The organism is Companilactobacillus versmoldensis DSM 14857 = KCTC 3814 (assembly GCF_001434295.1).
GTDB lineage: Bacteria > Bacillota > Bacilli > Lactobacillales > Lactobacillaceae > Companilactobacillus > Companilactobacillus versmoldensis.
The window spans coordinates 115,344-173,014 of the sequence record NZ_AZFA01000001.1; the positions used below are offsets into that span (position 1 = coordinate 115,344).

Genomic DNA, 57,671 nt, shown 5'->3' on the forward strand with positions numbered 1-57,671 from the left:
AAGGATTCAGACTTGACTGTTCAACAATATGTTGAATCTAAGAAGAGTAAATTGGTTGATTACGTTCGCTTTGAAGTTGGCGAAGGTATTGAAAAACCAAAAGAAGACTTCGCTCAAGAAGTTAAAAATCAGATGAAATAGTCATCTATTTGGGGGATCGCTTAATTCTTATGAATTAGGCGGTCTTTTCTTTTACCTTTTTTCACGCAACAAGCTTTTACATAAGGCTATTTTCGTGTAAAATTAAAGTTTGGTAAACATAAATTGTTTTTATGTTAAAATGTTAAATAGCAAAATTAAAGGAGTGCACTTATGCCTGACATTAAATATAATCGAGTTATCCTAAAAGTTTCTGGTGAGGCTTTAGCAGGAGACAAAGGATTTGGTATTAATCCGCCAGTAATCAAACAAGTTGCTGAACAGATCAAAAGCATTCATGAATTAGGCGTTCAAGTTGCTATTGTTTGTGGTGGCGGTAATATATGGCGCGGTGAAACAGGCGCTGAAATGGGTATGGACCGTGCTCAAGCTGACTATATGGGAATGATGGCTACCGTTATGAACGGATTGGCTTTACAAGATGGTTTGGAACAATTAGATGTTCCAACACGCGTTCAAACATCAATTGAAATGCGTCAAGTGGCTGAACCATATATTCGTCGTAAGGCCGTTCGTCATCTTGAAAAGGGTCGAGTAGTGATTTTTGCTGGTGGTACTGGTAATCCATACTTCTCTACAGACACTACCGCTGTATTACGTGCTGCAGAAATTGAAGCTGATGTTATCTTGATGGCTAAAAATAATGTTGACGGTGTTTATTCAGCTGATCCAAAGAAAAACCCAGATGCTAAGAAGTATGATGAACTATCACAACTTGATATTATTAACAAGAACTTAGGTGTAATGGACTCCACAGCTTCATCCTTGTCAATGGATAATAATATTCCATTGATTGTCTTCAATTTGAACAAAGCCGAGAACATCAGAAAAGTTGTTCAAGGTGAAAATATTGGAACAATTATTAAAGGTGGTACAAAATAAATGAGTGAGAATATTGCAGTTTCTAAATCAAAAGAAAATATGAAAAAAACTATCGAAGTTTTGAACCGTGAACTAGCTAACATTCGTGCTGGTAAGGCTAACGCTTCGATCTTGAGTAATGTCCAAGTTGAGTATTATGGGACAATGGCTCCCTTGAACCAAGTAGCCTCAATCAATATTCCTGAAGCCAGAGTTCTATTAGTTACTCCATATGACAAATCAGCTTTGGATAATATTGAACATGCAATCAATTCAGCCGATCTAGGTTTGAATCCAGCAAATGATGGTGACGTTATTCGCTTGGTCATTCCACAACTAACTGGTGAGCGTCGTCAAGAAATCGCCAAAAAAGTTGGTAAAGAAGCTGAGGATGCTCGTGTAGCAGTGAGAAACGTTCGTCGTGAGGGAATGGACTCAATCAAAAAGCAACTTAAGAATAGTGATATCACAGAAGATGGATTCCATGACATCGAAGACCAAATTCAAAAGGTTACTGACGAGGCTATTGCTAAAGTGAACGAATTAGCAGAAGCAAAAGAAAAGGAAATTACTGAAGGATAATTCCTTCAAACAATCGAATTATGACAGAAAATAATATTGATGGGCAGAATAACAACCTTAGGGTGCCAAATCATATTGCAATAATCATGGATGGTAACGGCCGCTGGGCAAAAAGAAGTGGTCAACCAAGGATTGCCGGTCATAAAGAGGGAATGAACAATGTTAAACGCATTGCGATTGCTGCCAGTGATTTAGGTGTTAAAGTATTGAGCTTGTATGCTTTTTCAACTGAAAATTGGAAGCGCCCAAGTGCGGAAGTTAGTTTTTTGATGAAACTTCCGGTTGATTTTTTCGGTGTCTTTATGCCCGACTTGATCAAAGAAAATATTCGTGTTGTCATTACAGGATTCAAAGATAATCTACCTGACAAAACTAGAAAAGTCGTCGATAAGGCTATTGCTGATACCAAAGATAATACAGGTATGGTATTAAACTTTGCCTTTAATTATGGTGGTCGAGCTGAAATCGTCAACGCAACAAAAATAATAGCTCGAAAAGCGATTGCAAAAGAATTAGACCCAGAAGATATTGATGAGAAGGTATTTTCTGACGCTTTGTTTACCCATGTTTTGGGTGAATATTCAGATCCAGATCTCTTGATCAGGACTAGCGGTGAAGAACGGATCTCAAATTTCCTATTATGGCAGATGGCCTATACGGAAATGGTCTTTGACAGCGCTTATTGGCCAGATTTCACATCTGACAATTTAGTAAATGACATTAAGATCTTCAATGACAGAGACCGAAGGTTTGGTACTGTTTAACAATTTGGGGGAAAATTATGAAACAACGTGTTATAACTGCAGTTATAGCGTTGGCAATATTTATCCCGATTCTGCTTGCGGGTGGAGTCTGGCTTGAAATTGCTGCTGCTGCGTTAGCAATGGTTGGTGTTTTTGAGATTTATATTATGCGAAAGCGTATAATAGTATCAATCGACTTCTTGCTAACGATTTTAGGAACTTTGGCACTGGCCGTTCCGGTTAATTTTTATCGAGGCTGGTTGCCGAATGGTTTTAACAGACTAGATATTTTATATATCTTCGTCGTTTTATTATTGATGGTGACGGTATTTACAAAGAACAAATTTAACTTTGAAGATGCTTCGATTTCGGCGATAACTATGGTTTACGTCGGAATTGGTTTCCATTATTTGGCATCCGTCAGAAATTCCAAAGCTGGATTAGGCTTATTGATTTTTGCCTTGATCGTTGTCTGGTCTACTGATATCTTTGCCTATACTTTCGGAAGAAAAATCGGTAAACATAAATTGTGGCCAGCTATTAGTCCCAACAAGACATGGGAAGGAACCATTGCTGGTATCATCTGTGTCTTGATTTTTTCAGGGATCTATATGATTTTTGTCCCACAAAAGTACCCAATGATCAATATGTTGATGATTGCTTTTGTGCTTTCGATTTTTGGACAAATTGGCGACTTAATTGAATCAGCTTATAAGAGATTCTATAAAGTTAAAGATTCAGGAAACATTTTACCAGGCCACGGTGGTATTTTGGATAGATTTGATAGTATGCTTATAGTATTACCCATGTTACACATATTCGGACTAGTCTAATCGCTTCGTGGAGGTTAAAATGACCGCGATAATAACATTTATAATAGTTTTTGGTATCTTAGTGATCGTTCATGAATTTGGACATTACTATGCTGCTAAAAAATCAGGAATTTTAGTACGTGAGTTTTCAGTCGGTATGGGACCTAAAATTGTTGCCTACCGCAAAAACAGTACAACTTATACATTAAGGCTTTTACCACTAGGCGGATACGTCCGGATGGCTGGTTCTCAAGAAGATGATTCTGAGATCAAGCCAGGGACGATGTCTTCTTTAGTGTTGAATGACGAACGAAAAGTAACTAAAATCATCACTTCTAGTAAAGTTTATGATCCAAACGGTGTGCCGGTTCAGATTTCAAAAGCCGATCTAGTGGATGATTTAGCAATTGAAGGCTACGAAAATGGTGACGAATCAGTTACTAAACATTTTGATGTCGATCATGATGCAACTATAGTTGAAGAAGATGGGACTGAAGTTCAAATCGCTCCTCGTGATGTTCAGTTGCAGTCAGTTTCTGTATGGAAACGAATGATCACCAATTTTGCCGGACCATTCAATAACTTTTTGTTAGCAATCGTTGCTTCGATCATTGCAGCTTTCATGATGGGTGGAGTTTCAACCAATTCAAATCAACTGGGCCAGATTCAATATGGTAGTGTGGCTCAAAAAGCTGGACTAAAGCAAAATGATACGATCACATCGGTTCAAGGAAAGAAAGTTAGTGATTGGGTCGATCTTACCACAGCAATTCAAAATCGTCCCGGTAAAAAGACCGATTTAGCCGTTAAATCAGGTCAAACAACTAAGCACATAACCGTTGTTCCAAAGACCGTGAAAAGTAGTGGTCAGAAGTATGGACAATTGGGTATTATGGCTCAAGTTGATTCAAGTGTTTCTGCAAAATTAAAATATGGATTTACTTATAGTTTCCAAGTCACTAAACAAATATTTGCTGCTTTAGGCAAAATGGTTACCGGCGGATTCAACATTAATCAGTTGGCTGGGCCAGTTGGTATTTATTCTATGACTTCTAAAGCATCTTCGTTGGGGATCATTTATGTCATCCAATTTACCGCTATGTTATCGCTTAACCTAGGGATAGTTAACTTGATCCCAATACCTGCTTTAGATGGTGGAAAAATCGTGATGAACATTATTGAAGCAATTAGACGAAAACCAATACCAGAAGAGTACGAAACAGTAGTCTCATTGATTGGTGTAGGTATTTTAGTCGTCTTAATGGTCGCAGTTACTTGGAACGATATTCAAAGATTCTTTATTAAATAGGGGGAACCACAATGAAACAATCTCAAATGTATATTCCAACTTTGAAACAGACACCTTCAGATGCTGAAGCAGTTAGTCATCAGTTAATGCTACGTGCTGGCTATATCAGACAAGTTTCAGCCGGAGCATATGCCTTTCTGCCTCTAGCCTGGAACGTGGTTAGAAAAATTGAGGATACTATGCGGACTGAGATGGAAAATATTGACGCTGTCGAGATGAGAATGCCATCTATTTTGCCAGCTGATTTGTGGAAGGAAAGTGGCCGTTACGAAACATACGGTGATAATCTTTTTAAACTTAAGGATCGTCATGACCGTGAATTCGTTTTAGGTCCTACCCATGAAGAAACTTTTACAAGTATTGTTAAAGAAGATTTAAATAGTTATAAGAAATTGCCAATTGTTTTATATCAAATGCAAGCTAAGTATCGTGATGAAGATCGTCCTCGCTATGGTCTACTTCGTGGTCGTGAATTCTATATGAAAGATGCTTATTCATTTACTGCTAATAAAGAACAATTGGATGTCGTCTTCAATCAAATGGAAAGTGCTTATCGGAATATTTTTGATGCCTTTGACTTAAATTATCGGATCATTATCGGTGACGCTGGTCCAATGGGTGGTACTGACTCAAAAGAATTTTCAGCTATTGCTGATATTGGTGAAGATACCATTGCTTATTCTGATGAAAGTGAATACTCGGCCAACTTAGAGATGGCTGCAAGTAAGATCAAGCAACTTCCAGCTGAAGAACATCAACCAATGAAAATTGTCGATACTCCTGATGTTCATACCATCGAAGCGTTATCTCAATTTCTTGACGTTGATCCTGCCAAGATCATGAAGGCCGTTGCTGTCATGGCTGATGATCAACCAGTTTTGGTTATGATTCGTGGCGACTATCAAGTTAACGATGTTAAATTGAAAAATCTTTTGAAGGCTGATTTCCTTGTTGAAGCAACTCCAGAAGAAGTAGCTGATGTCTTTAAGAGTGTGCCTGGATTCATCAGTCCAATGAACATGAGTGACAAGATCAAAGTTGTTTATGATAGCTCACTAGAAGGATTGGATAATTTTGTCCTTGGAACAAACCAAGCTGATAAGCATTACGTCAATGCTAATTTTGAAGACCTTCAAAAAGACCCCGTTAAATTCAATGATGTTCGTGTCGTTAAAGAAGGAGAACAATCACCTGATGGAAAAGGAACGATCAACTTTACACGTGGGATCGAAATTGGTCACATTTTCAAGCTAGGTACAAAATTCTCTAAAGATCTTGGTGCTAACTTCCTTGATGAAAATGGTAAATCACAACCTATTATCATGGGTAGTTATGGTATTGGTATTTCAAGATTGCTTTCCGCAATTATTGAACAACACAATGATGAAAATGGTATTGTTTGGCCAGCTAATTTGGCACCATTCCAAATTCATGTTGTTCCTATCAAGTATAAAGATGATACTCAAAAGAAGCTTAGTGACGAAGTCGTTCAATTACTCAAAGATCAAGGCTATGATGTCTTGTTAGACGATCGTAATGAACGTCCCGGCGTTAAGTTTGCCGACTCAGATTTGATTGGTATTCCAATTCGGATCACAGTTGGGAAAAAGGCTGCCGATTCAATCGTTGAATTGAAGTTGAGAAAAACTGGTGAGACGATCGAAGTCAATAAAGATGAATTAGTTAATTCAGTAAAAATATTGCTTAAGAATCAGTAATGAGGCTTAGGCCTTTTTTTATTTATGAAAGGTTAAATTATGTCAGATAATAAAGATCTATTTAAAATTCTGATTAAACAAATTAAATTAGAAAATGTTTTACCAGATAATAGCCTATTTGATAATGCAAAATTGAACAAAGTGGAAGTCCATAAGAAATCACGTCGATGGACTTTCTTTTTTGAGTTCAATAATATTTTGCCATTTAATAATTTTCAGATTTTTAATGAGGCGCTCAACAATGGTTTTAAAGACATTGCTAAAGTGGACTTTGAAATAACTGTCCCCAATGCGCCACTAGATGAGAAGTTGATCCGTGATTATTGGGAATATGTGTTAAGCCATGCACAGCTAAATTCACCAGTCGTCTCACAAATGATGTCACAAAACCCACCACATCTAGAAAATGGACAAATTTTTCTCACCGTTTCAAATGGTTTCATGGCTGATTTTATGAATGGCGAGATCATCAATGGAATCCAGTCTGAATATAGCAATCTGGGCTTTCCTAACTTCACGATTCGCTGCAATGTTGACGAAGAAAAGTCACAGGCTAAGCTTGATCAGCTGAAGGCTTCTAATGCTGAAAAGGAAAAAGTGTTTCAGACGAAAGCTAAGGCGGCCAGTGAACAGCAAGCCAAAAAAGGAACTAAAACTAACATTAAAAAGGTTGGTAAGAAGATTCCTGATGATGTACCGATCACCTCAATGGAAGAAATCACTGAAGAAGATCGTAATAAAGTCGTTGAGGGTTATATTTTCAACAAAGATGTTCGTAAATTAAAATCTGGACGTCAATTATTGCTGCTAAAAGTTACTGACTACACATCTTCATTTAGTATCAAAAAATTCTCGAATGGTGAAGATGACGAGGCCTTTTTTGACAGCTTGGATCAAGGTGCTTGGATCAGAGTACGTGGCGACGTTCGGGAAGATAATTTTTCCCGTGAACTGGTCGTAATGGCTCGTGATATCAATGTCATCAAACATGAGTACCGAAAAGATACTGCTGAAGGTGATAATAAGCGGATCGAACTTCATGCACATACGAACATGAGCCAAATGGACGCTATACCAAGCGCTACAGCACTAATCAAACGTGCTAGTGAATTGGGACAGCCAGCAATGGCTATCACTGACCATCGGGCCTTACAAGCCTTTCCTGATGCCTATGCAGCTGGTCAGAAATATGGTGTCAAAATTGCTTATGGAGTCGAGGTTGATTTAGTAGATGAGGGTAATCCGATTGCCTTTAATTTGCGCGATCAACCTTTGGCTGGCGCTGAATATGTGATTTTCGATACAGAAACAACTGGACTCTCAGCTGTTTATGATTCAATTATTGAAATTGGTGCTACCAAAATGAAAGACGGCGAAGTGGTCGACCGTTTTGACGAATTTATTAATCCGGGACATCCATTATCTGAAGTGACGACTAATTTAACTAGCATCACCGACGATATGGTCAAAGATGCTCCGGACGAGACAGTCATCATATCTAAATTTATGGATTTTATTGGTGATGATATTTTGGTTGGTCACAATGTTACTTTCGATATGGGTTTCATGAATGCTGCCTTAACACGAATGAAACGTTCACGTTTGCAGATGCCGGTGATCGATACTTTGGAAATGTCAAGAACACTTCATTCTGAATATCGTAATCATAAGTTAGATTCGTTAGCTAAACGATATAATATTGTTTTAGAGCACCATCACCGAGCAGATTCCGATGCCGAGACAACTGGCTATTTAATGTATAAATTGTTTGATGAATTAGAAGAAAAATATAATACTAATAATGTTTCACAGTTGAATGATAATATCGGTGGAGAAGAAGCGTATAAGCAAGCTCGTCCAAGTCATGCTATTTTGTTAGCAAAGACTCAGGCTGGTCTAAAGAACATGTTCAAAATCGTTTCTTATTCTATGACGCAATACTTTTATCGAACAGCTCGAGTTCCCAGAAGACTATTGAATAAATATCGAGAGGGCATAATCGTCGGCTCAGCCTGTCAAAATGGTGAAGTTTTTACGACCATGATGCAAAAGGGTTATGACGAAACTCGTGAGATCGCTCAATATTATGACTATCTTGAAGTCATGCCTAAACCGGTTTATCAACATTTATTAGATATTAAAATCATTCAGGATGAGAATAAACTGGAAGAGATTTTGAGTAATATTGTTAAATTGGGACATGAACTCAATAAACCTGTCGTGGCAACTGGTGATGTACATTATTTAGATCCCACTGATAAAGTTTATCGAGATATCGTTATTAAAGCGGTCAAAAGTAATCCTTTAGCACGTCAAGAATTGCCGGACGTTCAGTTTAGGACAACTAATGAAATGTTTGATGAATTCTCATTTATGGATCAGACAACTGAGCAAGAGATCATTGTCGATAATCCTAAGAAAATCATGGATTCGATTGATGATATCTCTCCAGTCAAAGACAAACTCTATACTCCAAAAATGGATGGAGCTGAAGATGAGATCCGAAGTTTAACGATGAATAAGGCTCATGAATTATATGGCGATCCATTACCAGAAATCGTCCAAAAACGAATGGATCGTGAGCTTAAAAGTATCATCGGTAATGGGTTCTCAGTTATTTACTTGATTGCCCAACGTCTAGTTTATAAATCTAATAAAGATGGATACTTGGTTGGTTCCCGTGGTTCAGTTGGATCCAGTTTCGTTGCAACAATGACAGGTATCACTGAAGTTAATCCACTTGCTCCGCACTATCGTTGTCCTAAATGTAAGTATTCAGAATTTTTCACTAAAGGTGAAGTTGGTTCTGGTTTTGATTTGCCGGATAAAAAATGTCCTAAATGTGGGACTGAATTGCTTAAAGATGGACAGGATATTCCTTTCGAAACTTTCTTAGGTTTCAAAGGTGATAAAGTTCCTGATATTGATTTGAATTTCTCTGGTGATTATCAGCCAGTCGCTCATAACTACACTAAGGTATTGTTTGGTGAGGACCACGTGTTCCGTGCTGGTACAATTGGTACCATTGCTGATCGAACAGCCTTTGGTTATGTTAAGAATTATGAAGAGCTGACTGGACAGCAATTTAGAAATGCCGAGGAAGAGCGTTTAGCCATGGGATCGACAGGTGTCAAGAGAACGACTGGTCAACATCCAGCCGGTATCATCGTTGTTCCGGATGACATGGATATTTTTGATTTTACACCGATCCAATATCCAGCTGATGACCAAAATGCTGCTTGGAAGACGACCCACTTTGATTTCCATTCGATCCATGATAATATTTTGAAACTTGATATTTTGGGTCATGATGATCCGACGATGATCCGTACTTTACAAGATCTTTCTGGTATCGATCCATTGACTATCCCTGTTGATGATCCGGAAGTTATGTCGCTATTTTCTGGGACGGAATCATTGGGTGTTACTCCAGAACAGATTTTTTCTAAGACTGGGACTTTAGGTGTGCCAGAGTTTGGTACACGGTTTGTTCGAGGGATGTTAGAAAAAACTCATCCAACGACATTTGCGGAATTGCTCCAAATTTCAGGCCTTTCTCATGGTACTGATGTTTGGTTGGGTAATGCTGAAGAATTGATCGACCAGGGTGTGGTAACTTTGAAAGAGGTTATTGGTTGTCGTGATAATATCATGATGGATTTGATCCATTATGGTATGGATTCACAAACTTCTTTCCAAATCATGGAGCACGTTCGTAAGGGACGTGGTATTCCTGATGAGTGGAAACAAGCTATGAAGGATGCTGACGTTCCTGATTGGTATATTGAGTCTTGCTTGAAGATCAAGTATATGTTCCCTAAGGCCCATGCGACGGCCTATATCTTGATGGCTTTGCGGATTGCTTATTTCAAGGTCCATTATCCACTGTATTATTACAGTGCCTACATGTCTGTTCGTGCTGATGATTATGACTTGGTAGCCATGACATCCGGTAAACAAGCTGTTAAAAACGCTATGCAAGAGATCAACAATAAGGGAATGGATGCTTCAACTAAGGAGAAAAACCTACTGACTGTCTTGGAGCTCGCTAACGAATGTTTGGAACGGGGCTTCAAGATAAACATGGTCGATTTGAAAGAATCCGATGCTTTCGAATTTAAGATCATTGATGATCATACATTATTAGCTCCTTTCAATGCTATTCCAGGCCTAGGTGACAACGTTGCTAAGCAAATCGTTGCTGCTCGTGAAGAACAGCCATTCTTGTCAAAAGAAGATCTCTCTACCAGAGGGAAAGTCTCCAAAACTATTATTGAGTACATGACTGAAAACCATGTTTTGGATGGTATGCCTGATGAGAACCAATTATCGTTGTTTTAGTTGATTTAATCGCAAATATATGGTAAATTAATTATTAGTTAATTACCGTGAACGAGTGAGCAGAAATGCTCACTCTTTTTATTGCCGAATTAGTATGGAGGGTTGATTTGAACACACAAACTGATGAACTTAAAGCTATATTACAGCCTATTTTAGAAAAACATGATTTCTTTCTGGTCGATTTAGAGTTGGTTCATGAACATGGGGATTGGTATTTACGTGTTTATGCTGACAAAAAGGGTGGCATCACAATCGACGATTGTGCTGTGATCAGTGAAGAATATGGCGAAAAACTTGATGAGTTGGATCCTATTGATCCAGCCTATTACTTAGAAGTCTCATCACCAGGAGCTGAACGCCCCTTAAAAAATGATGCTGATTTAAGTAACTACGAAGGTGCATATGTTAACGTTTCTCTCTATCAAAAAATCGATGGGGAAAAGACATACGAAGGTCACCTTGACACAATTACTGATGAGCAAATAACGATGACTTACAAAGTTAAGAATATTAAAAAGCAAGTAGTTATTGAACGGGATAAAATTGCCAAGATTCGACTTGCAATAGAATTCTAAGGAGAATAGCATGACAAAAGAAATGGTTGATGCACTTGATGCATTAGAAACTGAAAAGGGTATTAAAAAAGAGTATGTGATTGAATCTTTAGAAGCAGCTTTAGTTGCTGCTTACAAGCGTAACTATAATCAAGCTCAAAATGTTGAAGTTGACTTTGATGAAAAAAAGGGTAATATTCACATTTACTCTGTCAAAGAGGTTGTCGATGAAGTGGCTGATGATCGTTTAGAGATTTCTTTAGCTGACGCACAAGAGAAAAGCAAAGGTTATGAGATCGGCGATCATATCAAAGATGAAGTCACTCCAAAAGATTTCGGCCGTATCGCTGCTCAGACCGCTAAACAAGTTATCATGCAACGTGTTCGTGAAGCTGAACGTGATATCATTTATAATGAATATAGTCAGTATGAACATGAGATCATTCAAGGTATCGTTGAGCGTGCCGATAATCGTTTTGTCTACATTATATTTGGTAAAATAGAAGCAGTAATGCCTCGTTCAGATCAAATGCCAAATGAAACTTATAACCCACGTGACCGTGTCCGTGTTTACGTAACAAAAGTTGAAAATGCTACTAAGGGTCCACAAGTGTTCGTTTCAAGAACAGATCCAAATTTAGTTAAGCGTTTATTTGAACAAGAAGTTCCAGAAATATATGATGGAACAGTTGAGATTGTTTCAATCGCTCGTGAAGCAGGTGACAGAACTAAAATTGCTGTTAAATCTGACAATCCTGACGTTGATCCAGTTGGTACTTGTGTTGGTCCTAAGGGTTCTAGAGTTCAAGCCGTTGTTGATGAATTGAATGGCGAAAACATTGATGTCGTTCCATTTGTCGATGATCCAGTTGATTACATTGCAAATGCTTTGAACCCTGCGGAAGTAATTGCTGTTCAATTTGACGATAGCGATAAACAACAATGTATCGTGATCGTACCTGATTATCATTTATCATTAGCAATTGGTAAAAAGGGTCAAAATGCCCGTTTGGCTGCTAAGTTGACTGGTTACAAGATCGATATCAAGCCTGAATCTCAAGTTGAATTCGTTGATGCCAATGACCAAGATGTAGATATTGACGACATTGATGAAGCTGCAGAAGCAGCAGAACAAGCAGCTGATACCACTAACACATCTGAGACTGATGAATCAAATGATGATGAAGCCAGTGAAAATCAAACAGCTGATGATTCAGACGAATCAAAATCAGACCAATAAAAGGGGGAGATAACAATGGGAACTCGCAAGATTCCAATGCGTAAAGATATTCTGACTGAAAAAATGTTTCCAAAACGTGAAATGGTCAGAATCGTCAGAGATAAAGAAGGTAACATTTCCATTGACCCTACTGGAAAAAAATCTGGTCGTGGTGCATATGTGGGCCTAGATCCCGATGCAATCAAGGAAGCCAAGTCAAAAAAAGTTTTAGAAAAAGTATTTTCTAAGAAAGTTTCACCGGATTTTTATGATGAATTATTTGATTTTGTCGACCATCAAAAAGCCAGAATGGACTTATTTGGCGATTTAGGTAAGAAACATTGAACAATGAATTTTTAAATTTCCTCGGAATAGCTGTTCGAGCTGGTAAAATAATCACTGGAACGGACATGACTTTACAAGGAATTCGTGACAATACGGTAAAATTAGTTATAATGGCTAGTGACTGTAGTGAGCGAACAAATAAAACAATGCATGACAAAGCAAATTACTATCAAACAGATATAATTGATAACTTTAATAGTGAAGAATTAAAAAAATCAATCGGTAAGGATAGGAAAGTTATGGGTATAACTGATCTAGGAATTGCTAAAAGGTTAAAAGAAATTATGCAAAAATAAGGAGTGTGATAGGATGGCCAAAAAAAGAATCTATACTATTGCAAAAGAAAATAGTGTCGAGAATCAAGCTGTATTGGATGTTGCTGCAAAATTAGGCTTAGACGTAAAGAATCATATGGCATCTGTTGATGAAACAACTGAAAAGAAAATCGTTTCTGCATTGAAGAGTTCAAAGTCTAGCGCTAAAAACGCCCCAGCTAAGAAACCTGCTAAAGCAGAATCAACAGAAAATGCTACACCAAAATCTAATTCAAATTCTGGTGATCATAAAACTAAGATCAAAATAACTGCTGTAAGACGTGACCCTAACAAGGCAAATCACGGACATTTTGATCATAACAATAATCATAATAACAACCATGCTCGCAACAACAATCAACATGGCAATAATGCTGCTCGACCAAATAACCACAACAATAGTCGACCAACAAGTAATAATGCACGTCCAAATAACAACAGCAATAATAACAACAACCGTAACAACAATAACAGTGGTAGTCGTCCAAACAACAATCGCAACTTCCAATCTCGTGATCGTCGTAATAACAATGTTCGGCGTGAACAGACTACTTCACAAGCACCAAGACCAAGACAAAGTGCCGGTAATAAATATCTTGAGAAATACAAGACAAATATTCAGGATGCTAGTCGTGTAACTAACCGTCCTAATAATAATCACCGTCACAGTAACAATAGTAACAATCATGGCCGTCCTAATAACAATTCTGGTCGTCCAAACAACAATCACACAAATAATAATAACAACCGTTCAAATGAGACAAGACGTCCAAATAACGCACGTCCTGCAAACAATAACAATACGGCTGCTAAGACAAATAACAATAATACGAATAATAATCAAAATCGTAAGGTTGAAGCTCCAAAGGCTGAATACAAAAAGCCAAGTAACAATAACAATAATCGTAACTTTGGTCACAAGACTAATCTCGCCAATCCATTCGGTACTCGTAAGAAGAAGAAGGAAAGAAAGAGACAACAACGTCAACGTAATAATGAACCAAAGAAGGTTATGCCAAAGAGAAAGGAACGTCCATTACCAGAAACATTGGTTTATACAGTTGGTATGAACGCTCAAGACCTTGGAAAGACATTGCATCGTGAACCAGCAGAAATTGTTAAAAAGTTATTTATGCTCGGTATCATGATCAACCAAAACCAATCATTGGACAAAGATACAATTGAATTGTTAGCCACTGATTATGGCATTAATGCTGAAGAAAAAGTTGAAGAAGATATTTCTGATATTGATCAATACTTTGAAGCTGAAAGTAAGAGTACGGAAAATCAAACTCCAAGACCTCCAGTTGTTACTATCATGGGACACGTTGACCATGGTAAAACAACCTTGCTAGATCACCTAAGACATACTCATGTCACTGCTGGTGAAGCTGGCGGTATTACTCAACATATTGGTGCTTATCAAGTACGTCTTCAAGATCGTTTGATTACTTTCTTGGATACTCCTGGACATGCCGCCTTTACTAATATGCGTGCACGTGGTGCTGATATTACTGATATCGTCGTGCTTGTTGTAGCTGCTGATGATGGTGTTATGCCACAGACAATCGAAGCTATCAACCATGCTAAAGCTGCCAATGATCCAATTATCGTTGCAGTTAATAAGATTGATAAACCAGGCGCAAATCCACAACATGTTACTGAACAATTGATGGAATACGACTTGATTCCAGAAGATTATGGTGGAAATACTATCTTTGTTGATATTTCAGCTAAGATGGGTACAAACATCGATCAATTATTGGAAATGATTAATTTGGAAGCTGATGTCTTGGAACTTAAGGCCAACCAAGATCAAAAAGCTGTCGGTACAGTCATCGAAGCTAAGCTTGATAAAGGCCGTGGACCAGTTGCTTCATTACTTGTTCAACAAGGTACGCTTCATGTTGGAGATCCAGTTGTTGTTGGTAATACTTATGGTCGTGTCAGAACAATGACTAATGATCATGGTAAAGAAGTTAAAAAAGCTACACCATCACAACCAATTGAAATTACTGGTTTGAATGATGTTCCCGAATCTGCTGATAAATTCGTTGTCTTTGATGATGAAAAAACAGCTCGTGCTGCTGGTGAAAAACGTGCTAGCCAAGCTCTTGAAAAAGAACGTCAAAACACCAATCCAGTGACATTGGACAACTTGTTTGAAACAATGAAAGAAGGAGAACTCAAGACTGTCGACGTTATCATTAAAGCCGATGTTCAAGGTTCTGCCGAAGCTATTGCTGGAAGTTTGAAGAAGATTGAAGGTAAGGGTGTTCGAGTGAACATTATTCATCAAGCCGTTGGTGCAATCACTGAAAGTGATGTCAACTTAGCTTCTGCTTCAAACGCAATTATTATCGGGTTCAACGTTCGTCCTACAGCTCAAGCTCGTACACAAGCTAAGGAAGAAAATGTCGACATTCGTCTTCACAGAGTTATCTACCAAGCAATTGATGAGATTGAATCTGCTATGAAGGGTATGCTCGAACCAGTTTATGAAGAAAAAGTTACAGGTAACTTAACTGTTCGTGAAACTTACAACGTTTCTAAGATCGGTACAATTGCTGGATGTATCGTTAATAGTGGAAATATCACACGTGATAGTGGCGTTAGATTGATTCGTGACGGTATTGTTATCAATGAAAGCAAATTAGGTTCTCTTAAACGTTATAAAGATGACGTTAAGGAAGTTAAGGCTGGATTTGAATGTGGTGTTACTATCGAAAACTACAATGACATCAAGATCGGCGACGAAATCGAAGCCTATGTGATGGAACAAGTTCCTGTCAAATAGGAGATGAAACTATGAAACACCGTATTGGTAGGGTTGAACAAGAGATTCAAAAAGAAGTCAATGATATCTTGCTCAAACGTGTTCGTGATCCACGAGTTCAAGGCGTAACTGTTACAGGTGTTGAAATGACTGGTGACCTCCAACAGGCAACCATTTATTACAGCATTTTGTCAGAAAAAGCTAGTGATGTTGAAAAAACTCAACAAGGACTCGATAAAGCTAAAGGATTGATTCGAGGAGAGTTAGGTTCTCGTTTAACTTTATATAAAGTTCCAGAATTGATTTTTAAACAAGATCAATCCATTCGTTATGGTGAAAAAATTGATCAATTGATTGCTAGATTGCATCAAGACGAACAAAATCGTTAATAGAAATTACTAAATTACATCTAATTGCCTAGACGATTAGGTGTAATTTTTGTATCTGGAGAAAATTATGAATGGTGTAATTCCTTTACAAAAAGAAATAGGTAAAACTAGTTCAGATTATGTATATTTATTAAGAAAAGTATTGAAAACCAAAAAAATTGGTCATACAGGTACACTTGATCCTTTAGTCGATGGTGTATTGCCAATTTGTGTTGGCCAAGCTACTAAGTTAGTCAATACGCTAACCAATTCTCCTAAGGAATATGAGGGGGAAATCACGTTAGGTAAAATGACCACTACTGAAGACCGTGAAGGTGACGTCGTTAAAGAAGTCAAACTGTCAGAACCGATTGCTTTAGATGACATAAATCGTGTTTTCGTAAAAATGACAGGTCCATTGAAGCAGATACCTCCAATGTTTTCGGCTGTAAAAGTCAATGGTCGCAAGCTTTATGAGTATGCTCGAATTGGTCAAACGGTGGAACGTCCTGAACGCGATATTACGATTTACAGTTTTAGTTTACTGGGTGAGCCGAGTTTTGATCTTGAAACTGGTGAACAAAAAATCAAATTCCATGTTCGTTGTTCAAAGGGGACTTATGTGCGGACTTTAGCTGTTCAATTTGGAGCTGAATTAGGTTTACCAGCATATATGTCACAATTGACAAGAACCAAGAGCGCCGGTTACGAATTATCGCAAACTTTCAAATTGTCTGAAATCGAATCAATGGTAAAATCAAATAGGACTGACTTTTTACAAAGTATCGACGATGTCTTATCTGATGTCCCTCGTCATGAATTAACAGACGAGGAATGGACGATTGGCGTATTACATGGTGGATTTTTAGATTTACCACAAGCTGATACTAGTCAAAATTTACGCGTCACTCGTGAAGGCATCACTAAAGCGATTTATAAGTTTGATAAAAATCGTAATACGTGGATACCTGATATGATGTTATTAAAAAATGAGTAAAAGAAGATGGCTATGAAGACACTACACGTTACGCACCCATTAAAATCTGAAGAAATTCCGTCTGACGATACTGTCCTGATCATGGGATTTTTCGATGGTGTTCATTTGGGGCATCAAAAGGTTATTAATACTGGAGTAAAACTCGCTCATGAGCAGGGCTTGAAATCAGTTTTGATAACTTTCGACCGTTCACCAAGAGTGGTCTATCAACATGAAAAAAACTTTAAATATTTATCGACGGAGCAACGTAAGCAGCAATTAGTTGAAAAATTGGGTGTCGATTATTTATATTTTGTTAAATTCACTTCTGACTTTTCACAGTTGAAACCGCAGGAATTTGTTGATGAATATATGATTGGGATGCATGCCAAGTATGTTGTAGCTGGCTTTGATTACACCTATGGCAAACGAGATATTGCTAATATGCAGACTTTGCCTAACTATTCTCGCGATGAGTTTAAGATCATCACTGTACCCGAACAAACCTTTGAAACTGAAAAGATTGGATCTAGTTCCATCAAGAAAATGATCGAGACCAATCAGATCGATGAGGCTAATGAATTGCTCGGATATAATTATCAAAATTCTGGCACCGTAGTTCATGGATTGCAACGAGGGAGAAAGTTGGGTTTTCCAACTGCTAATTTAGCCGTTGGGAAAGGGGAATTGATCCCTTCAATTGGTGTCTATGCAACTAGACTACAAGTTGACGGAAATTGGTATGATTCCATGACTTCCGTTGGGTACAATGTGACCTTTCAGGAAAACACTGGCATTACCGTGGAAACAAATATTTTCGATTTTGATGCTGATATCTACGGCAAAGAGGTCGAGATCCAATGGCTTCATTATTTGCGCGGAGAGGTTAAATTTGATGGTCCAGAGGGATTAGTTGATCAGCTAGAAAAAGATCGCCAAAACTCGCGTCAATATTTAAAGTTAAAAACTAGATAAAAATTCAGGAGACTGGATTTTTTTTATTTCTGAGAATCATTTTCAATCATAAAAAAGTAAATATATTCATATTTATTATTTTTTCTGGAAAAAGGATATTTTTAGGTGGCATTACTTGACACATATGGCTCAGATTGTTATATTTTACATTGTTAGCACTCCAATATGAATAGTGCTAAAAGGAGGACGGTATAATGTTATCGGAACGTCAAGATGCAATCTTGAGAGAAGTCGTGCGCATTTTTACAGATACCGGCCAGCCGGTTGGATCAAAAACATTGATGAATGCTTTGCCATTTCATGTTAGTTCTGCAACTATTCGAAATGAAATGGCCACGTTAGAGGAGATAGGCTATCTCGAGAAGACTCATCTATCCTCTGGACGTGTTCCTTCTATCAATGGATATCGGTATTACTTAGATTATTTAGTCCAACCTAGTATCGTGCCACAAGATATTGCCAAAAAGATTGATGAAGATTTTGGTCAGACTTATCATCAGCTGGATGATATTATTGAACGCTCGGCCAAGATTCTTTCTCATTTAACGAGTTATACAGCTATCACCTTAGGTCCTGAAAGTAATCGTACGTTGCTAACGGGATTTCGGATCGTTCCACTTAATTCTCATCAAATCATGGCGATTATTGTTACTAGTGATAACAATGTTGAGAATAATATTTATACGGTGGATGATGAGATCGACAGCTCGTTGATTGAAAAATTTGTAAATATCGTTAATGATAAATTAGTTGGTCAACCATTACCGAAAGTGATCGAAATGCTTCACAATGAAATGCCAATGATGCTTTCGCATTATATGCATTCAGCTGAAGGCCTGGTTGACATGGTCGATGAATTATTTAGAAAAGCCGATTCGGATAAATATTTCGTCGATGGTCAATTGAATCTATTAAATTATGCTGATGGTAATGATATTGGTGAAGTACAGTCATTGTTCTCGATTATTAATCAGAGTAATGACCTTGAAAAACTACTTGATCCACATTCTTCAGATGATGGCATCAGAGTCCGGCTTGGTAGCGAATTAGGCTCAGATGCTTTGAAGAATTATAGTATCATTACGGCAAATTATGATGTAGGACATCACGGCAAAGGTATTATCGCACTGTTAGGTCCTACAACGATGCATTACTCACAGTTGATAGGATTGCTAGGAGAGTTCAGGACCGAGCTTGCTAAGCGTTTGATCGACTATTACTCACGGTATGATGATTCATGATATAGGAGGCTGTAATGGCAGATAAAGAAAAAGCAAAGCAAAGCAAGACTTCTGCAGAAGCTACGTCTTCAACTGAAGATGTTAAAACAAAGAGTAAAACAGCAGATGAAACTTCGAAGGAAAAAACTTCTCACAAATCTGCTACTAAGGCTGATAAAAATCAACCAGATCCAGTTGAATTGCAAAAGCAATTAACTGATTTGCAGAAAAAAAATGACGAACTCGAAGATAAGTACATTCGCAGTGAAGCCGAGATTCAAAATATGGCTACTCGTCAGAAAAAAGAAGTTGCTGGATTACTTAAGTATGACGGCCAAAAATTAGCTAAAGAGATCCTTCCAGTGTTAGACAATCTGGAAAGGGCCCTGACAGTCGAAGTCAGTGATGACACTGGCAAACAATTGAAAAAAGGTGTTGAGATGGTTCAACAACATATGGTCACAGCTATCAATGATAATGGGGTAACTGAGATCAATAGTGTTGGTGAGAAATTTGATCCTAATTTCAATCAAGCTGTTCAAACTGTTCCTGCAGACAAAGATCATCCTGCAGACACAGTGGTTCAAGTCTTACAAAAAGGCTATCAGTTACATGATCGAGTTTTACGTCCTGCAATGGTCGTTGTTGCAAAATAAATTTTAAAAAATAAAGAGGTATTTGTTTATGTCTAAAGTAATCGGTATTGATTTGGGTACAACAAACTCAGCTGTCGCTGTTCTTGAAGGTGGTTCCCCAAAAATTATCGCTAACCCTGAAGGTGCAAGAACTACTCCTTCAGTTGTAGCTTTTAAAGATGGTGAAATTCAAGTTGGTGAAGTTGCCAAAAGACAAGCTATCACTAATCCTGATACTGTTTCATCAATTAAGAGACATATGGGTGAGTCAGGTTACAAAGTAACAGTTGCTGGCAAGTCATATACTCCACAAGAAATTTCAGCTATGATCTTACAATATATCAAGAAATTCTCTGAAGATTATTTAGGTGAAGATGTAACAGATGCTGTTGTTACTGTACCTGCTTACTTCAACGATTCACAAAGACAAGCTACTAAAGATGCTGGTAAGATTGCTGGTTTAAACGTTAAACGTATCGTTAACGAACCAACAGCTTCAGCACTTGCTTATGGTCTAGATAACGATAAGGGTGATGAAAAGATCCTTGTTTATGACCTTGGTGGTGGTACATTTGATGTTTCTATCCTTGAATTAGGTGATGGTGTTTTCGAAGTACTATCAACAAATGGTGATACAAAACTTGGTGGTGATGATTTTGATCAACACATCATGGATTGGTTAGTTTCACAATTTAAAGCTAAAAACGGTGTTGACTTGTCACAAGACAAGATGGCTAAACAAAGATTGAAGGATGCTGCTGAAAAAGCTAAGAAGGATCTTTCAGGTGTTAGCCAAACAACTATCAGTTTGCCATTCATCTCTTCTGGTGATAATGGTCCATTGCATTTGGAAAAAACATTAACACGTGCTAAATTTGATGAATTGACAGCCGATTTAGTTGAAAGAACTAAAGATCCTGTCGACAATGCTTTGAAGGATGCTAATTTATCAACTGGTGACGTTGATAAAGTTATCTTAAATGGTGGTTCAACACGTATTCCTGCTGTTCAAGAAGCTGTTGAAAAATGGACAGGCAAGACACCCGACCACTCAATCAACCCTGACGAAGCCGTTGCTCTAGGTGCTGCTATTCAAGGTGGTGTTATCTCTGGTGATGTTAAGGATGTTGTTTTACTTGATGTTACTCCATTGTCACTTGGTATCGAAACAATGGGTGGTGTCTTCACTAAGTTGATCGATAGAAATACTACTATCCCAACAAGTAAGTCACAAACGTTCTCAACTGCTGCTGATAACCAAAGTGCTGTTGATATTCATGTTATGCAAGGTGAACGTCCAATGGCTGCAGATAATAAGACTTTAGGTCGTTTCCAATTAACAGATATCCCTGCTGCACCTCGTGGTGTACCACAGATCGAAGTTAAATTCGATATTGATAAGAACGGTATCGTTAATGTTTCTGCTAAAGATTTAGGTACAAACAAGGAACAAAAGATCACTATCAAGAGTTCATCTGGTCTTTCTGATGATGAAATCGATAAGATGATGAAAGAAGCCAAAGAAAACGAGGATGCCGATAATAAGCGTAAGGAAGAAGCCGATGTTAAGAATGATGTTGAACAAGCATTGTTCCAAACAGATAAGACTTTGAAAGACGTTAAAGGTAAAGTTTCCGATGACGAGATCAAGAAGGCAGAAGATGCTCGTGATGCCTTGAAGAAGGCTCAAGATTCTGGTGACCTTGAAGAAATGAAGTCAAAACGTGATGATTTGAATAAGATTATCCAAGACTTATCAGTTAAACTTTATCAACAAGCTCAACAAGCACAAGGTGGAGCTGAAGGTCAAGCTAGTGGAGACGCAAAGGGTTCTGATGAAAAAGGTAAATCAGACGACGGTAAGACCGTTGATGGTGACTTTAAAGAAGTAGACCCAGATAAAGACAAAAAATAATCCAATTGACCACTTTTAATGGTTAAAACTGTTATAATTCAGTAGTTGGACGAATATTCTACAGTTGGGACAAAGTGATTTGTCCCAACTTTTATATAAAGGTGATTTTTAATGGCAGATCGAGATCCATATGATGTTTTAGGTGTTGATAAAGACGCCTCACAAGATGACATAAAGCATGCATTCCGGAAGCTTTCAAAAAAATATCATCCTGATATTAATAAAGCTCCAGATGCTGAGGAAAAATTTAAGCAGATAAACGATGCTTATGAGACCTTGAAAGATCCACAAAAACGGGCTCAATATGATCAATATGGTTCAGCCGGTATGAATGGTGGAGCTTCACAAGGATTTGGTGGCTTCGGCGGCGGTGCTGGAGACGGTTTTGGTGGATTTGAAGATATCTTTAGCCAATTCTTTGGTGGCGGTGCTTCAAGACAAAACCCTAATTCACCACGTCCTGGTTCTGATTTACAGTATCGGATGGATCTGACCTTTGAAGAAGGTGTCTTTGGCAAGAAGACAACTATTTCATACAACCGTGAGGAAAAATGTGCTACTTGTGGCGGTAACGGTGCTAAACCTGGTACTAGTCCGATCACATGTAGTAAATGTCATGGTTCAGGTTATGTTGAAGTGGAACGTCAAACTCCACTTGGTCGCATGCGCACTCGGGTTGTTTGTGACGTCTGCAATGGTTCAGGTAAAGAAATCAAAGACAAGTGTGATACTTGTCATGGTTCTGGTAAGGTCAACGAGAAACATACCCTTAAAGTTACTGTTCCTGCAGGTGTTGAAGATGGCCAACAAATGCGTTTAGATGGTCAAGGTGAAGTCGGTGAAAATGGCGGACCTTATGGCGACTTATACATCGTCTTCAAGGTAGCACCAAGTAGAGAATTCACTCGTGATGGTTCAACTATCTATGCTTCAGTTAATATCAGTTTCCCACAAGCAACTTTAGGTGATGAAATCGATGTTAATACGGTCCATGGACCAGTTAAATTGACTATTCCAAGTGGTACTCAGACTGGTACTTCATTCAGACTACGTGGCAAGGGTGCCCCTGTTTTGAATAGTAAGAGTATTGGAGACGAAAAAGTAACAGTTAATATCGTTATACCACGGAAACTTTCAAGTGAACAAAGAAATGCTTTGAAGAAGTTTGCTGAAGTTGGCGGTGACAAAGTCAAAGAAAAAGATAGTAATTTTTTCAATAAGGTACGTGACGCTTTTAAAGGCGAATAATTAAAAATAATCGCAAATTCACTTGGTGAGTTTGCGATTTTTATTAGGAATTTATTTAATCATAAATGAACGTGCCACAAGCCTTTTTTTGTTATAATGGTTTGGTTAAAGGAGAACATAAATGGACTTAGATAAATTAAAAGAAAGACAAAAGCATATGCGTAACTTTTCAATCGTTGCACATATTGATCATGGTAAATCAACCATTGCTGATCAAATATTGGAGAAGACCAATACAATCGCTAAAAGAGATATGAAAGCTCAGATCCTTGATGATATGCCTCTTGAACGTGAACGTGGGATCACGATCAAGCTAAACGCTGTGGAATTAGAGTATAAGGCAAAAGATGGTGAGACTTATATATTCCATTTGATCGATACACCAGGACACGTTGATTTTTCATACGAGGTCTCACGTTCTTTAGCTGCCTGTGAAGGTGCTCTATTGATCGTTGATGCTGCTCAAGGTGTTGAAGCACAAACACTAGCTAACACTTATTTGGCAATCGACAATGACCTCGAGATTTTGCCAGTTATCAACAAAATTGATTTACCTTCAGCTGAACCGGAAAAAGTGAAAACTGAGATTGAAGAAATGATTGGTATCGATGCTGATAATGCTGTTTTGACTAGTGCCAAAACAGGTGTAGGTATTGATGAATTGATTGAGCGGATCGTAACGGATATCCCTGCACCAACTGGTGATATTGATGCACCGTTAAAAGCATTGATTTTTGATTCAGTTTACGACAGCTATCGTGGCGTTGTTTTGAATGTCAGATTGTTCGAAGGTGTTGTTAAGCCCGGTGATACGATTGAGATCATGAATAATAACAAAAAATTTGAAGTTACAGAAGTTGGTGTGATGTCACCTAAAGCTGTCACCAGAGAATATCTGATGGCCGGAGACGTTGGCTACATCACAGCAAGTATCAAGTCAGTTAAGGACACCCAAGTGGGTGATACAGTCACTTTGGCTGACAATCCAACTGCTGAACCACTTGAAGGTTATCGCCAAAGTACACCTATGGTTTATGCAGGTATGTATCCAGTCGATAATAGTAAATACGAAGATCTGCGTGAAGCTTTAGAAAAACTGCAATTAAATGATGCTGCCCTAGAGTATGAGCCAGAAACGTCTCAGGCTTTGGGATTTGGTTTTCGTTGTGGATTCTTAGGCTTGCTCCACATGGATGTAGTTCAAGAGCGTTTGGAACGTGAATTCAATCTTGAACTGATCATAACTTCGCCCTCCGTTGACTATCATGTTACTAAGACTGATGGTGATGAGATCATCGTTGATAATCCAGCTGAATTGCCTGAATCTTCCGAGATCCAAGAGATCCAGGAACCATATGTACGTGCCGAAATAATGGTGCCTGAGGACTTTGTTGGGCCAGTGATGGAACTCTGTCAAAGAAAACGTGGGGAGTTCGTTACAATGGATTATTTGGACAAATATCGAGTGAATGTGATTTATAAGCTTCCATTGTTGGAAATCATTTTCGACTTCTTTGACGATTTGAAGTCAAACACCAAAGGTTACGCATCACTGGATTATGAGGTAGACGACTATGAACCAAGTGAGTTGGTCAAAATGGATATCCTCCTCAATGGAGAACCCGTCGATGCTTTGAGCTTTATCGTTCATAAGGATTTTGCCTTCCAAAGAGGGCGCGACATTGTATCAAAATTAAAGGAAGTTATTCCTCGTCAAATGTTTGAAATCCCTATCCAGGCAGCTATTGGAAATAAGATTGTTGCACGAGCAACAGTTAAAGCATATCGAAAAGATGTTACTGCCAAGTTGTATGGTGGTGATAGAACTAGACGTGATAAGTTGCTCAATAAGCAAAAAGCCGGCAAGAAACGAATGAAGGAAGTTGGAAAAGTTTCTATTCCTCAAGAGGCCTTTATGTCGGTCTTAAATTTGAATCGTGGTAAAGAAACCAACGATAATAAATAAGCAAAATGACGCTGATCGTATAAAAGGTCGACTTTTTTTGTGCATGATGAAATTAAAGTTGTAAAAGTAAGCATATATGAACGGATCTTATTAAAACTAGTATGAATAATTATGCCCGATATCAGCTTAAATGAAACGCTTACAATTGTTGATGAAAAAGTATTGAAAAGAACTTCGAATCTTCTTACATATTGACACAAAGCTATAAATATTAAGATTTATCTGGACCATATTGTGATTTAAGTATAAGCGTTTATCACCTGATAATTATATTTATCAATTGCCTTAAAATATTCTAATTTTTTTTGCACAAAAATATTTTGAGATTAAAAGTCACAATGTGGTTATACCAATAATATAAGGTAAATTATTATTGAATTATTAAAAAGGCTAATTTTAATGTATATAATTCTATTAATTCTTGGTTATTATTTTATCTATTCTCTGTTTATCATTTTTCGAGTTTAAAGATTACTAAAAAATTGAATAATAAGATGAAAATATATTCATAAAATCGTTTACATTATTTATATATGGGCTTATAATTTAGTTGTTCAGAGAAATGAATGAAATGAAGATTTCTTGGGGGAATAGAATATGAAGAAACGTAATTTATTGTATGCGTCTGCTCTGGCAATTCCATTTGCACTTTTGACAGCCGGAAATGCACAAGCCGCAGATACTACCAACACAACTAGTCAGGCACCGGTTGAGAATGTCCAAGCAACATCTCAAACTACTGACGAACAAAATAATGATGATGTTGTGGCAACATCCCCTGACACAAATTCACCATTGACTGTTCAAAATGATCCAACTGCTGATTCACAGACAACTGACTCGCAGTCCAACACACAGGCAACAACTGAAAAGAGTGAACCAACAGCAGACCCTATCATTTATACCGATGGGGATGATTCACAACAAGCTGATACAAATACTGATCAAGATGCTACAGCAAATGATTCGACAACTGCCACAACAAATTCAGAACCAACTGTTTCATCCAATGAACAGACAAATACCAATACTAATACTGGTAATTACACTGCTGGAACAGCTTATTGGATCGCCAATCCAGACTATTACATCTGGGATACACCTTATGATGCTAATTCAACAGCTGTCGCAAAGGCTGCTGATTACACTCACACAGTCTTCACTGGTTTGAATCAAACAACTAACGCTGAAGGTAATGTTTATGAAAATATTACTAACAACGATAATGTAACTGGTTGGATCTATTTACCAGCTTTGACAACTGTTGATCCTAATGCTCCGGTTACTGACACCGATACATCAACTACAGACACAACTGCTACAACTAATGACAAGACTTTCTTGCAAAAAGTTACTGATCAAGCAACTCAAGTAAGTGACGCTACAACCGCAGTTAAAAATGCTGTTGATAATACTCAGAAGTTAGTTCAAGAACCTGGTGATGTTATTACTAATGCGATCACTCATCCATTGGATAATGTTACAAAAATCAGCAACAGTTTAAATGATGCTGCAACTGCCATCAATAAACCAATTCAAAATGTTAAGGATGCCGTTTCAAAAGTTACAACACCTATCAAAAATGCCGTTAAAGGTATTGGTAGTGCTATTAGTGATGCAACTGGTGGTTTAAGTGGAATCTTGCAAAAGATTATTTCAGCTGCTTCAGGTTCATAATTAAGCAATTATAGCTTCGAAGGCAATATGCCTTCGGGCTTTTTTTTATGTCAAAATTTCAACTTGGGTTACAATTGTTAGTAGGTTATGAGTTTTTTGTAGAGGAGGAATGTGTGATGAAAAATTATGATATGATCGTGATTGGTGGCGGTCCTGCAGGATTAGCAGCTGCATATAAGGCCAAGAGTGCCGGGAAGTCAGTCGCTGTCTTTGAAAATGATCTTTGGGGTGGAACTTGTCCTAATCGTGGGTGTGATCCCAAAAAAGTATTGTTGAGTGCTGTTGAAGCTCGCGATAGGACGCAACAGTTACAAGGTAAAGGTTTTTCTGAAGTTCCTTATGTAAATTGGTCCGAATTGGAACAGTTTAAAGAAACCTTCACTGATCCCGTTTCTGAAGGGAGTAAAAAGGGCTTGGATTCAGCTAAGATCGATACTTATCATGGTGAAGCAAAATTCATCTCTGAACATGAATTGATTTTTGATGGTGAAACGATCCAAGCAGCTAAATTTGTTTTAGCAACTGGACAACATCCATCCATCTTGAAAATCAGTGGTGCAAATAATCTTCTAACAAGTAATGAATTTTTATCATTGAAAAAAATGCCTAAGTCAATAACTTTTATTGGTGCGGGATATATTGCCTTTGAATTAGCCAATATTGCTAATGCTACTGGTGCTGAAGTTCATGTGGTCCATCATAACGATCATCCATTAAAGGCATTTGATGGTGATTTTGTTAATGATATGGTCGAACAAATGAAGCAACGTGGGATTCAGTTCCACTTTAATGTTGATACTGAAAAAGTAACTAGAAAAGGTTCAGACTATCAAATCACCGGTTCAGATGATTTTTCATTAACCACCGGATTAGTCATTTGTGCTACTGGAAGGATTCCAAGTGTTGAAGGACTCGATTTAGATGCTGCTGATGTAAAAGTTACTAAGCATGGCGTTCAAGTCAACCAATTCTTACAAACAACTAATCCAGATATTTATGCAGTTGGGGATGTCGTCGATAAAAAACAACCAAAATTAACTCCTGTAGCTGGCTTTGAAGCGAATTACGCTATGGGTCACTTGTTGGGTAATGTAAGCGATCCAATCAGTTATCCAGCTATTCCAACTTTAGTTTATGGTTCCCCTAAGTTGGCTAAAGTTGGGGTCTCCATTCCTGAGGCTGAAGCTGCCCCTGATAAATATACGATCAGCGATCAGGATCTGACTGGTTGGTTTACCTATCATCGGATCAATGAGCCGACTGCCAAAGCAAAAATCATCTTTGACAAGAATCATCAAATCGTCGGTGCCACTGTCCTGACAGAACAAGCAGATGAATTGATAAATTTATTTACTCTGGCCATTGATAAGAAAATCGACCATGAACAAGTTGGACAATTGATTTTGGGTTATCCAACTGTGGCCAGTGATTTAGAATATTTGATTTAAATGAATAATTTATAAGAAAGCGTAAATTCAGCATATGAATTTGCGTTTTTGTTATACTGAATATTGATAAATGAAAAATCCTCTGAAATCAAACTTAATATTTAACTTTTAAAAATTAATGTTTTATTATTACAGAGAATTTAGAATATTGATTAGAAAATGTGAAGGACGCTATGAAAAAATTTTTTTCGATCACTGGAATTGTTTTATTGTTCGTAGTGGCTCTGGGACTGATCTTTAATGAACCGTTAAAGGAATTTGCCGTGAGCCACATGTCTGACAGGTTTTTAACTTCGTTAACTGCAGACAAGGTTAAAAAGAATGAAAAGAAAAAAGCTAATTATGATTTCAAAAAAGTTAAACCCATCAGTGCCAGTCAAGTAGCAAAGGCTTCCGTCAATAACAGTGCGGTAGCTATCGGTAAGATGTCAGTCCCATCGGTTGATTTATATTTACCGATTGTTAAGGGTCTCAGTAATGATGCCTTATCAACTGGTGGTGGTACTATGAAGGCCAATGAAAAAATGGGTAAAGGTAACTACGCATTGGCTGGACACTATATGACTAATAAAGGTGTACTGTTTTCACCATTGGAGAACGTCCAACTTGGCGACAAGGCCTATATTACCAATATGAGACATGTTTATACTTATAAGGTCTACTTTAAGAAGGTGGTTCCTCCAACAGCCGTTTATCTGATCGATGATTCACCAGGTAAGAAATTACTAACGCTGATCACCTGTGCAGATGGTGGTACTAACCGTTGGGCCATCCAAGGTTCACTGGTCAAGACCCAAAAAGCTACTCATAAATCTCTAGCAGTATTTACAAAATAAGCTTACGAGCTTATTTTTTTGCTCCGAAAATTGTTATAATAGTTTGGTTAGTAGGTGATGTATTGGTATCAATAAAATGGACAAAACGTGCAAGTCCTAGCGCAACAGAGATTTCTACCTTTGCACAAGATAATAAAGTATCAAATGTTCTTGCAGAATTATTGCTTGAACGAGGTTTTACCAATCAAAATGACGTGGCAGATTTTTTACATCCTGACGTCGCTGGCTTACAAGATCCGTTCGCACTCCATGATATGGACAAAGCCCTCGAAACATTGGATGATGTTATTCAACATGAAGGTAAAATTGTTATTTATGGTGATTATGATGCCGATGGAGTCACTAGTGCATCGATCATGCGTTTAACTTTGAAAAAATTAGGAGCAGATCCTAAAGTATTCATTCCTAACCGTTTTAAGGACGGTTATGGACCAAATATGGATGAGTACAAGAAACTAGTCGCAGATAAAATAGACTTGCTGATAACCGTCGATAATGGTGTCAGTGGTAAAGAACAAGTTAAGTATTTAAAAGATAATGATGTTAAAGTAATAATCACTGATCATCATGATTTGCCAGATGAACTACCAGAGGCTGATGCAGTGGTTCATCCAAGAATTCCTGGTGCGGAATATCCATGTCCCTATCTGTCTGGCGCAGGAGTAGCTTTCAAATTTGCTGATGCCTTGCTAGGTGACGATGCTTTACAATTTGCTGATTTAGCAGCGATCGGAACAGTTGCTGATTCTGTTGCTTTGAAAGGTGAAAATCGTGTCATTGTTTCTGAAGGTCTGAAACGTATGCATGAGAATAATCACATTGGCTTGACCGCTTTAGCCAAGAAATGCAAATTGGAATTGAACAAGGTTTCTTCAATCGATATCGGTTTCAAATTAGCACCACGTCTGAATGCTATTGGTCGTCTGGATGATGCAACTTCAGCGATGGAGTTATTAACAACCAGTGACCAAACTCTCGCTGACGACATCGTTTCAGAAACGGAAGAAATCAATAACAAGCGTCGTTCACTTGTTGCAGAAGCATTTGATCAAGCACAGGAACAAATTGAACAACAAAAAGATAATGGGGTTTTAGTATTAACTTCAAACGACTGGCATCAAGGTATTTTGGGAATAGTTGCTAGTAGAGTCGTTGACCAAGAGCATAAACCTGCCATGGTCTTACAATATGATAAAGATCAAGGAATCTACAAAGGCTCTGGAAGAAGTCCTGAAGGCTTTAATCTGTTTGAAGCATTAAATGCTCATCATGAATTATTTGCTGCCTTTGGTGGCCATGCTCAAGCTTGTGGATTTTCAATTGAGGAACCTCAACTTAATCAACTGATCACTGAGGTTCAAGCTGAGCCCGCTAAGCAGGCTTTTGATCCTCATTCACCAGTTGAAAAGAAATTTGATCTTTCATTGGACATTAAGCAGTTGAATTTTGAATTGATAGATGAGATTGGCAAATTAGCACCGTTTGGGGTGGGGAACGAGCAACCTGTGATCCAGTTCAAAAACGTTCACCTTAATCAAAAGCAATCTGTCGGCAAAGATAACAGTCACCTCAAGGCAATGATTGCTGACGCGACCAACCAAGTTTCCTCGATAGGATTTGGCTTATATCAAAAAGCAATCGATTGTTCAGATGAATTACTGAATGTTTATGGTCAAGCTGACGTCAACGTTTGGGCCGGTCGCAAGAACCTGCAAGTCATGATCTTCGATTTTGAAGTTGCACCGGCTGGCAAGGTGATTGATTCGTTGGAAAAAATATATTTTGATTATCGTCAAAAGAACTTGTCAAAACAATTGATGAATAAATTTGATAAAATCGTTTGTTTTAATCCAGCGTATTATGAGATGTTAAAGCGTCATGATTTGTCAGCTGAAGTTATCATGGCTGACGAAAATTGCGATGGTAAAAATATTTTGATTTACGATCGACCACATAAATTGGAATTATTTGAACAATTTTTGAATCAACAAAATCCAGCACACGTGGCAATTTATTTTCACACAACCTTGACGAGTCGCTATTTGACGCCTGATTTAAAACACATGAAGACGTTATTAAAGTATCTTTATTCTCATGAAAATATTCGCCCAGAGGATATGACCAAGGTTGCTCAATACTTGCAAATTGATAAAAATAACATTGATTTCTATTTAAAAGTGTTTTTTGAGTTAAATTTTGTTAAAATGGTAAATGGTTTTGTTAAAAGAGCCGAAGTATCAAAACAACGCGAATTAATCGAATCTCCAACCTATATGAAACGATTACAACGCAATGATGTTGAAAAAATACTAATTGAGTCTGATTTTGATAATTTGTTGAGCTGGATCAGCGAGCATAAACGTCAAGTTTAGATTGAATGGAGAATGTAAGATGGATATTGATTTTAAGAAATATGTTGCCGATGTTCCGGATTTTCCAGAACCTGGTGTACTATTTCGAGACATTTCACCACTGATGTTGGATGGTAAAGCGTATGGTGCTGCCACTGACGAAATTGTTGATTACGCAAAGAGTCGTGGGGCAGAAATGATTGCTGGACCAGAAGCACGTGGATTCATCGTGGGATGTCCTGTAGCTTACAAATTAGGAGTTGGTTTCGCACCAGCCCGTAAGAAAGGTAAGTTACCTAGAGAAACTGTTTCTGTCAGCTATGAATTAGAATATGGTCAAGCTTCATTATGGATGCAAAAAGATGCCGTTAAACCTGGCCAAAAGGTTCTAGTTGTAGACGATTTGATGGCAACTGGTGGTACATTAGCTGCTACGATCAAACTAGTTGAAAAATTAGGCGGTATCGTCGTAGGGACTGCTTTTCTAATCGAACTGAAAGATTTACATGGTCGTGATAAAATAAAAGGTTACGACATGTTTACATTGATGCAGTATTAAGATTAAAATGGGATAGTAATATCCTTTATTATGGAGAGTTGGCAGAGTGGTAATGCACCGGACTCGAAATCCGGCGAACCGGTTAATACCGGCGCGCAGGTTCAAATCCTGTACTCTCCTTAAATAGCGTTATTTAGAGTTCCCTTTTGGGAACTCTTTTTTATCGTAAAAAAATAAAATGAAACCGTTTAAATTCATTCAAATATGAAATGAGAATGTTCAATAAATCCTTTTATATCAACTTATAACATGATATATTTTAACTGCAAAAAGAGAGGAGATGTTTTCTATGTTCAAGAGTTTAATAGTTTCAAGTTTGACATTACTTTTATCAGTTGGTTCACTCGCTATTGTTAGCAATGTAAAGGCTTCGGAAGCTAATGATATAGAGACAACTGCCTCAACAGAGAAAGTTGATCCATGGACTAATACTGATATTCAGGCTGTGGTAAAAGTTTCCAATGAGAAGGGTGCTCATCTGTACACATCAGATGGGAAAGTGATCCATAATCGTCGGTTAGCACCATGGACTAGTTGGTATACAGATATTGCTCGGGTAGCTAGCAATAAAGACAATATCAGTAATCCGGTACATAAAGGTACCTACTATCGAGTATCCACGAATGAATATGTTCGGGGGATAGATTTAGTTACACCCACATATAATCAATTGAGATAAAAAATATTCAATTGTAAAGTAAAAGCTGACTGATCACATTGTGTTCAGTCAGCTTTTGCTTTTTTTTAAGTTCTATTTCAATTCAAGGTTGATGTCATAGTCGTGTGAATAATCTTCGTCGTCCTCGTCGTCGGTCTCGTAACTGGCATCGAACTGTAAGCGAATTTTTGTCAAATCAGAAATGCTGGTTAATTTATCTATCGGGAAGAATAGATCTCCTTGCTTGTGGACACCTTTACCGATATCGCCATCCAAATCATTTTTGAAGCCTTTGATAAAGAAAAATGCGCCATCGCTTTGTTGTCCATCATTAGTGATCAGAGTTCCTTGTTCAGGATAAGTACTGATGTCACGATAAGCAGAAATATCCATATTGATGATTACCATTCCCTGGGCTTTAGCCTTGGAAGTATCGTCATATTCATATGGTTCAATTTTGAAAACTTTAACAGAGTTGATTTTCATTGATGCATTTTGCCATGAAGAATCAGTAAGTGTTACTGGAAATTCTTTATAATCAATCACACCAACTTTTTTATCATCGATATTTAATGAATTGCCATTAAAAGAGGATTTTGGTTTTTCTGTGATTTCACTGGTTTTTTTAGCGGAATCTTCAATTTTGATTTTTTTATTTTTAGGTGCCTCTGACGAATTATCAGAGTTCTTTACTGAATTGTTGACATCTTTTGGTACATTCATAGAGGTCTTATTCTCTGTTGTTGTTTGAGCATTATTAAAGGGAGTTATCAATCCCTTAAGCATACCTAATGTAGCTACTAGTAATATAAATGAGGCTACCCAAAATAGCCAAACTTTGTAAAATGGTTTCTGTGATTTCATGCTTGATCCTTTAGATTTATTTTTTTGTTTAACTTAAAGCAAACTATAAGTATGATTGAAAATAAGTCTAAAAGCAACCCAATATGAAATTTACAATGCAAAAACGTTTACAGCAGAAAAAGATGTTTAAAGTTAACTTTAAATACAGTATAATTTTACCTCTTAGGGGGTGAGATAATGAACGTTAATTTGCAACATAAACTGACTAAAGAAGTCAGACAGGCCAAGGTTGGTTATTCATGGACAACATTATTTTTTTGCTTTTTCCCAGCCTTGTTTAGGGGAGATTGGAAGTGGGCTCTGATCATTGGTTTGAGTGCCATGTTTACTAATGCACTAACTATGGCTTTTACAGTTGTTGGACTTGGATTTTTGGTAACACTAGTATTTTCGTTTATTTATAACAAAATCTATATAAATGATTTGTTGAAAAACGATTTTAGGCCAACTGATCAAAATTCGATGAATATTTTGAAAAATGAAGGATTTGAGTTTTAATATTCTGTCGAGTCTGTGACTCGGCTTTTTTATTGCAAAAAAAGAGTAAACCTACATTAAATGTGGTTTACTCGATTGATTTTTGTTGTTTCAAATCAGACTGCTAATATATAACTCCAAGGGCCGATGACTATTTCGATCCCAAAACAAGCAGATGCAGTTATCCAAAGGGCCATTCCATAATTTTTATATGGGGCACATTTCCTATAAACTAACAATCCTAGGACAAAGGCAGCAATCTCCAGTAGACCGATTGTCGTGACTATCGCCAGACCAACACACACCCAACCAATTATCAGCATATTTTTTGCTGTGGCTTCATCATATGGTTGGTGGTTGAAAAATTGATTTGCTTGATTGTTCAAACTGTTGGGTGTATTTACTTGTCGTGCGCCACAATAAGGACAAAATTGAATATTTCCACCGATATTTTTTCCGCACTTATAACAGTATCTCGTTTCTTGCATAATTTCCCCCTAAACATTCACTATTAATTATATCAAATTGCAAATGCTAGTTTTTTATGAAAATGCTTTCCATGAAGTATGTTACAGTTGGTGAAGGAATGAGAATAAAATAATTCGGAGGGTAATTATGAAAGCTGTTGTCGTACATGAAGCTGGGGGTCCGGAAAAATTACAAATTGAAGAGCGTCCAATTCCCCAAGCCACTAAGAATGCATCTGTTATGAAAATACACGCTTTTGGTGTCCATCGTTATGAAGTCTTAACTAGACAGGGGGGATCTCCTTCAGTCAAATTTCCTCGAGTAATTGGGATCGAAGCTGTTGGGGAGCTGTATGAACCTTCATCAAACAGCAAGCTGACCAAAGGCCAGAAGATATTCACGATTGCTGGCGGCTTTGGGCGTGCCTTTGACGGAAGTTATCAAGAGTATGCTTTGGTCCCAGATGAACAAGTCTACACAGTTGATTTTGACGGTCCTTGGGATAAATTAGCCAATTATCCAGAAACTTTCTATACGGCTTTTGGGGCGTTAAAGACGGTCAAAGCGCAAGCTGGTGAATCATTACTGGTTCGTGGAGGGACAACCGGTGTCGGTATGGCTGCTATCGTCTTAGCTAAAGCTATGGGGATGAAAGTAACCGCCACCTCTCGAAGAACAGAAAGATTACAATTATTGTTGAACTTAGGTGCAGATCATGCCATTTTGGATACCAATGGAAAAATTGAAACTAAGAATAACTTTGATAAAGTTGTCGATATGATAGGCGCAGTTTCCATTCAAGACACTCTATCACATCTAAAACGTGGGGGATTTTACACCTTAGTTGGAATGCTATCCGGACAGTGGCTCTGGAATGATTTTGATCCTTATGAAAATATTGGGGAAAAATATATTTCTGCTTTCGATGGTGATGTGCGTCAAAATTGGTTAGATGAGATGTTTACTATGATCAACCAAAATCATCTGGAGATACCGATCTCAAAAGTATTCAAGTTTGATGATATCCAACAAGCTCAGGAATACGTCATGAAACGTGATCGCCCGATTGGCCAAGTGATTGTCACAATTGACTGATTTTTAAAAAATGATAAAGATTTTCAGAAATATTAAAAAAATAATATTTTGAACACCTAACTTCATGTATACTTGTAAAGTCAATATATATGGGGGGAAGAGTATTATGGATCAAAATGCTTATTTAAGGAATCAACTGACTGATCAAGAATTGATCTTGGTCAATTCAGAAATTCAAAGAAACGGGAAGAACCCAGTTATTGCTTATCTTCTTTGGTTTTTCTTTGGATATATGGGTGGACATCGTTATTACATGGGGAAAATTGGTTCTGCCGTAGCCATGACTTTAATTTTTTGGATTGGAGTTTGGTTCTTGGGCCTTGGTGCAATTATTTGTGGAATTTGGGAACTTGTTGATGTCTTTCTAATCCACGTTTGGATCAGAGATGACAATGCGATTGCTGAAAATCAAGCAATCAATCAAATCTTGATGAGAAAACAGAATCAAGCTGGAGCAAATCCTGCTTATAACCAAACACAATATCAACCACAAATGGCTCAATCACAAGCTAATGCTCAAAATTATCAGACATCTGATAATAATGATTACCAAGCAAATCAACAAAATTATCAAGCCAATGCTAATAATGATTACCAAGCAAATGCAGATGTACAATCACAAACAACTAATCAAGATAATGTCAATGCTGATTACCAAGCAGATACAACTGTTCAACCGGAAACAAGTGTTGAAGCAGATGTTGTTACTGATAATGAAAAAGATGGTTATGTAAATAACTAATCGATAGTAAAAGACACCGATTTTATCGGTGTTTTTTTTTGAAAACAATTTTCATTAATGAAAATTTCAAATCCTTAGATTTTTCAATTCATGTATTTTCATTTTGACCTGATGTTTTTTGGATTCTGAAAGCTGTTTATCAGAATCAATAATGTCAACGATATTATTGCCAATTTCAATGGCCTTCAGTGCATTATCGTTGGTCCCCAAGGCACCATAGAATGAAACAAACAAGGTCAGTTCTCGATACTCATTCGTATTGGGGATATCCGACGAGTCCAGAAGTTCGCGGGTGGTTGCTATAATGACTTGTTTAACACGCCGTGCCTTTGCACGAGTGTTTTTCCGAGTCTGATAATAAGGCAAAAAGAGTGCAACAGAAACTGCTAAAATTTCAGCACCACCTTCGACCCATTCTGCCAAAGATCCAACTTCCATAGCAATACCTCCTTAGCTAACTATTCATATGAATCATAGCATCTATTGAGAAAGCTAGTTATCAATATGAACTAAAATAATTATCAGTTTCAAAATAATTTTAAATATCTCAATAGTAGTGAGAAAATGAACTCAGATTGAGAAGTGGGATGGTTTTTTGGCAATTCAAAGAAGTAAATTAGCTAATAAATTAGGGCAACGACTGTTATTTAGCGCAACAGTCGGTGAATTTACTCACAAACGGATCAAAGCCGGTGGTAAGAAACCTGTCTATTTGTTGAAGGATTTAAGTATCGTCAATAAAGCTGGTCAAATAATTGAAAGTGACTTAGCAGATCATGTTTGGGTCGAAGCTAATGAAGATTTTTTCAAACTTGAGCACGAATTGATGCCAGAAGACGTTATCATGTTTATGGCTACAGTTGGAACTTATGGCATCAAGCGGAGCGATGTGATCGCTCAACGTGATGAAATTGGTCAAGCTGCACAAAAGCAAAAACAGCAGACTTTTCAAAATTATCGTGAAGACTATCTTGATTGGAAGGACGAATGGCAAAACGTTCTTCAAGCAAATCAACGTGCCAAAAAAGATTTTCATAAAGGCCTTATTGATCGTAGACAGCTTCAAACAATTGAAAGTAAAAATATCAATACTTATCGTAATGATGAGCCTAATGGCGTTCGAACCAAACAGCAGGAAACTGACATAATCAAACAAGCAAAACGCCAACAACACAAACATAAGTTGATCGATTATCAGTTGCTTGAAATCAGTCAAATTAAATTTGTGAAAGAAAAACGACTTCATCAGGGATGGCAACGTTTAAAGGTATCGACTAAGGATTTCAAGAATCAGAAATTCCTAAATTATTTAGCCGCACGTAGTTTTGCATATCGTGATCAAGTCCCATATGACGTATTTGCTCGAAAAAAGTCATAAAATAATCATTTTATTTATCAAGTGCTTAACTAAATTATGATTATAAAGTAGAATGATATTAATATGATAACAGGGGGGCAGTAAAATGGTAACGATTAGGGATATCGCTAAACAGGCGGGAGTATCTGCTTCCACTGCCTCACGAGCATTGAATAAAAACCCGCACATCAGCCAAGCTACGATCAAGAAAGTCCAACAAATTGCTGATAAATTAGGCTATTTACCTGATTACAATGCCAAAAATTTAACCACAGGCGAGGCCAGTGCCATTGGTGTTGTATTTCCTGTTGGCGGGAATGGCATGCCAGGAAATCCCTTTTATGTCAATGTTTTGACTGGCATAAATAAAGAGTTGGTCAAGCGCGGATATGCACTTTCCGTGGCCATCACTAAATCGATCGAGGAACTAGAGAAAAACGTTAAGTCGATGGTCTATCAAAGTAAGATCAAGAAGTTTATTTTGCTGTACTCTCAGGCCAATGATCCAATCGCTAAATTTTTACGACAAGAAAACCTTCGCTTTGTGGTAATTGGACAACCAATTGAGTCCGGTGACTATTTTGTTGATAACAACAACGTTGAGGTCGGCCGTGTGGCGACTGAATTTCTGGCCGAAAAAGCTCATGTTACTCACTTTGGCTTTGTTCATTCGGAAAATAATTGGATCTATGAACAACAGCGTTTTGCTGGATTCAAAAAAGCGATTGATGGATTGGGATTACAATATATTGAAATGACTTTGAAGACTGGATCTGATCAGGATTTAGTTAAAGATATTAAATCTGTCCCTCAACTGGATGGAGTAGTAGCAACTGATGATTTAAATGCTATTGCTTTTTATGATGTTTATACCCAACAAAAGAATAAAACGGACATCACGGTTATGGGATTCAATAATTCCGTCCCTAGTATCATGTTTGATCATAATTTTCATACCGTTGATCTTTATCCTGAAGAAATGGGGAGCAAGGCCGCTTTATTGATCTTTAGCGACCGTGAGAATGCGGAAATAGATCAGCAAAGGCAATTACAAGTCGGGTATCAAATAATTTAATAGAGCTTGTTAAAAATCACACAAGAAGTGTGATTTTTTTATTTTTTTTAATTTTCAATAAAAACCCCGAAGGAGTAACATTTTAGCCAATTTTTTCTTAGATGATTTGCATTGTTTGCAGATAAAATTCAATGCAAACGGTTGCATAAAAATGAAAGCGGTTTTATAATGAATCCATAAATTAATTAATGGATGTTTTCGAGGGGGTAAAATCATGTCAGAAAAAAAAGCTGATCCAGCAAATGAAGTTGGATTGCCGAAATTATCATCGAATACGATTTGGATGCTGAGTTTAGGTTTCTTAGGTGTGCAAATGGCATTTACGTTACAAAGTTCTCAGATGAGTCGAATCTTCCAAACTATTGGTGCTGACCCTAACAATTTGGGCTGGTTCTTCATCTTGCCACCGTTGGCAGGTTTGATCGTTCAACCGATCGTTGGTTATTACTCAGATAGGACTTGGGCTCCAAAACTTGGTGGTAGACGACTACCATACTTGATTCTCGGTACTGTCGTTGCTGCAATCGTTATGTTTCTTTTACCAAATTCTGGATCACTTGGATTTGGCTATGGTTCCTTCGCAGCTTTATTGTTCGGTGCCATCACAGTGGCATTCCTAGATTTATCATCTAACGTTGCTATGCAACCATTCAAGATGATGGTCGGTGATATGGTCAATGATGACCAAAAGAGTTATGCCTATGGTATTCAAAGTTTCTTATCTAATACCGGTGCTGTTATTGCAGCTATCTTCCCATTTGTTTTGACAGCTTTTGGTCTAGCTAATACTGCCAAAAAAGGTGTTGTCCCACAATCAGTTATCTGGTCGTTCTATCTGGGAGCTATCATTCTGGTTATTTCAACTGTTATTACTATTATGAGAGTTAAAGAATACGATCCAAAAACTTATGCAATGTATCACGGAATTTCTGAAGACGCCAACAAAACTGGTGGTAACTGGTTAACACTTTTGAAAAAAGCACCAAAGGTTTTCTGGACCGTTACTTTAGTTCAATTCTTCTGCTGGATGGCTTTCCAATATCTTTGGACATATTCAGCTGGCGCTATTTCAGTGAACGTTTGGAATACTGCTGATGCCAGTTCTGCTGGTTATCAAGCTGCAGGTAACTGGTACGGTGTTTTAGCGGCTGTTCAATCGATTGCCGCAGTTGTTTGGTCATATGTTTTAGCTAAAGTTCCTAATAATCATCACAAGTTAGGATACTCAGCAAGTTTGATTTTAGGCGCAATCGGATTCTTGTCAGTCTTCTTCATTCATGACCAATACTTGTTGATCATTTCCTTCGTCTTAGTCGGAATGGCTTGGGCATCAATGAACACATATCCACTAACATTGATCACAAATGCTTTATCTGGTGAACATATGGGTACTTATTTAGGACTATTCAACGGATCGATTTGTTTACCACAGATCGTTGCATCATTAGCAAGTTTTGCACTATTTCCATTATTCGGAAATTCACAACCAAACATGTTCTTATTAGGTGGCATTATCATGGTCATCGGTGCTGTTTCGGTTGGATTTATCAAAGAGACTTATAAAGCCTAAGGAGAGATTATAAATGAAACGTATATTTGAAGTCGCACCATGGCATGTAACCACTCATGAATTCAAACCTGAAGATAAAAGACTCCAGGAATCAATGACCAGTCTCGGAAACGGGTATATGGGCATGAGAGGATTCTTTGATGAAGATTATTCAGGCGATAGTTTACCGGGAATCTATCTCGGTGGTGTCTGGTTCCCAGACAAGACACGTGTCGGTTGGTGGAAAAACGGATATCCAAAATACTTTGGAAAAGTCGTCAACGCCGTAAATTTCGTAAAAATGAATTTTGAGATCAACGGGAACAAATTAGATTTGGCCAAGGATACTTTCAGCGATTTTTGCCTGGACCTAAACATGAAAGATGCGGTTTTGACTAGATCTTTTGTGGTCGAAAAAGATGGTACTAAGGTAAAATTCAATTTTGAAAGATTCGTCAGTGTTGCTCAAAAGGAATTATCAGTTCAAAAGGTAAGTTTTCAAAACTTGTCTAAAGACCCAGTTAAAATCACTGTTGTCTCAGGAATAGATGCTGACGTTAGGAACGAAGATGCAAATTACGATGAACGTTTCTGGGATGTTAAGCAGATCAATAACGATTCAGTCATCGCCCAAACCAAACCAAATGATTTTGGTACGCCTCAATTTACATCCGGCATGCAAAGCAATTATGTAACTAGCATGGAAGAGACTAATCAAAATGTCAGTGATCTAGCTACAGAAACTACTTTTGAGACGGATCTTAAGACTAATGAAACAGGCATCATCGAAAAAAGAGTGATTGTAGTCACATCACGTGATTATAACGATCCAACATCATTAGTTGCCGGTATGAATGGTTTGACTAAGAAGGTCTCTGAAAAATCATACGATGAATTGTTGACTGCCCATAAAAATATTTGGGCAGAACGCTGGCAACAATCTGATGTTAAAATAGAAGGAGATACCGAGGCTCAACAAGGCATGCGCTTTAACCTATTCGGTTTATTCTCGACTTATTATGGTGACGACTCAAGATTGAATATTGGACCAAAAGGCTTCACCGGTGAAAAATATGGTGGTGCTACTTATTGGGATACAGAAGCCTTTGCAGTTCCTGTATATTTAGGTATCACTAAACCTGAAGTAACTAGAAATTTATTGATGTATCGCTACAATCAATTGGATGGTGCCTATGTCAATGCTAAGGAGCAGGGACTAAAAGGTGCATTGTTCCCAATGGTCACTTTCAACGGGATTGAATGCCACAACGAGTGGGAGATCACTTTTGAAGAGATCCATCGTAATGGTGATATTGCTTTTGCCATTTATAATTACACTCGTTATACAGGTGACAAATCTTATGTCTTGAATGAAGGGTCAAAAGTATTTACAGAGATTTCCAGATTCTGGGCTGATCGTGTCCACTTCAGTCAACGTAATGATCAATATATGATCCATGGTGTAACTGGACCGGATGAATATGAAAACAATGTTGATAATAATTGGAATACCAATTATTTAGCACGTTGGACTTTGGAATATACATTGAAAGTCTTAAAAGAAGTTTCACCTGAACAAGCTGAAAAGTTAAATGTTTCAGAAGATGAAAAGGCTCATTGGCAAGATATCATCGATCGGATGTACTTACCATATGACAAAGACTTGGATATCTTTGTTCAACATGATGGTTTCCTTGATAAAGATCTCAAACCAGTTTCTGCCATTCCTAAGGATCAATTACCACTCAATCAACATTGGTCATGGGATAAGATCTTAAGATCCCCTTATATCAAGCAAGGTGATGTCTTACAAGTTATGTACGATTTCATAGATAAGTTCACCCCAGAACAAAAGAAACATAACTTCGACTTCTATGATCAATTTACAGTGCATGAATCCAGTCTTTCAGCTGCAATCTATTCAGTTATGGCCGCTGACTTACATTATGAAGATAAAGCGGTTGCATTATATGAGAGAACAGCTAGACTAGACTTAGATAACTATAATAATGACACTGTAGATGGTTTACATATTACTTCCATGACTGGAGGTTGGATCGCAATGGTCCAAGGATTCGCTGGAATGCGTGTCCACGATGGGGTTCTGAGTTATCGTCCGTTCTTGCCTAAGAAATGGGATAGTTATTCCTTTAGACAAGTTTTCAGAAACCGGATCGTTGAAGTTACAGTTGACGACAAGGGTAATCACTTTAAATTGATCAGTGGCGAACCTTTGGAGATTCAAGTAAACGGTAAACCAGTTACTTTAGATTCATTACAAACTAGTTAATGTTTAAATGTCTGAGTTATGGAAATGATTCAGACATTTTTTTGAAAGGGAGTATGAGGAATGGTTCAATTTAGTAATATCAAGGGATTTGTTTTCGACTTGGACGGTGTTATCGCTGATACATCGATCTATCACTCCAAGGCATGGCACCAGCTTGCAGATGAATTGGGCGTCAAATGGAGCGACCAATTGGCTGATGATTTGAAAGGTGTCAGTCGGATGGACTCTTTAGAATTGATTCTAAAAACTGGCGGTAAGCAAAACGACTATACTCAGGAGCAAAAGGAAGCTTATGCTGCTAAAAAGAATACTAATTATCTAGATCTGTTAAAGGGGATGGATGCAACGGCTATTTTGCCTGGTATCTCAGACTTCTTGAAAGATCTTGCTAAGCATAATTATAAATTGTCGCTTGCTTCAGCTTCAAAGAACTCACCGTTTGTTTTGAAACAATTGGGATTAGCTGATTACTTTGAAAAGAAGGTCGATCCAGCTACTTTGAAACATGGCAAACCTGACCCAGAAATTTTTGCTCATGGTGCTGAAGTCTTAGATTTGAAACCAGAAGAATGTATCGGTATCGAGGATGCTAAGGTCGGTGTTGAATCGATCAACGGTGCTCATGAAACATCTATCGGTATTGGTGATCCTAAAATATTACATGAAGCTGACATCAATTTTGAAGATACTTCCAAATTGACTTTGGACAATATTGAGAAAGCTATGGAAGTAGGTCAAGTAAATGATTAGTGAACAAAATTTTGGAAAAGTTAATGGCGAAGATGTCAAACTTTATACGATTGAAAATGACAATAAAACTAAGTTGTCAGTGATCAGTTACGCTGCTGCTTGGCAAAACTTTGAAGTTGTTGAGGATGGTGTGACTCACTCTTTGATTGCTCATTACGATAAAGTAGAAGATTATGTTGATACTCCTTACCAAGTTGGTAAAACAGTTGGTCGGGTTGCCGGTCGGATCGGTAATGCCAAATTCACTATCAATGGCAAACAATTCAAGCTGCCTGCCAATGAGGGCGATAATTTGCTCCATGGTGGCGACAAGGGTATTCAAACTCATAATTTCGACAGTGAGATGGATGAGAAGAACAACAGTGTGATCTTTAAGACCACTATGAAGAGTAGTGAAGACAATTTTCCTGGTGATTTAGAGTTAACTATTACTTATACACTGACAAAAAGTAATCAAGTCTTGATCAATTATCAAGCTGTCAGCACAGAAGATACTTTGTTCAATCCAACTTGTCATGTATACTTTAACGTCCTGAATGACACGACCGATGTTTCTGAACAAAAATTGCAGATCAATGCTGATGAGTCATTGGCCGTTTATGGTGATAAGGTCCCAACAGGCCGGAAATTACCAGTCACATCTGGTTATGACTTCCGTGAACCTAAGACAATCGGCCAAGGATTGAAAGATTTAAAGGCTGAAAATGACAAGATCGAATTTGATGACTGTTACGTTACTGGGGATTCGAAGTCGGATTCCGCTATTCTTAGTGGTGATGGACGTGCGATGATCTTAAGTTCAGACCGGAATGGCTTAGTTATTTTTACAGCTAATCCTAACGATGCTGACAAGGCAGATAAACATGAGTACAGTTGTTTAGCCACTGAAATGCAAACTTTGCCTGATGCTATTAACCACAAAGATTTTGGTGATATTGTCCTACCAAAAGGTAAAACAGTTAGTTATACTAACAAATATCAATACGTTAAAAATTAAATTTTTAAAAATCTCAAGTATGTCGATCATTCGACACTTGAGATTTTTTTGTTAGTAGTTTCACAATCTTTTGTGTAATCGCTTTATTAGGTGCTATGATAATCATAAGAAGGTGAAATTATGATTGAACAAACAACTGATCAAGATTTTCGTCAGGCTGATTTAAAAAATCAAGATTTGAGCGAAAGAAGATTTGAAAAAGTTGATTTTTCAGGCGCTGATTTAACGGGGACAGATTTCACAAATAGCCTTTTCAAGGATTGTAGTTTTGTTGGGGCAAATTTACAAAATGTAAATTTTATGAGCTGTGATCTACGCGGTTGTGACCTTACTAAAGCTAATATTTCTGGAGCCAATATGAACCATTCAATGTTAGAAAATGCTAATTTGACGGATATCATTTCTGACAAGAATACTAAATTCTTTAGGATGTACTGTCCAGAAAAGGGTGCTTTTCTTGGATATAAGAAATGCTTCAATTCTCTGATCGTAAAATTGTTGATCCCAGCTGATGCTAGAAGAACTTCAGCGACTGAGACTTCTTGCCGTTGTGATAAAGCTAAGGTCATGGAGATTCAAGACATGTATACTGGAGAACATTACGATGAAGCTATCTCTTACGTTGATGAGAACTTTATCTATCGTAAGGGACATTATGTTCATGCTGAAAATTTCAACCCTAACCGTTGGGTCGACTCGACTGGTGGGATTCATTTTTGGTTAGATGAAAAAGAAGCCGAGGGTTATATGTAAAATATGCTGGTAAAAAAATAAGGCAGATATTTTAAGGAAATTATATTCCTTGAGATATCTGTCTTTTTGTAGATTATTTAGCAACTGACATTTCCGATTGTGCTGATGTGTTGCTTATTTAATGGTTTGCCATCACGATTATCGACCACTGCTACATTGCTATCGATGATGCCACCATTGTCGGCTAAGATCAGTCTTCCATGTGTGAAGTCTAGATTCAATCCTTTTCCATATAAATATTCCTCAAATGGTAGGATGTTGATTTGATAATTAACATTATTTTCTAATTTTTCATTGAATTCAGGATCAGGTTGTTTGAGAATGACGAGTTGGAATTTATCAGCCAATTCGCAAGTGGCGCCGATTCCTGAATAGTTGTTGGATCCATCATCAGTCGTTAAAATCACTTGGCTTTGAGCGGGGATCTGTTTTGCAAGGTATTCCTTGGCGTTTTCCTTAATATTGATCTTCATATTTATCCCTCCATCATTTTTATTACGATTTTAATGTAATCCTTTACGTGTGGTGGTTCAAAAGATTTGCTTGTGGTGCTCGAGTTAATCAGACAATATATTTCTAAATAAACTGGTATGATGATAGTTATGATATCCGCAGTGTGGGAGGAATAAACGAATGAAAAAAATTGTTTCAGGGATCGTGGCTCATGTCGATGCAGGAAAAACCACTTTATCAGAAGCATTACTATACAATTCCGGTTCATTACGAAAATTGGGACGAGTCGACAAAGGTGATGCTTTTTTAGACACTGATGATTTAGAGAAAAAACGTGGTATCACTATTTTTTCTCATCAAGCTAGTTTGGAATTTCAAGACTTGCAATTGACCATGCTCTATACTCCTGGACACATGGATTTTGCTGCTCAAACAGAACAGGTTTTGACTGTACTCGACTATGCTATTTTAGTGATTTCTGCGACTGACGGTATCCAAGGCCAAACGCGAACTCTTTGGGATCTTTTGCAAACATATAGTGTGCCAACTTTCATCTTTGTCAATAAAATGGATGCTGATGGAGTTGACAAGACCCAAGTTTTAAATCAATTGCGGGCTGAACTTTCTGAAGGGTGTTTGGATTTTACTGATCTCAACTCAGACACCAAGGAAACGATGGCTATGTTAGATGATCAGGTGTTTGATGACTATTTGAAGACTGAGAATCTGTCTGATGACACTGTCAAATGGATGATCAGTCAGCGAAAGGTTTTCCCCTGTTATTTTGGTTCAGCTTTAAAGTTATCAGGGATCGATGAATTTCTGGCCGGATTGAAAACATGGACTGATCAAGTAAAAAGTGAACCTGAGTTAGGCCTGAAAGTTTTTAAAATCTCGCATGATAGTAAGGGTGAACGTTTGACGTGGATCCGCATGACTGGGGGCAGTCTGAAAGCAAAAGATGTGTTGTACCACAATCAAAAAATCAACCAAATCAGGGTTTATGATGGTGCCAAATTTACTTTAGAGTCCCAAGTAGAAACTGGGGATGTTTGTGCACTAACGGGTTTGACCGATACTTATCCAGGTCTTGGCATTGGCAAAGAGAAAAATCAATCTGCTCCTAAAATCAGACCAGTTTTAAACTATGCCGTTGACCCTCAAGGAAATGATATTCATCAATGTTTGACTGCTTTTAAGATTTTAGAAGATGAAGACCCACAATTACATGTGATTTGGTCCGAACATTTAAATGAAATCAGAGTTCAGATCATGGGCAAAGTTCAGTTAGAAACCTTGCAACAGATCATGTTAGAGCGTTTTAAGTTAACGATTGGATTTGATAAGGGGAAGATCTTGTACCAAGAAACGATCACTGATTCAGTTGAGGGTGTTGGACATTTTGAACCCTTGAGACACTATGCTGAGGTTCACTTACTGCTGGAGCCACAACCTGCTGGTACAGGATTAGTTTATGATTCACAGTGCAGCTTAGATATTCTATCGAGTAATTGGCAACATCAAGTGATGACTAATTTACAATCAAAAGAACAATTAGGAGTTTTGATCGGAGCACCGATAACGGACATGAAGATCACTTTGATCAACGGAAAAGGTAGCAATGTTCATTCAGTTGGTGGCGATTTTAAAGAAGCTACCTGGAGAGCTATTCGACAAGGACTAATGATGCTTAAAGCTAAGGACCAGTGTCAGCTTTTAGAACCTTTTTACGCATTTAGATTAACTGTCAATCAGGATCAAGTTGGTCGAGCAATGAATGATATTCAGAAAATGAAGGGTACTTTTCAAGACCCCATTTCTTCACAAAATTCTGAGTTCGTGATTTTGTCAGGTTCCGCGCCAGTCGCTCAAATGCAAGATTATGCTCAGGAAGTCCGTGCCTATACTCATGGGATGGGTAATTTAGAATGTATTATTGAGGGTTATCGTCCATGTCACAATCAAGCAGAAGTGATTTCTGAAAACAATTATCACCCAGTTGCTGATTTAGAAAATACTCCAGATTCAGTCTTTTGTGCCCATGGTGCTGGTTATCCAGTTGCCTGGGATAAAGTGCCAGAAATGGCTCATGTGTCATATCTTAAGTAGTTAACTAGTTACATAACACGAAATAGCTGTTATAATGCAAGCTAACGATATTTTTTTAGAAACGAGGATGGATTATTTGATTACAGTTAGTGATGTAAGTTTGCACTTTGCTGACCGCAAATTATTTGATGATGTCAACATCAAATTTTCACCAGGAAATTGTTATGGTTTGATTGGCGCCAACGGTGCTGGTAAATCGACCTTCTTAAAGGTGTTATCCGGACAGATCAAACCTTCAACTGGTTCAGTAAAATTAGGACCAAACGAACGTTTAGCAACACTTAAACAGAACCATTTTGATTATGATGAATATACCGTAATGGAAACAGTATTAATGGGTCACAGTGACTTGTATGAAATTATGCAAGAAAAAGATGCCATTTACATGAAACCAGACTTTAATGAAGAAGATGGTCTGAAAGCAGCTGAGCTTGAAGCCAAATTTGGTGAAATGGGTGGCTATGAAGCTGAAGGGGAGGCCTCACAAATGCTGCAAGGCTTAAATATCCCTGAAAAGTTACATCAAGAGAAAATGTCCACGTTGACCGCAGGTCAAAAGATCAAAGTTTTATTAGCTCAAGCATTATTTGGCAAGCCTGATGTATTGCTATTAGATGAGCCAACTAATGGATTAGATGTCGATTCGATCGATTGGCTGGAAGAGTTCCTGATAAATTTTGAAAATACAGTCATCGTCGTATCCCATGACCGTTATTTCTTAAACAAGGTCTGTACTTATATGGCTGACCTTGATTACGGTAAGATCCAACTTTATGCTGGAAATTATGATTTTTGGCAACAATCATCAGAGCTAGCTCAACAAATGAAGCAAGATCAGAATGCTAAAAAAGAAGAAAAAATCAAAGAATTACAAGATTTTATTGCCCGTTTCTCTGCCAACGCGTCGAAGTCAAAACAAGCAACTTCTCGTAAGAAAATGTTGGACAAGATCACCTTAGATGATATCCAACCAAGCTCCAGACGCTATCCATTCATTAAATTTGTTCCAAACCGAGAAATTGGTAACGACTTGTTACAAGTTTCTGACTTAACGATTTCAATCGATGGTAAAACTGTTTTGAAAAATGCTAACTTTACGTTAGGAAAAGACGACAAAGTGGCGTTCTTGGCTAAAAATGACATGGTCACGACTGCTTTATTTAAAGTCTTGACAGGTGAACTGACACCTGATTCTGGTAGTATAACTTGGGGTGTAACAACTAGTCGGGCATACTTACCAAAAGACTTTAATGCTATGTTTGACGAGGAAACACCAATTATCGATTGGTTACGTCAATTTGCCGAAAAAGGTGAAGATGATGATACTTTCTTACGTGGTTTCTTAGGGAGAATGTTATTCTCTGGTGATGACGTTACAAAAATGGTCAACGTCTTATCTGGAGGAGAAAAAGTTCGGGTCATGTTATCGAAGATGATGCTTTTGAAAGCCAATGTCTTACTGCTTGATGACCCAACTAATCATCTGGACCTTGAATCGATCACTGCTTTAAATGATAGTTTGATCGACTACAAGGGTTCGATTTTATTTGCATCACATGATCATCAGTTCATTCAAACGATTGCAAATCGTTTGATCTACTTAACTGAAAATGGTGTTGTTGATCGTGCCGATACATCTTATGATGAATTCCGCGGCAATCCGCAAGTTGAAAAACAAATCAATGAATTAGACACGAGTGATTAATAAAAGAGCCATGAATTTAAAAATTCATGGCTCTTTTTGAGTATCATTGATGATTGATTTTTTTCATTTCGTAGACGCTTGAAGCGTAATTCTCACGCAGGGTCTTTCGTCCATTTGCATAAGATCGTTCAACTGATTCAGCAGATTCTCCACGATTTATCTCAATCACAACATCTTTTTTGGTGGCTGAGTTAGTCAACGTGGCGATGATAAAACCTCTGACCGCATTTTTTGCACGGCTAAATTTTATCTGAAGCGGATCTTCTTCAATTTGTGAGATGTTATTCAAATAGTTTTTTTTCAAAGCTAAATAAACTTCCTGATGTTTCAGGTCTGGATCTAAATTCGTGTGATCCTTAAACTTCGATTCTTCTTGTTGAATCGAATCAAAGTTATTCATAAAGTAATCAAAACAGTCGGTCGCATTAAGTCTTTTCAGCGTTTCAGGCACAATGATCAACTCCCTAATTAATTCATAATCTATCCTTAGTATAACGTATATTATACATATTCATAGTTAGATTTGTGAAAGGGCTTGCTTTGAGCGTTTATTTCTGACAAAGAATTTTCTTAATTCTTCGATCAAGAACAATGGGATGGGCACAATGAGTAAGAATATCCAGTCATTTAGTTGCAGTGGCGCAGTGTTGAACACTTGTTGGAGTCCTGGAGTATATACCAGGATGGATAGTAAAATAACTTCAAAAATTATGCCAGCCCAAATACGGTGATTACTGAATAATCCTAATTTGAAGACGGAAGTATTTTTACTACGGCAATTCATAGCGGCAGCAATTTGGCAAAAGATGATTGCTGATAAAGTCATAGTTGTCGCCCGGCTATAGCCAGCTCCATTGGACATCAAAGCTGTTTCTGGCCAGCCAGTCTGCATGTTGGCAAAGAAGTAAGCTCCGGTTGAGATGATCGAAGCAATGGCACCATACCAAGCGAAAGCACGTAGCATCAAATGCTTATTCAACAAATGAGATCCATGTGCACGAGGTTTTTGTTTCATGATCCCAGGTTCTGGTCTTTCTGATCCTAAACCAAGAGCTGGTAACATGTCAGTTCCAAGATCAACTGCTAAGATTTGTAGAACGGTCAATGGAAGGGGAATCAAACCACGACTTAGTAAGAATAAAGCCGATGGCACAGCCTCAGGAACATTAGAATTGAAAATATATAGTAAGAATTTTTGAATGTTGCTATAAACAGCCCGACCTTCTTCAATCGCAGCAACGATCGAAGCAAAATTGTCATCAGTCAAGATCATATCGGCGGCATCTTTGGCAACGTCAGTACCAGTAACACCCATTGCTACACCGATATTAGCTTTCTTTAAGGCGGGGGCATCGTTGACACCATCGCCAGTTGAAGCCACGACTTGTCCCAAACCTTGCAACGTCGAGACGATTCTATATTTTTGCTCAGGAGCGACTCGAGCGAAAATGATCTCGCCTTTTAAGGCCTCCTCCAAGTCAGTGTCACTCATTTTTTCTAATTCAGAGCCAGTGACGACCCTGGCTTGATCACTCGTGATGCCAATTTTAACAGCAACGGATTTAGCAGTGATCCCACTGTCTCCAGTTACCATGATGATCTTAATGCTTGCGTCGTGGCATTTCTTAACAGCATCGTAAATTTCAGGGCGAGGTGGGTCAGCCATGATAGTCAATCCGACAAAGGTCAAATCTGTTTCAGTATTATCAATGGATAAATTTTTAATCTGAGCATCGTTTTGATACTGGATGGTCCGATAAGCAATCGATAATGATCTTAATCCCTGTTCCGCGTACTTTTGATTGGCTTGCTTAATAGTTTGTTTATCATTTTCTGTCAAAGGACGAACCTGACCGTTTTCTTGAATTTTGGTGCATTGAGTCAATAAGTCACTGAGTGAACCTTTGACACAGACATTCAATCGATCACCTTGTTGATGGATCGTGGTCATCCTTTTACGTTCAGAATCGAAAGGTAGTTCCTTGAGACGGGGAGTTTTTGCTAATTCTGCGGATGTATCAAAGCCAGCTTTTTGCGCCATGATGACCAGGGCGGCCTCTGTTGGGGTCCCTAAAATTTTTGGCTTTTGTGGATTTTTAGATGATTCGACAGAAGTGTCATTATCAAATGCTGAAATCAACATTAATTGTTTTAAATCAGGATCATCCTCAAAATCAACTTTATTTTGTCCTTTTTGAATTTCACCATTATTGATATATCCCTGACCAGTTACAGTGTATTCGCCCGATGGTAGCCAAATATGATTGACTGTCATTTGGTTTTGAGTCAAGGTACCTGTTTTATCTGAACAGATAACAGTTGTTTCACCAAGTGTTTCCACACTTTCTAGGTCTTTGACTAAGGCATGTTTTTTTGCCATCCGATGGACACCTTGTGCTAAAGACAAAGTCACAGTGGGCAATAGTCCTTCAGGAATAAAGGCAACGATCATACCCAAGCCAAATATGAATGATTGAGCAACAGAATGATGGACGAATAAAATTGCAGCCACGAAAAATGCCAAGCCGATACCGATAGCAATCATTGAAATTTGTTTGGTCAAACGATTCAATTCAAGTTGTAGGGGACTCAATTTCTTAGTTTCTTTTTCGGTCAATGAAGCAATTTTACCAAATTCAGTCTCCATACCAGTTTTGATCGTGACGGCTTCACCAACGCCAGCCCCGACAGTTGTTCCCGCGTAAATCAAGTTTGATTCAGAGAATTCACCCTCACCTGGTTCAAATTTAGTTGTTTTTGATTGGGGGACCGTTTCACCTGTCAATTCTGACTGATCCACCTGGACTGAAGTTGCAGACATCAATCGTGCATCGACAGGCACTTAATCGCCAGCCTTCAATTTGAAGATGTCTCCAGGCACAAGTTCAGAAGCATTTATTTGTTGAGTTTTACCATCACGGAGGACCTGTGTATAAGTGGGAAGCATCGCCATCAGTGAGTTAGTAGCTTTTTCAGCTTTGTGTTCTTGCCAAAAACTAAAAATCCCATTGATGATATTTACTAGCCAAATTGCGATCCCTAATTCGACTGAACCAGTCAATATAGCGATAAGTCCACTGACCCACAGTAAAATAGCCATTAGACTGATGAAATTTTTCAAGAAAACTTTAATTTGGGATTCATGTTGATCCCGATGGATAGCATTGGGACCATACTTTACTTGCCGTTTCTTTGCCTCTGAGACAGTTAAACCATTTGAGGAAGTTTTTAGCTCCGTTAATAAATCTTCAATTGATTCACTAGCGTATTTATTTGTTGAGTTTTTTGATTGAGAATTATCCATTTGATTCACCAGCTTTAAAATAAATGACATAAATTTTATTTATCAATTTTATTATAGGTCTGCTGAATAAATTTGGATGAGATAAATGTCTTATTCTTAAGTTAAATGTAAGGTTTATCTTTGATTAAATTGCGATAATTCCAAGAAATACTTCACAAATATAAAAAGTAACATTCCAATATTCATGAATGAAATTTTTGTCTAGGAATAAACATATACTTCAAAAGACGATAAATCCAATATTGTAATTCAAAGAATGTATTTCATACTCGGAGTATCAACCCAAAAAATAATATCATTGAAAAAATTTTGTGGAATGTGATCGACGGTCTGACGAATAAGATTAAGTGAAGAAAGTATTTGTATAAGTTGGAATTAACAAATTAGAAGGATATCCAGAAAGGAAAGGTTATATATTGACCTTTGCCTCTGAGTTTTTGATTTGAGGGTTACTGTCCAAAAATAATATTGGTTTTCCAAGTATAATAAAAAAATGTTTATGGGGTGATCCACCTGTAAAATATTATATTTTGTATAAAACCCTATTTAGTCTGTCGTTATTTAATATCAGTATTACAGAAAATTCAGTAGTAAAAATATTCGCTTTTCGTGGTGGAAATGTATACGTCATTATTGTTTGGGATTTTTTAGATAAACACTATGTAATTATAAGTATATCAAAATCAGGTACATGGTAAGATGATCCATCACTGAGACGTTGGTGGAGAGGATTTTAATTTATCCCGCATGAATAGTCATCCAACGCCCAAGGCTTTCTAAGTAATATTTAAACTTATTGATGATGGTATTTACTATTTCAAATACATAGCCAAATTACAAACAATAATGGACATATTCCAGCGGAGCACAGGAATATGTCCATTAAGAAAAATATTAAATTTTATATTATTTGAAATGTCAACCTGATATGTGCTGGTGCACATAATGTTAATTTACTTTTTTCAACCATATTAAAATAGTTTGAATATAACAAAGCCTAAAAATTAATTTATGACATTGTTTTTGAGTTCTCATAAACAATGGTTACGTAACATCCTATATATTGAATATTTTGCTTTTCTATTTAAAACAGTATGAACTAATTAATTTTTTGATATTGGGAGATTTCTCAAGATCAAATTTCCTAGAAAATAGATGTCCCATTTCCCTGGCATTCTTTATTTGATCAATATCATTATCAGTCCAAGTATATGGTGATCCATCCCACCAATTAATATATCTTAGATTACCCTGAAGTTCATCAGGCAGGTCATGTCCACGTTTTGAATAGTACAATTCATTTTGAAATTTTTTGTCTTTAAACAAAATTGTTGGAATGAATAATTCATCACATAAATAGGATTTACTGAAAATGTATTTGATTTCTTGCTCCTGACTGAGAATTGTATAAACAGCATTCTCGTTAAGGCTTACCCAATTTGAAGCATATCCAATATAAGGCAAATCTTTTTCTCTTTTACGAGTTTTTCCAAATAATTTTTGAAGTTCGAAGTTACTGTGTTCCAACAATTTGAAAAACAGTTTAGAATACTTACCAAGATTAGAGCGACCATAAAACGGAATAAAATAATAATCATACTTTACTCGATTAGGTATTTTATTTTCATCGTAAATTTCTTGGCTAGGTATAGTCAAAAATATTTTATCAGGATTCTCCAAAAAAAAACTATGGATATAACTTTGGCTGTAGAGTGGTAGATCTTGCCCAGATAGTAAGTGGTAATAAAAATACGATTGTCTAGATATTGCTTTTTTAAAAAGATATAGTTCTGCCACGATTTGTGAATAATCGCCCCAAGTGATAGTAAGATCATGATAAATATTTATTCGGGAGTATCTGACTGAGGACAGCAATTCATTTTGAGTTTTTTTTGATAAATAAGACTTTTTATCAATCAGCAAGTAAATATCATTTTGTGAATCATCTAAAGTACGTAGTAAAAATTTTAATTGGTTAAATTTTTGATTAGCAATTATTAAATATGCATGTTTTAACATGATACTCACCTCGTTTTCAAAGCAAAATTAACACAGACAAATTTTTGAATCCATTCCAAAGCAAATTTAAAATTTTATAATAAGTATTTGCTAGATTTTTGAAAACCTATAGAATTATATAGTATAGAGCTTATAACTTTTACTATGAGAGGAAATTTACATGTATAAAATGATTGTCTGTGATTTAGATGAAACCTTGATGAATGATGATGGTACTTTGTCAAAAACTAATGCTGAAGCAATCAAAAAAGCTTCTGCCAAAGGTGTTTATTTTGTGCCAAATTCTGGTCGCAGCTATGTCTCATTTCAGAACGTTTTGGAACCATTGGGTTTGCGTGACAAGGCGAAGCAGTACTCGATCTCTTACAATGGGGGATTGATCTTGGAAAATAAAGGTAACCGTCCAATTGCTACAAATGCAATGCCATTTGAGATCGCTCAAAAAGTCTTCGATGTCGGCAGCAAAAATCCTCATGCTGCAACTCACGTATATACTCAAGATGCCCTATATGTTTATCACCCAGTTCCAGAAGATGATGCTTATCTAAAAAATCGTGGCGTCGATTATAAAGAAATGAAGACGCCAGATCTCGGCCGCTTTAAAGATGTCAACATTATGAAAGTTATTATGGCTTTGCCAACTGTGTCTGAGCGCAAACAAATGAAAGCAGATGTGGAGGCAGTTGTTGGTGCCGACAACATTGCTGGGACCTTTTCTTCTGGTCGTTATATTGAATTCAATCCGGCTGGCATTAATAAGGGAAGTGCTTCAGTCCAATTAGGAGAACTTTTAGGAATTAAACCGGAGGAAATAATTGGAGCCGGAGACAATAGCAATGATCTACCAATGTTAAGAGATGTTGGTTTACCTGTTAGTGTTGCTAATGGAATCGACAGTGTAAAAGAGGCCGCTAAATACATTACCATCGCTGATAACAACCATGACGCATTAGCTGAAGTTATAAACAAATTCATTTTATAATTATTATTAAGAAAATAATTTGAGGGATGATCACTATCAAACGAGAGACAATTTTCCAATATGTGGCTGACAAATATCAAGCTGAGCCTCAGTATCTATGGCAAAAATATCCAACTTATGCTGTTTTAAGACATCCGTCAAACAATAAATGGTTTGCCTTGATGATGACAGTTCCTGCTGAAAATTTAGGATTGTCGGGTGACAAACAGGTTGAAGTTATGGATATCAAACTTGATCCGGAAAATATCGAACTTTTGCAGAATCAAAAGGGATTTTTACCGGCATATCACATGAATAAAAGTCACTGGTTATCGATTGAGATCGACCAAGTTGATGATGAACAAACTTATAAGTTACTGGATAACAGTTTTGATTTAACAAGTGATTAATCAACCTGTTAATTAAAAAGGTAAGTAAACCTAAGCTGGTTTACTTACCAATTTTTTGTGATTTATAGATTACTTGTTGATACTTGTAGCAAAATTTGGAATATAGTACGAATTATTGTTCAAATTAAGTCCGCTGTTCAAAGTTACATCAGTGATCCAAACATATTGATTTGTAGCAACTTCACCCCAGAATGAGCCGTATTTATTAACGACTAATTTTGAGATCTTCCATGAAGTATTTGCTGGCAAAGTCATGTCGTATGAGTTGGTATCTGAGTTGTAAGTTCTAAGTTGTTTATTTGTAGTACCAATCAAGCCATTACCTGGTGTAGGGATCGATGAATTTGGATCGATATTTGGAGTGGCAATATCCAAGCTAGAAGCTAGGACATAACCATCAGTCGAAACTGGATAATATTTGGCATTGTTATAAGTTAAGACCTTATTACCTATGATCCATTGACTACCATTTGATAACGAATTACCGGTATTTTGACCATTGCTGTCAACAACAGAGACCTTGTCAATATTTACTGTTCCTACTTGACCATTATATTCATTGCCATCAGTGACACCATTTTCTGTGGTAGTGTCTGTATCATTGTTGGTGTCAGTATTGGTATCAGCGTTACTGTTATCATCATCTCTATTGGTGATATTTGTTAAAGCAAAAGCAGGTACGTATTCGTCACTGCCGACTTGATAATTTGTAACACCATTCAAAGTGATTTTTTCACCTAAGATCCAGCTACTACCATTTGGCAAAGTTTTACCATTGGCATTACCAGTTGAACTGTAAATTGGAGTATAAATAGAAAGTGTTCCGACAGTGTCGGCACTAGCAGTTTGTTGTGGTAAGGCTGATAAAGCTGCAGGAGCCATCATAATTGCAACAGCTGAAGCCATTAAAAATTTGCTTGTTTTATTTTTCATCTATATCCATCCTCACGAAAGAAATTTGTCTTTCGTTCCAATTATATAATTATTTGTTGCGATAGTTAAAAGAAATTATAATTTTTCCAATAATTTTTTTTAATCGTTCTAAATTAAAACATTTGTCAAAAGTTACCTAACAGTAGTTTAATAATGAATAGGAGGGAAACAATATGGAATATGAAAAATTAAGTACTGGTGCTTCGATCCCTGTATTGGGATTTGGAACTTACCAACTAGAAAAATCAGATGTTGCTGACTCCATCCAAGGTGCAATCGATGCTGGATATCGTCATTTTGACTGCGCTCATATTTATGGTAATGAAGTTGAAGTAGGGACAGCTCTGAAAAATTCAGGCGTAAAAAGAGAAGATCTCTTTATCACATCCAAGGTATGGAACGACGATCAAGGTTATGATTCAACTTTGAAGGCGTTTGATAAGACTTTGAATGATCTTCAATTAGACTACTTGGATCTCTATTTGATCCATTGGCCAAATGAAGAAAATTTCCAATTGACATTGGATACTTGGAAAGCCCTTGAAAAGATTTATGCTGACGGAAAAGCTAAGGCCATCGGTGTTTCAAACTTCTCGATTGAACAATTAAAAGAAGTCTTTGACATGGCTAAGGTTAAACCAATGGTCAATCAAATCGAGCGTCATCCATTCAAGACACAGATTGAATTGTCCAAATTCGATACAGACAACGATATCCTCAATGAGGGATATTCACCAATCGGACATGGTCATTTAGTTCTAGAAGATGAAACAATCAATAAAATCGCCAAAGCTC

Annotated in this window: 49 protein-coding genes, 1 tRNA gene and 1 pseudogene (2 of these 51 cut by a window edge); 43 read left to right on the forward strand and 8 right to left on the reverse strand. The window is 37.4% G+C overall.

The annotated features are described in order from the left end of the window. The 28 genes from tsf to FC27_RS00750 all read left to right on the forward strand — a co-directional run. Positions 1-141, forward strand: the final stretch of a protein-coding gene (tsf, locus tag FC27_RS00615; protein ID WP_010623628.1) for a translation elongation factor Ts. The gene continues 738 nt to the left of window position 1, outside the view; only the last 141 of its 879 coding nucleotides appear in the window; the start codon falls outside the window, past its left edge; the stop codon is at positions 139-141. A gap of 171 nt (positions 142-312) precedes the next feature. Then, positions 313-1,041 (forward strand): UMP kinase, encoded by a 729-nt coding sequence (pyrH, locus tag FC27_RS00620; protein ID WP_010623627.1) that lies wholly within the window; start codon positions 313-315, stop codon positions 1,039-1,041. Then, on the forward strand, positions 1,042-1,602 hold the full coding sequence (gene frr, locus FC27_RS00625) for a ribosome recycling factor (protein ID WP_010623626.1): 561 nt from the start codon (positions 1,042-1,044) through the stop codon (positions 1,600-1,602). A 20-nt stretch (positions 1,603-1,622) separates the two neighbouring features. After that, positions 1,623-2,366, forward strand: a complete 744-nt coding sequence (locus tag FC27_RS00630) for an isoprenyl transferase (RefSeq protein ID WP_029508101.1) — start codon at positions 1,623-1,625, stop codon at positions 2,364-2,366. Between the two features lie 17 nt (positions 2,367-2,383). Next, positions 2,384-3,178, forward strand: coding sequence for a phosphatidate cytidylyltransferase (locus FC27_RS00635; RefSeq protein WP_010623624.1), 795 nt, complete (start codon positions 2,384-2,386; stop codon positions 3,176-3,178). A 19-nt stretch (positions 3,179-3,197) separates the two neighbouring features. Further along, positions 3,198-4,466: an RIP metalloprotease RseP gene (rseP, locus tag FC27_RS00640; RefSeq protein ID WP_010623623.1), complete on the forward strand. Its 1,269-nt coding sequence runs from the start codon at positions 3,198-3,200 to the stop codon at positions 4,464-4,466. An 11-nt stretch (positions 4,467-4,477) separates the two neighbouring features. Continuing rightward, positions 4,478-6,184, forward strand: a complete 1,707-nt coding sequence (locus FC27_RS00645) for a proline--tRNA ligase (RefSeq protein ID WP_010623622.1) — start codon at positions 4,478-4,480, stop codon at positions 6,182-6,184. A gap of 39 nt (positions 6,185-6,223) precedes the next feature. Then, entirely contained in the window at positions 6,224-10,525 is a 4,302-nt protein-coding gene (locus FC27_RS00650; protein WP_010623621.1) for a PolC-type DNA polymerase III, read from the forward strand. Positions 10,526-10,590: 65 nt separating this feature from the next. Further along, positions 10,591-11,100 carry a ribosome maturation factor RimP gene (gene rimP, locus FC27_RS00655; RefSeq protein WP_193364098.1) on the forward strand — a complete coding sequence of 170 codons (510 nt, stop codon included), beginning with the start codon at positions 10,591-10,593 and terminating at the stop codon, positions 11,098-11,100. A gap of 10 nt (positions 11,101-11,110) precedes the next feature. Continuing rightward, positions 11,111-12,319 (forward strand): transcription termination factor NusA, encoded by a 1,209-nt coding sequence (nusA, locus tag FC27_RS00660; RefSeq protein ID WP_010623619.1) that lies wholly within the window; start codon positions 11,111-11,113, stop codon positions 12,317-12,319. Between the two features lie 15 nt (positions 12,320-12,334). Beyond that, positions 12,335-12,643, forward strand: a complete 309-nt coding sequence (gene rnpM / locus FC27_RS00665; protein WP_010623618.1) for an RNase P modulator RnpM — start codon at positions 12,335-12,337, stop codon at positions 12,641-12,643. Continuing rightward, a complete protein-coding gene (locus tag FC27_RS00670) occupies positions 12,640-12,939 on the forward strand; it encodes a L7Ae/L30e/S12e/Gadd45 family ribosomal protein (protein ID WP_010623617.1) in 300 nt (99 codons plus the stop codon). Before rnpM ends, FC27_RS00670 begins: the two co-directional genes overlap by 4 nt. Positions 12,940-12,952: 13 nt before the next feature. Next, positions 12,953-15,754: a translation initiation factor IF-2 gene (infB, locus tag FC27_RS00675; RefSeq protein WP_010623616.1), complete on the forward strand. Its 2,802-nt coding sequence runs from the start codon at positions 12,953-12,955 to the stop codon at positions 15,752-15,754. An 11-nt stretch (positions 15,755-15,765) separates the two neighbouring features. Continuing rightward, positions 15,766-16,122 carry a 30S ribosome-binding factor RbfA gene (rbfA, locus tag FC27_RS00680; protein ID WP_010623615.1) on the forward strand — a complete coding sequence of 119 codons (357 nt, stop codon included), beginning with the start codon at positions 15,766-15,768 and terminating at the stop codon, positions 16,120-16,122. A 67-nt stretch (positions 16,123-16,189) separates the two neighbouring features. Continuing rightward, positions 16,190-17,098: a tRNA pseudouridine(55) synthase TruB gene (gene truB, locus FC27_RS00685; protein ID WP_010623614.1), complete on the forward strand. Its 909-nt coding sequence runs from the start codon at positions 16,190-16,192 to the stop codon at positions 17,096-17,098. 12 nt (positions 17,099-17,110) lie between these two features. Further along, a complete protein-coding gene (ribF, locus tag FC27_RS00690) occupies positions 17,111-18,052 on the forward strand; it encodes a riboflavin biosynthesis protein RibF (RefSeq protein ID WP_029508100.1) in 942 nt (313 codons plus the stop codon). Positions 18,053-18,246: 194 nt separating this feature from the next. Beyond that, positions 18,247-19,293, forward strand: a complete 1,047-nt coding sequence (gene hrcA, locus FC27_RS00695) for a heat-inducible transcriptional repressor HrcA (RefSeq protein ID WP_010623612.1) — start codon at positions 18,247-18,249, stop codon at positions 19,291-19,293. 14 nt (positions 19,294-19,307) lie between these two features. Beyond that, positions 19,308-19,928 carry a nucleotide exchange factor GrpE gene (gene grpE, locus FC27_RS00700; protein WP_010623611.1) on the forward strand — a complete coding sequence of 207 codons (621 nt, stop codon included), beginning with the start codon at positions 19,308-19,310 and terminating at the stop codon, positions 19,926-19,928. A 28-nt stretch (positions 19,929-19,956) separates the two neighbouring features. Further along, complete coding sequence (gene dnaK / locus FC27_RS00705) at positions 19,957-21,822, forward strand: molecular chaperone DnaK (RefSeq protein WP_010623610.1); 1,866 nt, start codon at positions 19,957-19,959, stop codon at positions 21,820-21,822. A 111-nt stretch (positions 21,823-21,933) separates the two neighbouring features. Next, positions 21,934-23,070 (forward strand): molecular chaperone DnaJ, encoded by a 1,137-nt coding sequence (gene dnaJ / locus FC27_RS00710; RefSeq protein WP_010623609.1) that lies wholly within the window; start codon positions 21,934-21,936, stop codon positions 23,068-23,070. Between the two features lie 121 nt (positions 23,071-23,191). After that, positions 23,192-25,036 (forward strand): translation elongation factor 4, encoded by a 1,845-nt coding sequence (gene lepA / locus FC27_RS00715; RefSeq protein ID WP_010623608.1) that lies wholly within the window; start codon positions 23,192-23,194, stop codon positions 25,034-25,036. A gap of 597 nt (positions 25,037-25,633) precedes the next feature. Continuing rightward, positions 25,634-26,713: a hypothetical protein gene (locus FC27_RS00720; protein ID WP_010623607.1), complete on the forward strand. Its 1,080-nt coding sequence runs from the start codon at positions 25,634-25,636 to the stop codon at positions 26,711-26,713. Positions 26,714-26,829: 116 nt separating this feature from the next. Beyond that, positions 26,830-28,161 (forward strand): dihydrolipoyl dehydrogenase family protein, encoded by a 1,332-nt coding sequence (locus tag FC27_RS00725; protein WP_010623606.1) that lies wholly within the window; start codon positions 26,830-26,832, stop codon positions 28,159-28,161. 173 nt (positions 28,162-28,334) lie between these two features. Beyond that, positions 28,335-28,997 carry a class A sortase gene (locus tag FC27_RS00730; RefSeq protein WP_010623605.1) on the forward strand — a complete coding sequence of 221 codons (663 nt, stop codon included), beginning with the start codon at positions 28,335-28,337 and terminating at the stop codon, positions 28,995-28,997. 62 nt (positions 28,998-29,059) lie between these two features. Next, on the forward strand, positions 29,060-31,369 hold the full coding sequence (recJ, locus tag FC27_RS00735; protein ID WP_010623604.1) for a single-stranded-DNA-specific exonuclease RecJ: 2,310 nt from the start codon (positions 29,060-29,062) through the stop codon (positions 31,367-31,369). A 19-nt stretch (positions 31,370-31,388) separates the two neighbouring features. Next, the gene (locus tag FC27_RS00740; protein WP_010623603.1) at positions 31,389-31,907 is read left to right on the forward strand and encodes an adenine phosphoribosyltransferase; all 519 of its coding nucleotides are present in this window, start codon (positions 31,389-31,391) and stop codon (positions 31,905-31,907) included. A 32-nt stretch (positions 31,908-31,939) separates the two neighbouring features. Beyond that, positions 31,940-32,027 (forward strand) — tRNA-Ser (locus FC27_RS00745). A gap of 169 nt (positions 32,028-32,196) precedes the next feature. Continuing rightward, positions 32,197-32,586 (forward strand): hypothetical protein, encoded by a 390-nt coding sequence (locus tag FC27_RS00750; protein WP_010623602.1) that lies wholly within the window; start codon positions 32,197-32,199, stop codon positions 32,584-32,586. A 72-nt stretch (positions 32,587-32,658) separates the two neighbouring features. Here FC27_RS00750 and FC27_RS00755 read toward each other — a convergent pair whose 3' ends face one another. Then, positions 32,659-33,429: a hypothetical protein gene (locus FC27_RS00755; protein WP_010623601.1), complete on the reverse strand. Its 771-nt coding sequence runs from the start codon at positions 33,427-33,429 to the stop codon at positions 32,659-32,661. A gap of 177 nt (positions 33,430-33,606) precedes the next feature. Between FC27_RS00755 and FC27_RS00760 the strand changes: the two genes are divergently transcribed. Beyond that, complete coding sequence (locus FC27_RS00760) at positions 33,607-33,927, forward strand: hypothetical protein (RefSeq protein ID WP_010623600.1); 321 nt, start codon at positions 33,607-33,609, stop codon at positions 33,925-33,927. A gap of 95 nt (positions 33,928-34,022) precedes the next feature. On the opposite strand, the gene FC27_RS00765 is transcribed toward FC27_RS00760, so the two are convergent. Continuing rightward, positions 34,023-34,394, reverse strand: coding sequence for a hypothetical protein (locus tag FC27_RS00765; RefSeq protein ID WP_010623599.1), 372 nt, complete (start codon positions 34,392-34,394; stop codon positions 34,023-34,025). Between the two features lie 127 nt (positions 34,395-34,521). Here FC27_RS00765 and FC27_RS00770 point away from each other — a divergent pair, with 127 nt between their 5' ends. Both FC27_RS00770 and FC27_RS00775 read left to right on the forward strand, forming a co-directional pair. Further along, the gene (locus tag FC27_RS00770) at positions 34,522-35,469 is read left to right on the forward strand and encodes a zinc-binding dehydrogenase (protein ID WP_010623598.1); all 948 of its coding nucleotides are present in this window, start codon (positions 34,522-34,524) and stop codon (positions 35,467-35,469) included. Positions 35,470-35,575: 106 nt separating this feature from the next. Beyond that, positions 35,576-36,211 carry a TM2 domain-containing protein gene (locus FC27_RS00775; protein WP_010623597.1) on the forward strand — a complete coding sequence of 212 codons (636 nt, stop codon included), beginning with the start codon at positions 35,576-35,578 and terminating at the stop codon, positions 36,209-36,211. Between the two features lie 66 nt (positions 36,212-36,277). On the opposite strand, the gene FC27_RS00780 is transcribed toward FC27_RS00775, so the two are convergent. Continuing rightward, positions 36,278-36,649 carry a hypothetical protein gene (locus FC27_RS00780; protein ID WP_010623596.1) on the reverse strand — a complete coding sequence of 124 codons (372 nt, stop codon included), beginning with the start codon at positions 36,647-36,649 and terminating at the stop codon, positions 36,278-36,280. A gap of 157 nt (positions 36,650-36,806) precedes the next feature. Between FC27_RS00780 and FC27_RS00785 the strand changes: the two genes are divergently transcribed. The 7 genes from FC27_RS00785 (at position 36,807) to FC27_RS00815 (ending at position 44,982) form a co-directional block, all read left to right on the forward strand. After that, positions 36,807-37,589 carry a hypothetical protein gene (locus tag FC27_RS00785; protein WP_010623595.1) on the forward strand — a complete coding sequence of 261 codons (783 nt, stop codon included), beginning with the start codon at positions 36,807-36,809 and terminating at the stop codon, positions 37,587-37,589. A gap of 85 nt (positions 37,590-37,674) precedes the next feature. Further along, positions 37,675-38,643: a LacI family DNA-binding transcriptional regulator gene (locus tag FC27_RS00790; protein ID WP_010623594.1), complete on the forward strand. Its 969-nt coding sequence runs from the start codon at positions 37,675-37,677 to the stop codon at positions 38,641-38,643. A gap of 214 nt (positions 38,644-38,857) precedes the next feature. After that, a complete protein-coding gene (locus FC27_RS00795; RefSeq protein ID WP_010623593.1) occupies positions 38,858-40,213 on the forward strand; it encodes an SLC45 family MFS transporter in 1,356 nt (451 codons plus the stop codon). Between the two features lie 13 nt (positions 40,214-40,226). Continuing rightward, the gene (locus FC27_RS00800) at positions 40,227-42,482 is read left to right on the forward strand and encodes a glycoside hydrolase family 65 protein (protein ID WP_010623592.1); all 2,256 of its coding nucleotides are present in this window, start codon (positions 40,227-40,229) and stop codon (positions 42,480-42,482) included. A gap of 60 nt (positions 42,483-42,542) precedes the next feature. Continuing rightward, positions 42,543-43,232, forward strand: coding sequence for a beta-phosphoglucomutase (gene pgmB / locus FC27_RS00805; RefSeq protein ID WP_010623591.1), 690 nt, complete (start codon positions 42,543-42,545; stop codon positions 43,230-43,232). Further along, positions 43,225-44,229 carry an aldose epimerase family protein gene (locus tag FC27_RS00810; protein ID WP_010623590.1) on the forward strand — a complete coding sequence of 335 codons (1,005 nt, stop codon included), beginning with the start codon at positions 43,225-43,227 and terminating at the stop codon, positions 44,227-44,229. Before pgmB ends, FC27_RS00810 begins: the two co-directional genes overlap by 8 nt. A 120-nt stretch (positions 44,230-44,349) precedes the next feature. Beyond that, positions 44,350-44,982 carry a pentapeptide repeat-containing protein gene (locus FC27_RS00815; protein WP_010623589.1) on the forward strand — a complete coding sequence of 211 codons (633 nt, stop codon included), beginning with the start codon at positions 44,350-44,352 and terminating at the stop codon, positions 44,980-44,982. A 77-nt stretch (positions 44,983-45,059) separates the two neighbouring features. Here FC27_RS00815 and FC27_RS00820 read toward each other — a convergent pair whose 3' ends face one another. Then, positions 45,060-45,455 carry an iron-sulfur cluster biosynthesis family protein gene (locus FC27_RS00820; RefSeq protein ID WP_010623588.1) on the reverse strand — a complete coding sequence of 132 codons (396 nt, stop codon included), beginning with the start codon at positions 45,453-45,455 and terminating at the stop codon, positions 45,060-45,062. 160 nt (positions 45,456-45,615) lie between these two features. Here FC27_RS00820 and FC27_RS00825 point away from each other — a divergent pair, with 160 nt between their 5' ends. Then, on the forward strand, positions 45,616-47,544 hold the full coding sequence (locus FC27_RS00825) for an elongation factor G (protein ID WP_010623587.1): 1,929 nt from the start codon (positions 45,616-45,618) through the stop codon (positions 47,542-47,544). A 76-nt stretch (positions 47,545-47,620) separates the two neighbouring features. After that, entirely contained in the window at positions 47,621-49,249 is a 1,629-nt protein-coding gene (locus tag FC27_RS00830) for an ABC-F family ATP-binding cassette domain-containing protein (RefSeq protein WP_010623586.1), read from the forward strand. 43 nt (positions 49,250-49,292) lie between these two features. Here the strand turns inward: FC27_RS00830 and FC27_RS00835 are convergent, their stop codons facing one another. The 3 genes and pseudogenes from FC27_RS00835 to FC27_RS00845 form a co-directional block, all read right to left on the reverse strand. Beyond that, positions 49,293-49,700, reverse strand: coding sequence for a hypothetical protein (locus FC27_RS00835; RefSeq protein WP_010623585.1), 408 nt, complete (start codon positions 49,698-49,700; stop codon positions 49,293-49,295). Between the two features lie 66 nt (positions 49,701-49,766). Next, a pseudogene (locus FC27_RS00840) lies at positions 49,767-52,553 on the reverse strand (cation-translocating P-type ATPase). Positions 52,554-53,633: 1,080 nt separating this feature from the next. Next, complete coding sequence (locus tag FC27_RS00845) at positions 53,634-54,572, reverse strand: beta-1,6-N-acetylglucosaminyltransferase (protein WP_010623584.1); 939 nt, start codon at positions 54,570-54,572, stop codon at positions 53,634-53,636. A gap of 160 nt (positions 54,573-54,732) precedes the next feature. On the opposite strand from FC27_RS00845, the gene FC27_RS00850 reads away from it, so the two are divergent. Further along, entirely contained in the window at positions 54,733-55,554 is an 822-nt protein-coding gene (locus tag FC27_RS00850) for a Cof-type HAD-IIB family hydrolase (RefSeq protein ID WP_010623583.1), read from the forward strand. A gap of 26 nt (positions 55,555-55,580) precedes the next feature. Next, positions 55,581-55,943, forward strand: coding sequence for an MmcQ/YjbR family DNA-binding protein (locus FC27_RS00855; RefSeq protein WP_010623582.1), 363 nt, complete (start codon positions 55,581-55,583; stop codon positions 55,941-55,943). Positions 55,944-56,012: 69 nt separating this feature from the next. Here FC27_RS00855 and FC27_RS00860 read toward each other — a convergent pair whose 3' ends face one another. Continuing rightward, entirely contained in the window at positions 56,013-56,876 is an 864-nt protein-coding gene (locus tag FC27_RS00860) for an SLAP domain-containing protein (RefSeq protein ID WP_010623581.1), read from the reverse strand. Positions 56,877-57,049: 173 nt separating this feature from the next. Between FC27_RS00860 and FC27_RS00865 the strand changes: the two genes are divergently transcribed. Beyond that, on the forward strand, positions 57,050-57,671 hold the 5' portion of the coding sequence (locus tag FC27_RS00865) for an aldo/keto reductase (protein WP_010623580.1). The gene runs 188 nt beyond the window's last position; only the first 622 of its 810 coding nucleotides appear in the window; it begins with the start codon at positions 57,050-57,052; the stop codon falls past the right edge of the window.

Coding starts and splice junctions, on each gene's coding strand:
- pyrH (WP_010623627.1), top strand. CDS start 313: ATGCCTGACATTAAATATAATCGAGTTATCCTAAAAGTTTCTGGTGAG.
- frr (WP_010623626.1), top strand. CDS start 1,042: ATGAGTGAGAATATTGCAGTTTCTAAATCAAAAGAAAATATGAAAAAA.
- FC27_RS00630 (WP_029508101.1), top strand. CDS start 1,623: ATGACAGAAAATAATATTGATGGGCAGAATAACAACCTTAGGGTGCCA.
- FC27_RS00635 (WP_010623624.1), top strand. CDS start 2,384: ATGAAACAACGTGTTATAACTGCAGTTATAGCGTTGGCAATATTTATC.
- rseP (WP_010623623.1), top strand. CDS start 3,198: ATGACCGCGATAATAACATTTATAATAGTTTTTGGTATCTTAGTGATC.
- FC27_RS00645 (WP_010623622.1), top strand. CDS start 4,478: ATGAAACAATCTCAAATGTATATTCCAACTTTGAAACAGACACCTTCA.
- FC27_RS00650 (WP_010623621.1), top strand. CDS start 6,224: ATGTCAGATAATAAAGATCTATTTAAAATTCTGATTAAACAAATTAAA.
- rimP (WP_193364098.1), top strand. CDS start 10,591: ATGCTCACTCTTTTTATTGCCGAATTAGTATGGAGGGTTGATTTGAAC.
- nusA (WP_010623619.1), top strand. CDS start 11,111: ATGACAAAAGAAATGGTTGATGCACTTGATGCATTAGAAACTGAAAAG.
- rnpM (WP_010623618.1), top strand. CDS start 12,335: ATGGGAACTCGCAAGATTCCAATGCGTAAAGATATTCTGACTGAAAAA.
- infB (WP_010623616.1), top strand. CDS start 12,953: ATGGCCAAAAAAAGAATCTATACTATTGCAAAAGAAAATAGTGTCGAG.
- rbfA (WP_010623615.1), top strand. CDS start 15,766: ATGAAACACCGTATTGGTAGGGTTGAACAAGAGATTCAAAAAGAAGTC.
- truB (WP_010623614.1), top strand. CDS start 16,190: ATGAATGGTGTAATTCCTTTACAAAAAGAAATAGGTAAAACTAGTTCA.
- ribF (WP_029508100.1), top strand. CDS start 17,111: ATGAAGACACTACACGTTACGCACCCATTAAAATCTGAAGAAATTCCG.
- hrcA (WP_010623612.1), top strand. CDS start 18,247: ATGTTATCGGAACGTCAAGATGCAATCTTGAGAGAAGTCGTGCGCATT.
- grpE (WP_010623611.1), top strand. CDS start 19,308: ATGGCAGATAAAGAAAAAGCAAAGCAAAGCAAGACTTCTGCAGAAGCT.
- dnaK (WP_010623610.1), top strand. CDS start 19,957: ATGTCTAAAGTAATCGGTATTGATTTGGGTACAACAAACTCAGCTGTC.
- dnaJ (WP_010623609.1), top strand. CDS start 21,934: ATGGCAGATCGAGATCCATATGATGTTTTAGGTGTTGATAAAGACGCC.
- lepA (WP_010623608.1), top strand. CDS start 23,192: ATGGACTTAGATAAATTAAAAGAAAGACAAAAGCATATGCGTAACTTT.
- FC27_RS00720 (WP_010623607.1), top strand. CDS start 25,634: ATGAAGAAACGTAATTTATTGTATGCGTCTGCTCTGGCAATTCCATTT.
- FC27_RS00725 (WP_010623606.1), top strand. CDS start 26,830: ATGAAAAATTATGATATGATCGTGATTGGTGGCGGTCCTGCAGGATTA.
- FC27_RS00730 (WP_010623605.1), top strand. CDS start 28,335: ATGAAAAAATTTTTTTCGATCACTGGAATTGTTTTATTGTTCGTAGTG.
- FC27_RS00740 (WP_010623603.1), top strand. CDS start 31,389: ATGGATATTGATTTTAAGAAATATGTTGCCGATGTTCCGGATTTTCCA.
- FC27_RS00750 (WP_010623602.1), top strand. CDS start 32,197: ATGTTCAAGAGTTTAATAGTTTCAAGTTTGACATTACTTTTATCAGTT.
- FC27_RS00755 (WP_010623601.1), bottom strand. CDS start 33,429: ATGAAATCACAGAAACCATTTTACAAAGTTTGGCTATTTTGGGTAGCC.
- FC27_RS00760 (WP_010623600.1), top strand. CDS start 33,607: ATGAACGTTAATTTGCAACATAAACTGACTAAAGAAGTCAGACAGGCC.
- FC27_RS00765 (WP_010623599.1), bottom strand. CDS start 34,394: ATGCAAGAAACGAGATACTGTTATAAGTGCGGAAAAAATATCGGTGGA.
- FC27_RS00770 (WP_010623598.1), top strand. CDS start 34,522: ATGAAAGCTGTTGTCGTACATGAAGCTGGGGGTCCGGAAAAATTACAA.
- FC27_RS00775 (WP_010623597.1), top strand. CDS start 35,576: ATGGATCAAAATGCTTATTTAAGGAATCAACTGACTGATCAAGAATTG.
- FC27_RS00780 (WP_010623596.1), bottom strand. CDS start 36,649: ATGGAAGTTGGATCTTTGGCAGAATGGGTCGAAGGTGGTGCTGAAATT.
- FC27_RS00790 (WP_010623594.1), top strand. CDS start 37,675: ATGGTAACGATTAGGGATATCGCTAAACAGGCGGGAGTATCTGCTTCC.
- FC27_RS00795 (WP_010623593.1), top strand. CDS start 38,858: ATGTCAGAAAAAAAAGCTGATCCAGCAAATGAAGTTGGATTGCCGAAA.
- FC27_RS00800 (WP_010623592.1), top strand. CDS start 40,227: ATGAAACGTATATTTGAAGTCGCACCATGGCATGTAACCACTCATGAA.
- pgmB (WP_010623591.1), top strand. CDS start 42,543: ATGGTTCAATTTAGTAATATCAAGGGATTTGTTTTCGACTTGGACGGT.
- FC27_RS00810 (WP_010623590.1), top strand. CDS start 43,225: ATGATTAGTGAACAAAATTTTGGAAAAGTTAATGGCGAAGATGTCAAA.
- FC27_RS00815 (WP_010623589.1), top strand. CDS start 44,350: ATGATTGAACAAACAACTGATCAAGATTTTCGTCAGGCTGATTTAAAA.
- FC27_RS00820 (WP_010623588.1), bottom strand. CDS start 45,455: ATGAAGATCAATATTAAGGAAAACGCCAAGGAATACCTTGCAAAACAG.
- FC27_RS00825 (WP_010623587.1), top strand. CDS start 45,616: ATGAAAAAAATTGTTTCAGGGATCGTGGCTCATGTCGATGCAGGAAAA.
- FC27_RS00845 (WP_010623584.1), bottom strand. CDS start 54,572: ATGTTAAAACATGCATATTTAATAATTGCTAATCAAAAATTTAACCAA.
- FC27_RS00850 (WP_010623583.1), top strand. CDS start 54,733: ATGTATAAAATGATTGTCTGTGATTTAGATGAAACCTTGATGAATGAT.
- FC27_RS00855 (WP_010623582.1), top strand. CDS start 55,581: ATGATCACTATCAAACGAGAGACAATTTTCCAATATGTGGCTGACAAA.
- FC27_RS00860 (WP_010623581.1), bottom strand. CDS start 56,876: ATGAAAAATAAAACAAGCAAATTTTTAATGGCTTCAGCTGTTGCAATT.